Genomic DNA, 57,671 nt, shown 5'->3' on the forward strand with positions numbered 1-57,671 from the left:
CGTCGGGCGGATCGTCGGGCAGGCTGCGCTGCAGGATATGAAACGCATGACGCTGGAGCTCGGTGGCAAGTCGCCGGTGCTGGTGTTCGAAGATGCCGATATCGAAGCCACGGCGCATGCGGTGGCCCAGGGCATCTTCTTCAATTCCGGACAGGTGTGCGATGCCGGCTCAAGGCTTTATGTGCATGCATCGATCTACGAGCCCTTCCTTGAAGCCCTGACCGAGTACGTTAGTGGCCTGAAGATCGCGCCCGGGCTGGACCCGGACTGCTTTATCAGCCCGCTGGTGTCTGCCAAACAGCAGGATAGCGTGCTCAGCTATATCGAAGCCGGCCGGCAGGAAGGCGCACGGCTGGTGTTCGGCGGCAAAACCCAGGAGGGGGCTGGCTATTTCGTTCAGCCGACGCTCTTTGCGGATTGTCGCAATGACATGAAGGTGGTGAAGGAGGAGATCTTCGGGCCGGTGCTGGTGAGCCAGTCCTTCAGCCGCGAAGAAGACGCCGTGGCGCTGGCCAATGACTCCATTTACGGCCTGGCGGCGGCCATCTACTCCAATGACCTCAACCGCGTGCATCGGCTGATTCCGCAGCTCAAAGCCGGCTCCGTCTATGTCAATGGTCACAGCACCATCGACCCGGCCATGCCGTTCGGCGGCTACAGGCAGTCGGGCTTCGGCCGGGATCTGGGACCTGAGCAGCTCGAAAGCCTGCTGGAAACCAAATCCGTGTGGATCACGCTGAGCTGACAAGGGCATGAGGTCGTTGCTTCGTAGGATGGGTTAGCGACGCACCTGAAACATTTCCAAAGCCAGTTTATTGTTTGGGCGTCGTGTAACCCATCAGCCCCTCGGACTGCCGGATCAATGATGGGTTATGGCGCGCCCGGGACCCTGAAGTGTTCTGGGATCTATGCAATGCGCGCCTAACCCATCCTACGGTTCTGAACATATTGCATCTTTGAGGATAATAAAATGAGTGAAAATGCCTACGAAAAAGGCCGACTGAACCTGCCGTTTGTCGGCTTCTGTACCTTCGGCAAGAACCGCACCTGCGAAGACTGGGACAACATCAAGGCCGACGTGGCCTTTATGGGCGCGCCCTTTGACTGCGGTACCCAGTGGCGCTCCGGTGCGCGCATGGGGCCGCGCGCCATTCGCGAGGCGTCGACGCTGTTCTCGTTTGGCCACGGTGGCGCCTATTCCTACGAAGACGATGTGATGTACCTGGAAGGTGTCGACATTGTCGATATCGGTGATGCCGACATGGTGCATACCAACACCGAGAAGAGCCACGCCAATATCGAATACGGCGTGCGCAAGATGCTCGATGCCGGTGTGCTGCCGGTCGTTGTCGGCGGCGACCATTCGGTGAATGCGCCCTGTATCCGCGCCTTTGAGGGCCGCGGCCCCATCCATATCATTCAGATCGATGCGCACCTGGATTTCGTCGACGAGCGTCACGGGGTGCGCTTCGGCCACGGCAATCCGATTCGCCGTGCATCCGAGCAGGATTTTGTCACCGGCATGACGCAGCTGGGCATCCGCAACGTGTCTTCGTCCAACCGGGCCGATCATAAGGCGGCTGAGGCGGTGGGCTCCACCATCCTGTCGGTGCGCGACGTGCGTCGCCTGGGTGCCCGGGGGGTGCTGGACCTGATTCCAAAGGGCGTGAACTACTACATCACCATCGATATCGATGGTTTCGATCCGTCCATTGCACCGGGCACCGGTACCCCGAGCCATGGTGGCTTCAACTATTACGAGGTGATGGAGATACTGCAGGGCGTGGCGCTGAGCGGCGACGTGGTGGGAATCGACCTGTGCGAAGTGGCGCCGGACTATGACCCGACCGGCTCGACCAGCATTCTCGCCGCCCAGGTACTGATGAACCTGATCGGCTATGTCTTTCATGGCCGCACGCTTCGCAGTCAGTCGGCCTGACACACAAAAAAAGCTGGCGGTTGTACGCCGCCAGCTTGCCGTCTTTCTCTCTATTTTCCTTCCGGAAACTTGCTAACGCGGGTGTTGCTGTGCCCTGTCAGCGGCGATTGAACGCCAGGAATTCGCGTTCCACGATGGTTTCCAGTGCCTGACTGCGGGTCGTTTTCACCAGGTAAACCAGGGTGTCGGCGCGGGTGGGCTCCAGACGGTAGAATCCACCCTGGGACGAGAGTTCCGGGCATGCCCCCAGCACCCTGTAACTGCCCATGGGGGTCAGCACCAGAGTGCGATTGCCGCCATAGGCAAAACCGACCAGCGGGTGCTGGGAGGTGTGTCCGATTTCGTTCGTTTCGTTGTCCCAGGTGTATTCGATCACCCAGAGTTCAAGACTTGGATTGCTGACAACGGCATAGCTGGAATCAATTCCGCTCATGTATGGAATCACCTCAAACGTTTTCTGGATTCGGGCCCACATCGACACACTGAACGACTGCGCGAGGGTGACAGCTCCGCAACCATGCAGTGATCAGGCCGGCAATGGCCCGGGCACCCTTGTTGCGGAACAGCATAACGCAGAATCGCTTTCGATGCCGCTATGAACGCTCATCATCGATGCAATACACCAGAATCATGCTGATTCTGGTTCCGCCGTGGTTGGCTTTCATCGGTAAAACGCAGGGGAATATCGCGGATTGTCAGCTAGCGGGTGTCCGTTAACCGCAGAGGTCGGCGGGCTCGGGTCGAATGCTGGACTGCATCTGCGCAATGGCAATCTGTGCCAGCGGATTCAGCTTGCTGCCATCACTGTGCAGGTAGTCGATGATCTGCTGTTTCATGCTGCGCGCCCAGAACTTCGTCAGGTGAGAAGCAACACGAGCGGCGGCTTCTTCCTGGGTACCGTAGTGGCTGTTGTTGTCGGCGATCTGGTTCGCCATGTGGATCAGGGTATCGAGCTGGTTCATGGGACTCTGTCCTTAACCCGCCGCACGGGCGGTGTTGACCTGATGGGAGTTGTTATCCTGTGGAGTACGGTTGCCGGGATGATAGATCACGTGCCGCCCAGGGCGGGCGAAACCGACCAGCATGAGCCCGGCCAGGCGCGCCTGTTCGATGGCAAGAGCGGTGGGGGCCGACACGGCGACCAGGGCGCCAAAGCCTGCGCTGCAGCTCTTTTGCACCATCTCGTAACTGGCCCGGCTGGATACCAGTGCAAAGCCGCCTTCGCGGGGCAGGTCGGTCTTCATCAGCGCACCAATCAGTTTGTCGAGCGCGTTGTGACGGCCCACGTCTTCCCGTGCCAGCAGGATCTCACCGGCGCTGTTGCACCAGGCCGCCCCGTGGGTGGCGCCTGTCCCTGCCTGCAGCGGCTGGTGCTGCTGCAGGCAGGCAAGGGCATGCTGAATGGCCTGATCCGACAGTACCGGTGCCTGCACCCGGGGTACCGGACGAATCGCCTGTTCGAGGGATTCGGTACCGCAGAGGCCGCAACCGGTACGACCGGTGAGATTGCGACGGTGCTGTTTCAGTAACGTCAGCCGTTCGGCACTGATCTGCATCTGCACGCTGATGCCGTGTTCCTCCTGCAGCACCTCGATGTCGTATAGCTCATCGGGGTGCTGCAGAATGCCTTCAGTCAGGCTGAAACCCAGCGCAAAATCCTCAAGGTCGGTGGGGCTGGTCATCATCACGGCATGGGAAATGCCGTTGAAAACCAGCGCCACCGGCACTTCCAGAGCAATGCAATCTGTGGCTTGCAGCGGGGTGCTGTCGGCCGCACCCGCGTTCGTGCGAATATCCACGCGGGCCTCACAGCTGCCCAGGGGAAGGGTGCCCATCAGCCGGCCCCGTTACCATCTGTGAGAGTAGCGGCGTCACCCTTGAGCAGCTGGTGCTGCAGCTTTTCGAAGGCGCGGAAATTCTGCTGCCATTCGGACGGCTGGCTCACCTTCTCGACCTGCACCGCGGTCACCTTGTACTCGGGGCAGTTGGTGGCCCAGTCGGAGCTGTCGGTGGTGATCACGTTGGCGCCACTGCCGGGGTGATGGAAGGTGGTGTACACCACGCCCGGCAACATGCGCTCGCTGATGCGCGCGCGCAGCACGGTCTGGCCTGCGCGGCTGGAAATGCCAAGCCAGTCGCCGTCCTTGATGCCGCGCAGCTCGGCGTCAGACGGATGCACTTCCAGCACGTCCTCGTCATGCCATACCTGGTTGTCGGTACGGCGGGTCTGGGCGCCTACGTTGTACTGCGACAGAATGCGCCCGGTGGTCAGCAGCAGCGGGAAGCGGCGGTTGGTGCGCTCCTCGGAAGCCACGTACTCGGTGATGGCGAACTGGCCACGGCCGATCGGGAAGTCCTCAACGTGCATGGTCGGCATGCCGTCGGGGTACTGGTCGTTGCAGGGCCACTGGATGCTGCCGAGTTCCTCAAGCTTGTCGTAGCTGACGCCGGTAAAGCTCGGGGTCAGACTGGCGATTTCGTCCATAATTTCGGACGGATGGCCATAGTTCATCGGGTAGCCCAGCGCATTGGCCAGGTCCTGGGTGACTTCCCAGTCTTCCTTGCCGGCCAGGGCGGGCATTACCTTGCGTACACGGTTAATGCGCCGCTCGGCGTTGGTGAAGGTGCCGTTTTTCTCCAGGAAGGAGGAGCCCGGCAGCAGCACATGGGCGAACTTGGCCGTTTCGTTGAGGAAAATATCCTGCACAATCAGGCAGTCCAGCGACTTGAGCGCCGACTCCACGTGGTGCGTGTTGGGGTCGGACTGGGCGATGTCCTCGCCCTGTACGTACAACGCCTTGAAGGTACCGGCGATGGCGGAGTCGAACATGTTGGGAATACGCAGACCCGGCTCGTCGTCGAGTTTGACGCCCCAGACCTGCTCGAAGCGGGCGCGGGCAGTATCGTCGGACACATGCTGGTAGCCCGGCAACTCGTGCGGGAAGGAGCCCATGTCACAGGAACCCTGCACGTTGTTCTGGCCGCGCAGCGGGTTTACACCCACGCCTTCACGGCCGATGTTGCCGGTGGCCAGCGCCAGGTTGGCGATGCCCATGACCATGCTGGAACCCTGGCTGTGCTCGGTGACGCCGAGGCCATAGTAGATAGCACCGTTGGGCGCCGTGGCGTAGGTGCGTGCCGCACGGCGAACCTTGTCGGCCGGTACGCCGGTGATCGCCTCGACATTCTCGGGAGCATGGCGTGCATCGAGGATGAACTCGCGCCATGCCTGGTAGGCCTTGTCATCGCAGCGGTCGGCGATAAAGGCCTTGTCTTCCAGTCCTTCGGTCACGATGACGTGGGCCAGCGCATTGATCATGGCAACGTTGGTGCCCGGGCGCAACGGCAGGTGCTGGGCATCCTTGAGGTGCGGCGTTTTCAGCAGGTCGATTTTGCGCGGATCGACGACAATCAGTTCGGCGCCTTCACGCAGACGCTTGCGCATCAGCGAGCCGAATACCGGGTGGGCGTCGGTGGGGTTGGCACCGATGACGATAATGACGTCGGACTGCATGACCGAATCGAAGGTCTGGGTGCCGGCGGATTCGCCCAGTGTTGCCTTCAGACCAAAGCCCGTTGGCGAGTGGCAGACGCGGGCGCAGGTGTCGGTGTTGTTGTTCTTGAAGCCGGCTCGCACCAGTTTCTGCACCAGGTAGGTTTCCTCGTTGGTGCAGCGCGAGGAGGTGATGCCACCGATGCTTTCGCGGCCGTACTGTGCCTGGACTTCCTTCAGGCGACGGGCTGCAAAGGCGATGGCCTCTTCCCAGCTGACTTCGCGCCAGGGCTGGTCGATGGAATCGCGGATCATCGGGTGCTTGATGCGGTCGCTATGGGTGGCATAGCCAAAGGCGAAGCGACCCTTGACGCAGGAGTGACCGTGGTTCGCATCGCCGCCCTTGTAGGGCACCATGCGGATGACCTGGTCGCCTTTCATTTCTGCCTCGAACGAGCAGCCTACGCCGCAGTAAGCGCAGGTCGTGACGATACTGTGCTCCGGCTGACCGGCGTCGATCACGCTTTTTTCCATCAGCGTTGAGGTCGGGCAGGCCTGTACACAGGCGCCACAGGAGACGCAGTCGGAGTCCATGAAGTCTCCGCCCTGGCCGGCGGCGACCTTGGAGTCGAAGCCGCGTCCCTCGATCGTCAGCGCAAAGGTGCCCTGGACTTCTTCACAGGCGCGTACGCAGCGCGAGCAGACGATGCACTTGCTCGCATCGAAGCTGAAGTAGGGGTTGGAATGGTCTTTCTCGGCGTCCAGGTGGTTTTCGCCGTCGAAGCCGTAACGCACTTCGCGCAGGCCCACGGCGCCTGCCATGTCCTGCAGCTCGCAGTCGCCGTTGGCCGGGCAGGTCAGGCAGTCCAGCGGGTGATCGGAGATGTACAGTTCCATGATATTGCGGCGCAGCTTGGCCAGTTTGCCGTTCTGCGTCGTTACCTTCATGCCGGCTTCGGCCGGGGTGGTGCAGGAGGCGGGCAGACCGCGCCGGCCGTCGATCTGTACGGCGCACAGGCGGCAGGAGCCAAAGGCTTCCAGGTTGTCTGAAGCGCACAGCTTGGGAATGTTGATATCGTGCAGCGCAGCGGCACGCATCACCGAGGTGCCTTCGGGCACAGTCACTTCAACGCCGTCAATCTCGAGGGTGACGAGTGTCTCGGACAGGCTGGCCGGGGTACCATAATCTTTAGTTGGATCAAAATGTTGCAACATAATTCTGGTCTCCGTCCGCTCAGCGCTGCAGATCTTCAGGGAAGTGTTTCATGACGCTCTGTACCGGGAACGGCGTCATGCCGCCCATCGCGCAGAGAGAGCCATCCACCATGGTTTCACACAGATCGGCCAGCAGTTCGAGGTTGGCGTCCGTATTTTCGCCCTCGCGGATGCGGTCGATGACCTCAACGCCGCGGGTCGAGCCAATGCGGCACGGCGTGCATTTGCCGCAGGATTCGACAGTGCAGAACTCCATTGAGAAGCGGGCCTGTTCGCCCATGTCTACAGTATCGTCGAACATCACCACGCCGCCATGGCCTAGCACCGCGCCGACGGCAGCAAAGGACTCATAATCCAGCGGCGTATCCCACTGACTCTCTGGCAGATAAGCGCCCAGCGGACCGCCGACCTGCACCGCGCGCAACGGACGGCCGGAGTATGTGCCGCCGCCAAAGTCTTCCATCAGCTCGCGCAACGTCGCGCCAAAGGCCAGCTCTATCAGGCCGCCCTGTTTGACGTTGCCGGCCAGCTGCATCGGCAGCGTGCCCAGCGAGCGGCCCATGCCGTAACTGGCGTAGGTGTCGCCTCCCTTGTCCATGATGAAGGGTACAGCCGCCAGCGAGAGCACGTTGTTGACCACCGTGGGCTGGCCAAACAGACCGACAATGGCTGGCAGCGGCGGTTTTGCACGCACCAGCCCGCGCTTGCCTTCGAGGCTTTCCAGCAGCGATGTCTCTTCGCCGCAGATGTAGGCACCGGCGCCCAGGCGGACTTCCAGCTCGAACTGCTTGCCACTGCCCAGCAGGTTCTCGCCGAGGTAGCCGGCAGCATAGGCGCGCTTGATGGCCTCGTTCATCAGCCGGTGCGCGACCGGGTATTCGGATCTCAGGTAGATGTAACCCTGGGTTGCACCTACGGCGAGTCCGGCAACGGTCATGCCCTCGATCAGCATGTAGGGGTCGCACTCCATCACCATGCGGTCGGCAAAGGTGCCGGAGTCGCCTTCATCGGCGTTGCAGACAATGTACTTTTGCTCAGCGGGTGCGTTCAGTACCGTCTGCCACTTGATGCCGGTGGGGAAGGCGGCGCCGCCGCGTCCGCGCAGGCCCGAAGCCTTGACTTCATCAATGATCTGCTGGCTGTCCAGCTGCAGCGCTTTTTGCAGCCCGTTGAAACCGTCCAGCGCGAGGTAATCCTCGATGGATACCGGATCAGTAATGCCGGAGCGCGCAAAGGTGAGACGCTGCTGATTTTTCAAAAACGGGATTTCTTCGACCAGGCCCAGCGCGAGCGAATGCTCAGTGCTACCTGCAAACAGGCCGGCTTCTACGAGGCTGGCGACATCTTCGACCTCGACCGGCCCAAAACCGATACGGCCGGCGTCGGTCTGTACTTCCACCAGGGGCTCGAGCCAGAACAGGCCGCGGGAGCCGTTGCGAATAATTTCAACGTCAGCACCACGGGCGTGGGCCAGCTGTGCGAGTTCTGCCGCAACCGCATCGGCACCCATGGCAAGGGCGGTGGTGTCGCAGGGGACAAAAATACGTGTGGTCATTATTTCAGCTCCAGTGCGCGGGTGGTCAGGCGGCTCACCAGGCGATCCAGTTTCTGGGGTGTAACCCGGCCATGTATCTCATCACCGATCCGGACCGAGGGAGCGCAGGCGCAGTTACCCAGGCAATACACCGGTTCAAGCGTGATCTCCCGGTCCGCCGTTGTGCCGTGGTAGTCGATATCCAGGCTGGCCTTGGCGTGGGCCTCCAGAGCGCGTGATCCCATGGACTGGCAGGCTTCGGCGCGGCATATCTGCAACGTGTGGGTGCCGGGCGCGGCGGTACGGAAATGGTGGTAGAAACTGATTACGCCGTGGATTTCAGCCCGGGTTTGATGCAGGGCATCGCCGATCTGGGGAACGGCCTCGGGGGGCACGTAACCAAATTTGTCCTGAATTGCGTGCAGGATAGGTAGCAGTGCGCCGGGCTTGTGTTTCAAGGCGTCAATTTCTGCTTGGATCAACTCGGGGGTCCACTGGGGGAGGCCGCTCATTGCATTCACCTAGGCTCTTATCGTTATATATGCATCTAGGTGCATATTTAGCGATTATGTTTCTATAAATTATGCGGCCAAGTTAGCATTGCTGGGTCCAACACAAAATATGAAATAAAGTTCATATGAAAAAAATACAGATTACACCGGCCTGGTCATTTACCGATGAAGCAGGCAATCGGCTCGATCCCCAGTTGTTTGGATTACTCAGTGCCGTGCACCACAGCGGCAAACTGACCCTGGCGGCGAGCGAATTGGGTATTTCGTATCGCCATGCCTGGAACCTCCTCAACAAGTGGGCGGATTTTTTCGGCGTCGCACTGGTAAATATGCAAAAAGGACGCGGTGCCTGGCTCTCCCCGCTGGGGGAAAAACTGCTCTGGGCCGAGCAGCGCGTTGCCGCGCGTCTGGGGCCGCAGCTGGAGAGTCTGGGATCGGAACTGAATCTGGAGATTCAGCAGCTGCTTGAAGGGGTAAAGCCGGTGCTGAGGCTTCATGCCAGCCATGGTTACGCGGTAGCGCTGTTACCGCGTTTTGCAACGGACGTTCAATTGGATTTGCAGTATTGCAGTCCGCAGGAAGCCCTGGCAGCCCTCAATCGTGGCGCCTGTGACCTGGCCGGTTTTCACGTTCCCACGGCGGCCATCAGCGGACCATTGATGAAGAATTATCGTCGTTTGCTCAAACCTCGCAGTCACCGCATTATCCGTTTCATTACCCGATGCCAGGGGTTGATGATCAAGCCGGATAATCCACACAGCATCAAGGGCCTGGATGACCTGTTGCGCGCCGATGTGCGCTTTATCAACCGGCAGAAGGATTCTGGAACCCGGGCGCTGCTGGATGGCCTTTTGCGTGATGCGGGCTTGTCGGCGCGCAAGATCAAGGGGTATGAACTGGAGGAGTATACTCACTCGGCGGTAGCCGCTTACATCGCCTCAGGTATGGCGGATGCCGGTTTCGGCGTGGAGGCGGCGGCACGGCAGTTCGGGCTGGCATTTGTGCCGCTGGCTACCGAACATTATCTGATGGTCTGTCACAAGCAATCGCTGAACGATCCCAAGGTGCAGCGGCTGATTGACACGATCAAAAGCGATGCATTCAAGGAGGCCGTGAGTACACTGTCGGGCTATTCGCCCAGCCACTGCGGCGAGGTCTGCGGTCTTGATGAGCTGTTCGGCGCCTGATTGCTCGCGCGCCGCTCCGCCGACACATTTGTCGCCCAGAATCAGTTATGCCAGAGCACATCGGCGTTTTCGCTGGCGGCGGCGTGCAGCAGCTGTAGCAGCGGGAAGGCGCGGGTCGACAATGGCACTTGATCCTCTTTTGTCTCATCGTCATCTTCATCGTTTTTGTCGGCGTTCTTTGCCACGTCTGCCGTATCCGTAATGGCCCGCTGCAACGTTGCAAGGGCGGCGGGTACATCGGCGGCCAGAATTGCGCCAGGTACAACGCGACTGTGCCCCATCATCTCGATCAGTTGCATGGCTTGATCGCCAAAAAGGGTAATGTCGGCATAGGCGTCTGAGCTAAAAGTGACCAGCATTTGAATCTCGCATCGTGGCTGTGAATAGGTGTACTGCACGATTCAGCATAGCGCCTGAGACGCGTGCTGTCATGGTGTTAGTCGTGGCTGTTAACGCCAGTTCGCACTGTCATGTGATGGCCGTAAATGTCAATTATTCGACTGTAATTGTTATTGTCGCCGAGCGGCTGACTGACCACACTGTTTGCTAAGTTTTCCAGGCGTATTACAGGGTATTAGCACTGCCACGGTGGTGGTAATACCCGGTAAGCAATAGCGCCCGCTATTATTTTCGGACTGTCGCAAGAGGTTACCAGAATGCCAGAGTACAAAGCCCCGCTGCGTGATATTCGCTTTGCCATGCAGGAACTGCTGGATTTTGAAGGTCATTACAGCAAACTTCCCGGTGCTGAGGATGCCAGCGCGGATATGGTGGACGCCATTCTGGAGGAGGCGGGCAAGTTCGCATCCCAGGTGCTGTCGCCGCTGAATCAATCCGGCGACAAGGGCTGCACTCTGACCGATACCGGTGTTATTGCGCCAGAAGGTTTCAAACAAGCCTACGCGCAATATATCGAAGGCGGCTGGCCATCCCTGGCTCAGGCACCCGAATTCGGCGGTCAGGGGTTGCCCGAGTCGCTGGCCTCGGTCGTGGCGGAAATCAACGGTAGCGCCAACTGGTCCTGGACCATGTATCCGGGTCTGTCCCACGGTGCGATGACGACCCTCATGACCCACGCTACCGATGCGTTGCGGGCGCGCTTTCTGCCGCCATTGGTGGAAGGCCGGTGGACCGGCACCATGTGCCTGACCGAACCCCAGGCCGGCTCGGATCTGGCCCTGTTGCGTACCCGCGCCGAGCCCAGTGAAGATGGCAGTTACCGCATCACCGGTACCAAGATCTTCATTTCCGCGGGTGAGCACGATATGTCGGAGAATATTCTGCATATCGTGCTGGCTCGCCTGCCCGATGCCCCTTCGGGCAACAAGGGCATATCGCTGTTCCTGGTACCACGTCATGAAGTTAATGAGGATGGTAGCCTCGGCGATCCAAACAGCCTGGGCTGCGGATCGCTGGAACACAAGATGGGCATTCACGGCAACGCGACCTGTGTGATGAATTTTGACGGTGCGCGGGGGTTTCTGCTTGGCGAGCCTAATCGGGGGCTGGCGTGCATGTTCACCTTCATGAACAATGCCCGGCTGTTTATTGCCCAGCAGGGTATCTGCCATGCCGAACTGTCGTACCAGGGGGCTTTGAGTTATGCCCGCGAGCGCTTGCAGATGCGGTCCCTGCGCGGTGCAGTTGCGCCGGACAAGAGCGCCGATCCGATTATCGTGCATCCGGATGTGCGTCGCATGCTGCTGACCCAGAAAGCCTTTGCCGAGGGCGGACGGGCCTTCAGTTACCTTTGTGCCCAGCTGGTGGATCTTGCGCATGGTGCAGAAGATCCGGCACAGCGCCAACGCGCCGAGGAGCGTTTAGCCCTGCTGATTCCGATCGCCAAGGGCTTCCTGACCGAAATGGGCGTCGAGGCGGCCAGCCTGGGGATTCAGGTATTGGGCGGGCATGGCTACATTGCCGAGTGGGGCATGGAACAGATCCTGCGCGATGCCCGCATCGCGCCCATCTACGAAGGCACCAATGGCATTCAGGCGCTGGATCTGCTGGGACGCAAGGTCAATGGCAGTCAGGGGGCCTTGCAGCAGGGCTTCGCCGCCGAGGTGCAGGCGTTTATCGACGCCGAGCGCGGCAACGCAGAGCTAGGTGATTTAATCGGTGAGCTGGAGCGACAGTTGCAGCGCTGGAATGCAATCACCGATCGACTGGTGGCGGAAATCGGCCAGGATCCCGCTCAGCTTGGTGGCGCCGCGTTCGACTACCTGATGTATAGCGGTTATACGGTGCTGGGCTATCTCTGGGCCCTGAGTGCGGTGAAGGCACAGCAGGCGCTGGCTGCTGGCAGCAGTGAAGAGGCCTTTTACAAGGCCAAACTGAGTACGGCGCGGTTTTACTTCCGCCGTATTCTGCCGCGCAATGAAGGTCTGGCGGCGACGCTGACGGACAGTATCGATACTCTGCTTGATCTGCCCGAGGATGCCTTCGCTTTCTGATACGCTTTTGCAGGCTTTCCCGCTGCCGCTGTCGCAAGAGAAGCCGCCGTATTCTAATCCGAATGCGGCGGCTTCTTTATGTAAGGCGTTGTCTGACTGCGGTGCGTTATGGCGCATGCCCCGTCTTTGCAACGCCCCTCAAACACTCTGGAAACCCCTGTCTGTTCAAGCGGTTACATAGCTGATTCTGCTTTCATTGCGAGCAGGGCCTCGCCAGCTGAGTTATTATTGTAACAATGGCGTCATGATTACCGTCGAGCACCGGTTTGATCGGTACTATTGTGCCGTTGTCGGCTATGTCTGACTTGAGCCATTAATATAATGCAGACTCAGCCGCTATTCAGGTTAAGAGTGCTAGCTTATGCCGCGGTTTTGGTGTAATTAATCGCCCTGAATTTGTCGGTATATCCCTACTAAACCCGCTCGCGGGATAATCTTTGATTGGAGTAAGAGAGTGCAGAGGATCTTGTCTGCCCTGGCGCTGCTGGGTGCCTTTTTTCCAGTGACTGTACTGGCGGCCTTCAGTTTCGATGACGTGGCTGAGAAGGCCCGTGCGCTTGCTGCCAAGCCCTACGAGGCGCCCGCGGCCATACCCAAGTTCATGCAAACGCTGAGCTATGACGACTACCAGAATATTCGCTTCAATCCGGACAAGAGCCTGTGGAGCGAAAGCAAATCCCGCTTTCAGGTCATGATGGTGCCGCCGGGCCTGTTTTACCGCCACGCGGTGAAAATGAATGTGATTGATGCGCAAGGGAGCCACAGCGTTCCGTTTCGCAAAACCGATTTCAATTTCGCCGACCCTGAAGTGGCCAAGCGCGTGCCGGCCAACCTGGGTTACGCCGGTTTCAAGCTGACGTATCCGCTCAAGGGCGAAAAGGAACGTAACCAGTTCATGGTGTTCGCCGGCGCGAGCTACTTTCGCGGCGTAGGGCGCGACAACACTTTCGGTATCTCTGCACGTGGCCTGGCGATAGATACCGGCTTGTCCCGCGGCGAGGAATTTCCCTCTTTTATCGAGTTCTGGCTCGAGCGACCGTCTCCGGATGCCCATGCGATGACCTTCTATGGTCTGCTGGATGGCGAGAGTGCGACCGGCGCCTATGAATTTACCGTGTACCCGGGCAAGACCACCAAACTCAAGGTCAAATCGCGCCTGTTCCCGCGGGCTGATATTGAACTGCTCGGTGTCGCACCGCTGACCAGCATGTTCTATTACGGTGAAAACACCGGCCGACCGCGGGGCGAATGGCGTGCTCAGGTGCATGATTCCGATGGCCTGCAGGTGCTCAATGGCGAAAGCGGTGAGTGGATGTGGCGTCCGTTGCTGAATCCGCGTGAGCTGGAAATGGATTACCTGATGACCGACAACGTGCGTGGTTTTGGTCTGCTGCAGCGTGACAGCCATTTTGATGATTACCAGGACCTGCAGGCGCGTTACGAGCAACGCCCCAGTAGCTGGGTGCAGACCGAGGGTGACTGGGGACCGGGAGAGGTGGTGCTGGTGCAGCTGCCCACGACCAACGAGACCAATGATAATATCGTCGCGTTCTGGCGCCCGAAGGACAAGGTGCAGGCCGGCCAGACGCTCGATTACAGCTATGAAGTGCAGTTTGGCGCAGCGGAGCTTGGCGGAAATCCCATGGGGCGGGTCAAGAACAGCTTTATCGGTGACGGAAGTGTTGTCGGTGGCGGCAATGCCCCCGGCGCTTACCGCGTGCTGGTGGATTTTGCCGACGGTGTACTCGACAAGCAACGTCCGCGTGCCCCGATTCTGAGTAATGTGACGGCACTGGATGGCGGCGAAGTGCTGGAGCATTTTGTCGAGTACAACGAACCGCTCAACACCTGGAGACTGTCGATTCTGGCGCGTCCAGCCGCGAAGAAGTCACTGTCTCTGCGAGCCTTCCTGAGCATCGGTGACGAAACCCTGACCGAGACCTGGACGTACCGCCTGCCGGCCAACAACGATATTCGTGCGACGGAGTAATTCATGGCGCATACCCTTGGGGAACACGCACTGGCCCGGGTGCTGGAGTATATAGCCGGCACCGGGGCGAAGCTCACCGATGCCCATACACTGATCGCCTTGCAGCTTGTCGAGGAAGGGTTGCAAACCGGTCAGCAGGATTTGCTGGCCTGGGTCATGGGTGAAGTGCCCCGGCGGTTTGATCTGTCACCGCAGCCGCTGCCGCCCGTGGCGCCGCCGATCGTGCGCGGCAGCATCGGCTATGGAGACCCGGCATGACGGCTCAACCTGCACCTGTTGGTGCACTTGCTGCATCCCCCTCCACGCGGTGGCGGGGGCGCGTGATGCTACGCCGTGCAATACTGACCCTGTTAGTGATCGTCCAGGCGCTTGTCGGCGCCTATTACATGGCCTCGGTGCTGCCTTACCATGGTGGAAACCTGCTGGAGCAGGCCCTGATCGGCTTGTTTACGCTGCTGTTTACCTGGATCACGGTGGGCTTCTGGATCGGCCTGTACGGTTTCTGGCTACGCCGGATTGGTGGTGACCCCAAGTCACTGCTGCGTCGCTATACTGATGCGCAGCTTGTGGATACGCCACTGGCACGTACTGCCATTGTCATGCCGATCTATAACGAACCGGTTAACCGGACCCTGGGCGGGCTGCGTACTATCTATCGCTCGCTCGAGCGCAGCGGTCAAATTGAAAACTTTGATTTCTTTATCCTGTCGGATAGTCGCGAGCCGGATGTCTGGTTATCCGAGCAGGCGGCCTGGCAGCAGCTGTGTGACGAGCTGGGTGCCCACGGGCGGCTGTTTTATCGCCGGCGTACTCTGAACATGAACTACAAAAGCGGCAATGTGGCCGATTTCCTGCGCCGCTGGGGCCGTGCCTACGAATACATGATCGTGATGGATGCCGACAGCCTGATGGGCGGCGATACGCTGCTGAAGATGGTGCGGCTGATGCAGCGCGAACCGAATATCGGCATTTTGCAGAGCTGCCCCACGATCATTAATGCCCAGTCGCTGTTTGCGCGTGTGCAGCAGTTTGCCAATCAGGTGTACGGGCCGCTGTTCAGTACGGGTCTTGCCGCCATGCAACTCGGAGAGGCGGCCTTTTGGGGGCACAATGCGATTATTCGGGTGGCACCCTTTATGCGTCATTGTGGCCTGCCGCATCTGCGCGGTCCGGGCCTGTTTAGCGGACCGATCGCGAGTCATGACTTTGTCGAGGCCGCCTTTATGGGGCGGGCCGGATATGAAGTCTGGCTGGAGCCGGAATTGAGCCACAGCTATGAAGAGTCGCCCCCCAGCCTGGTGGACGAGCTCACCCGCGACAAGCGCTGGGCCAAGGGTAATCTGCAGCATTTGTGGCTGATGCTGTTTGAGCGGCGCCTGCGCATGGCGCATCGCATGGCGTTTCTTAACGGCATCCTGTCCTATGTGGCGTCGCCGTTGTGGTTTGCGTTCCTGGTGCTGACCACCATTGAAACCACACGCCTGGTGCTTTGGCCGCCGAACTACTTTCCCGAACAGCACAGCCCGTTTCCACTCTGGCCCGAGTGGCACCCCGAGTGGGCCATCGGCCTGGCGGGCAGTGTGGTTTTTCTGTTGTTTTTCCCTAAGCTGCTCGCCATTCTCGACGTGCTGCTCAGCGGCAGGCGCAAGGATCACGGCGGTTTTTTCAGCCTGGCGTTGAGCATTGTTACGGAAATTCTGGTGTCGGCGCTGTTGGCACCGATTCGCATGCTGGCCCATACCCGTTATGTGCTGGAAGCGGTGTTTAACGTGACCCTCAAGTGGGCGGGGCAGAACCGCAGCGATGAAACCCGCTGGATCGATGCGCTGCTCAATCAGGCTCCAGGTTCCATCCTGGCAGCGATCTGGGCAGGTTTCGCCTGGTGGCTGGATCCGATGTTCTTCTTCTGGTCCTTGCCGGTAGCACTGCCGCTGATTCTGGCCGCACCCACCTCGGTATTGCTCAGCAAGGTGGGGATCGGGCAGGCGTTGCGGCGCAAGCGCATTCTGATGGTGGCTGAAGAGCAAAAGGGCTCGGCGTTGCTGGATGATCTGAACGGGCACCGAATATTGCCCGAATTTGGCGAATCGGCTGTGGTGCGGGCGGTGCTGGACCCTGTCATGAACCGGGTGCATCAGGCGACGGCACGCTCCCATGGCGGCGGGGCCAAGCTTGAGCAGCTCAAGCAACTGCGCTCACGCTGCCTGGAAGGCGGGCCTGAGGGTCTCAGCCGGGCAGAAAAAAACCTGTTGCTGACCGACCGCGAAAGCCTGTCCTGGCTGCACCGCGAGTCCTGGCGTGCGCCGGCTGAGAGCTACTGGGGCCGCGCCATCGACAGCCGCATTCGTCAGGTCTGGCCGACCGTTTAAGCGCAGCCAGGCTCAGCGCGCATGGTGCTCAGCACCACTGCCGCTGTTGCATGGCTGCTGCTCTTTATCCCCATGTCCCCCATGTCCCCATGAACGGCTCACGAAGCTCAGTCCGGTACCCAATCCGGACCGAGCTCGACCGGCTGCCCGCGTTGCAGTGAGACCTGAGCCGCTTCGGCCAGGCGTTGCGCTTCGAGGCCGTCGCGTATTCCGGCCAGCGGGGCGAATCCGTCGCGCAGTAGCGCGATGAAGGCATCCATCTCCAGTCGGTAAGCCTGGGCAAAGCGCTCGATGAAGTAATTCTCCGGCGGGCGGTATGAAACCCCGCGCTGTCAGCAATGGTCAGCGTGTTCTGCAGGCTGTTACCCACCGACAGTACTTCCGTCGAGCATACCGCCTCCAGGCGCTGATCGTAGCCGAAGGCCGCACGGCGGCAATTGTTCATCTGCATGAAGCGGCCCGAGCGCGACTTAAGGGTGATCATCGCGGTATCGATATCGCCGGCAGAACCGATCGCCGGGTCGATCAGGCAACCGCCGACCGCATAGATGCTGAAAATCTCTTCGCCCAACAGGTAGCGCGCCATATCGACAACCGCATCGCCCTCATCAAACTTGGCGAGGCGCTACTGCATTATTATCTGTCGTTGAATGCATTGCCTGCGGACCAGCGACCCGCTCGAATGCCAAGGGCGGTGCGGGAGGCCTGCAAGCACATGGCCACTGCCTATTCGCAGCCGCTGACGCTGGAACAGGTCGAGCAGCAGGCACACTGTTCGGTTAACCACTTGATCAACCTGTTCCGCCAGTACTTCGATACCACCCCGATCCGGTATCTGTGGCAGGTTCGCCTGGACCGTGCCGAGGCGCTGTTGCGGCATACCGATATCCCGATTGCGGCAATCGCCGAACAATGCGGTTTCGCTTCGCCGTTCCATTTCTCCAGACTGTTCAAGTCCTCCCGGGAGGTGTCTCCGCGCGCATTCCGTTCGCGTTACAGAGCGTTGGAGCAGTTTTCCCCGCGACTGAAACCTCTGCCGGTAACGATCCGGCGTAACATCTGTCAGGCGCCTGAACAGTCTGCGGCCCGATGTCGGGTCCTCGTAACCGGTCTGCCGGGAGAGCAGATCGATTGCTGGCGGATTTGCGTGGGTTCGTAGTAGGGCCCATAACACCAGAGGCCTTTGGCTTGTAGAATGACCCGGCATCTTGTTCGCTGTCCGTATCCAGCCGTGGTATGGGCGTTGTCACAGAAACAGGGGAAACCAAACCATGCCCGTCGATAGTTTAATTACAAATCACTACACGCACGGAAGCCTTCTACACAGCATTCGCGATGGCGTTAAGGCGCTTGGAAAGACCGTCGACACCATCCATATCGACGATCTCGGGCCTGTGGATGAGTTTCACATTGGCGGACGCATCGCAACACAGAGCTTCCTTGATCAACTCGACATCGATGCCATCCACCATGTCCTAGATGTGGGGTGCGGGCTCGGAGGCAGCAGTCGGTTCGCGGCAAATAGATATGGCTGTCGAGTCACCGGTGTTGACCTGACGCAGGAATATGTTGAAACAGGCAAAACACTCTGCGCCTGGGTCGGACTGGCCAGCCAGGTCACTCTCGACGTCGCGGATGCCACCACGATGTCTTATCAGAGCGATTCTTTTGACCGTGCCTTTATGATGCATGTAGGTATGAACATCGACGATAAGGAACGGCTTGCATCAGAACTCTATCGGGTAATACGGCCCGGCGGCCGAATTGGAATCTACGACATAATGCGCATTGAGGACGGTGACCTCGCGTTTCCGGTGCCCTGGGCATCGGAGCCTGCCGGCAGTGCGGTTGCTTCACCGGCAGCCTACAAAGACGCCTTGGAGGGCGCCGGGTTTAGCATTATCGCACAGCGGAACAGGCGTGATTTTTCGCTCGATTTCTTCGCGCAGCTGCTGGCCAGGACAGCAGGTGCCGGTGGCCCCCCGGCCCTGGGCCTACACATTTTAATGGGAAGCACTGCACCGGTGAAACTAAAGAACATGATGGAGAATATCTCACGCAATCTTGTCGCTCCCGTAGAGATAATTGCCCAAAAGGCAGCCTGAACGGGATTGGGCCGCAAGCGCTGAATTGCACGCTTACATACACGGGCCCTGTCGTGTTAAACGCAGACGCAAACCGACCGCTGGTGCGGTTATTCATATAACAACGGCAGACAACAGTCTCGCAAGGACGCGAGCCAATGATGACGGCCGTCTTTGTATCCCGGGGCTGTGAAGCGGTAATCGGGGAGTCCGGCGGAGGCCGAGCAATGTCCGGGGTGCGGCATCAGCCACCGCATTCGTCATGTCTGGCCAGCGGGCACCGGTCGCTGACAGGGTCTCTCTTTCTTCTGCCGATACCAAGGCGCGCGTCGGTGTGGTAATACCGGCGGGCTTTTATATTCAGATGCATGAGCCCACGCCGAGCCCGGAATTGCCTAACTTGACATTAATCGTAATAGTAATGATTATCACCTGCTGTTTTGAGCAGGCTCCAATGCGAGGCTTGAGCCAGTCATCTGAATCGGCAGAGGTATTTCAGTGAAGCTTTTCACCCTAGTTGCGTTCTGTTCGCTGCTTGCGCCGGCGTTTGCCGCCAGTGTCAGCGCTGGCGAAGTGGCTATCCCGAATGAGCGGCGCCAGGCGCTGGAATCGCTCGGGCAGGCGCTGTTTTTTGATACCCGCCTGTCGCGCAATCGCACCCAGTCCTGTGCCAGCTGCCACGACCCGGCCCACGGCTTTGCCGATCCGGGCGCCAATGCACAGGCCGGAGCCGTATCCCTGGGCGATGACGGACACTCCCTGGGCGATCGCAATGCACCCAGTGCGGCCTACGCCGCCTTCACGCCGGCGTTCCATCGCGACAGCGAAGGGCGCTATGTTGGCGGGCAATTCTGGGACGGACGGGCGTCGAGCCTGGAAGATCAGGCAAAGGGGCCGCCGCTGAATCCGCTCGAAATGGGCTTGCCCGATGTGGCGACGCTACGAAACCGGCTGCTGGACAACCCATTCTATGCGTCCCGTATCGGTGCGCTGTTTGGGGTCGAGAGCCTGACGAGCGATGATGCCGTGTTCGAGGCCATGGCCAGCAGCATTGCCGCCTACGAGCGCAGTGCCGCGCTGTCGCCGTTTGACTCGCGCTATGACCGCTATCTGCGTGGTGAATACGCTCTTACCGAGCAGGAAGAGCTGGGACGGACGCTGTTCTTTTCGCAGCAATTTACCAACTGCAACCAGTGCCACCAGCTGCGCGAGTCGCCCATTGCTGCTGACGAAACCTTCTCCAACTACCAGTATCACAATCTTGGCGTGCCGGTGAACGTAGCGGTGCGACAGGCCAGCGGTCTTGCGACCGATGCCCGTGACGAAGGCCTGCTGAACAATCCGCAGGTCAGCGATACGGCAGGGCGGGGTAAGTACAAGGTTCCAACGCTGCGCAACGTGGCCGTGACCGGTCCCTATATGCACAACGGTGTGTTCAGTGACCTCGAAACCGTGGTGCGGTTTTACAACAGCTACAACAGCAAAAGCGCAGCCAGCAAGCTGAACCCGGAAACCGGCAAGCCCTGGGATGAGCCTGAAGTGGCTGAAAACCTGTCGCTGACCGAGCTGGAGCATGGCCCCGCACTGGACGACACGCGCATAAAGGCGCTGGTGGCCTTCATGAAAACGCTGACGGACAAGCGCTACGAGCCATTATTGCTGGAGCAGCAGAGCGCTTCGCGTTAACCGACATCTATAGGCCTGCAATGTTTTAGAGCGTTGCAGGTCATTGCCAAACGTCAGTCATCGACCGGCCCGACGTGGTAGGGCCGCATCATCTCGTGATCTTCGTGCGAGAGAATATGGCAGTGCCAGACGAACCGGCCGGGCTTGTCGAAACGCATCTTGATGCGGGTGACTTCGCCCGGCAAGGCAATAACCATATCCCGTCGCGTCTGCTCCTGGGGGTCGGGACCGCGGGTCTGGCCGAGCTTTTTGATGTTTTCGAGGCGGAAGCCCTCCCCATGCTCATCTTCCTCGTCCTCGCCACCGTCGTTCGGCATCAGCGGTTGCTCGATAAGGTCTGCCTTGAAACGCTGGCGGTCGAGGATTTCGAAATACACCAGGTGCAGGTGGATGGGATGGGCATCGCCGGTGGCATTGAAAATCTCCCAGATTTCGGTCGTGTCGAGTCCCGGGTTTTCGGTGATCGGGCTGTCCCAGATCAGCGCGCCATTGACCTCGTTGCCGGCGACATCCAGGGTCGGCTCGGCGGTACCCAGCAGGGGTTGCAGCCGCCCGAATCGATCCTCGCCTTCGAACAGTGCCAGCCTGCGTGTCGCCATGACCGGATCGGGTACCGAAACACCGCCGCCCAGCAAAGTGCCGTCGCTGATAGAACTGTCCGCGAGCGCGGATAATTCCAGCACGACGTCGAAAGCCATAATGCGGTCGGTGCGGCGATCCGGAAACAGGTCGCCTTTTTTCGGCAGGTCGCCACCGAAGGGCGCATCGCCGAGCAGGTTCTGAATAATGACCCGGCTGTTGGCCGGTACGGACTTGAAGTCGATGATCAGGTCCAGGCGCTCGCCCGGCGCAAATTCGACTGTGTCCACCTGCGCTGCGGTTTCACGCAGGCTCTGGTCCGAACCGATGACGAGAAAGGACAACCGGGCGCCCCGGCCGGGAGGCAGCCCGGTCTCATCGAGCGTCACGACGCTCAGGCTGAGCCGCATAAAGCGACTGTCACAGCCGTTCAGCAGGCGTACGCGGTACTGGCGAGGTTCCACGTTATATTTCGGCCAGATGACACCATTGACCACCATATGGTCCCCGAAGAATTCTGCCAGTGCCGTCGGACCGCCTCCGGGAAAGAGTTCTTCCGGCAGCTCTGCACCTTCGTCATCGATAAAGTCGCTATAGAAGGGGTCCCCGGGATAGGCGGGATAAAACAGCTCACCGGTATTGCGGAACATCCGGTCCTGCACCGCAAAGCCCAGTTCGTAGGGCTCGGCCGGCAGTCCCAGAGGATTGTCCGGCAGCCCGGTATCGGCGTCATCCCGCAGGATGAAAAAGCCCGCCAGACCGGCATAGACATTGAGACGGGTGATCCCCAGCGCATGGTCGTGATACCAGAGAGTGCCGGCAACATCGTTCCACTGCGCGTCGCCATAGACATATTGTTCCGCTTCCCAGCGTGGTCCCGTAAGCGCGAAAAAGGGCGAAAAGAAATACTCCGGGTTACCGTCAAAGGGGCTGTCGTTATGGCCGCCATGCACATGGGTGACTGCCGGGACACCGTTCGTGGCGATGTCGTACTGCTCGTATCCGGCCAGGGAATAGGCCCAGTGCACGCTGGAATCGACCGGCAGCAGGTGGGTCAGAGGCGTCTGGCCATCACTCAGTTCATTCTCCCAGGTGACGCCCAGGGGAGCGTCGCTGACATGGCGCTCGATTGTGCGCCCAGGCCAGGATACCGGGCCATCTGTCGGGCCGTAGCCCCAGACAGGTGTGGGCAGGTCGAAACCGTCCTGATCCACCAGGCCGGTCATTTGTACCGTCGGGGCCATGCGAATGCGCAGTGCGCCGCCTTGCGGCAGATATTTAAAACCGGAGTCCAGGGCATTGGGCGCCGCGTGCATGAAAAGCGGCTGCACCGCAGGATCGGACAGGCCAGCCGCCAGAATCGCGGCATGGCTGCTGTGGGCGCGCAGCAGTGCCACCGGAATGCTGGCGGTCATGCCAGCCGCCATTGCCGAGCGTATACTCAGCGTCAGGAAATCTCGCCTTTTCATTCCAGGCCTCCTGTTGTCATTCTTTTTAGGCCTTTTCCGGGGTTAACGGATTGATGCTTGCGTTAGCCGGGAGCCGGCGGGGAGTATCTGTATGGAATAAAGCAATTTCTAAGCCAGCAAAAATAGATATGTTTATCAGTATGTTGTGGAGATTCGGTTTGAGTCTGTGGGGGGGCTGTAAGTTAGGCGTAACGATTGACGCCCGAAGGCCCAAAAAACTGTTGCACGATTGGTACAGTAAACGGCTGAGGTTCGATTGCCCGCGGCAGCCTAAGGAAACGTCATGTTGGTATTAAGCTGGCGGACAATTACAGTCTGAGCCCGGTGGGTGGGCGTTGTCCTGGGAGCCAGGTTGCCGGCTGCATTCACTGCCCAGGCAAGCCTATTGGCCTGCAGGGCGCGGTCCCCGCAGGCGGTAAGGAGGGGCGGCAACTCACACGGGAGACCGCGATCAGTTGCGCACCGGGCGGCGAGCTCAGGAATCGGGCTGCAGATCGCCCTGTTGCCAGCGTGCTTCGCTGTCGGCCAGGGCCTGGGCGATGTCGCTGAGCTGGGTGGAGGGCAGTTCGGCGGGCAGGGGATCAAGCCCGGCGCTGGCAAACAGCTGGCCATAGCTGTTACGCAGCTGGGCATAGGCGAGGTCGCGGCGCAGCTGCGCCTGCAGGGCGTTCAGCTCGCCCTGGATCAGGTCGAGCTCGCCAATCCCCTGGGCCTTGTGACGGTTGCGCAGCTGTTCGACGATCTGGCCGTCGAGCTGGGCCAGCTCCTGGCTGGTGTGGAACTGCCGCCGGGCTTCATGGAAGTTGGCATTGGCCACATGGACCTGCGCCAGCACCGCCATGGACATCGCCTGGCGCCGTGCCTGGGCCACGGCTTCACTGGCCTTGGCCACATCGATGGCGGCGGGACCGGAGAGAACATTGAACAGGTTCCAGGTGACCTTGACGCCATAATCGGCCCAGCTCTGGTTTTCCAGGAAGGAGTTGCTGTCGTAGTGGCCACCGGCCGAGAACTCCAGCCCCGGCAGCAGGCGCAGCATGGCCTTGCGGGTTTCGGCGGCGCTGATGCGTGTCTGGTAGTCCTGCTCGCGCAGCTCCGGCCGGTTGGTCAGGGCTTCCTCTTCCAGGCGGCTCAGCTCGACCTTGAGCTGCGGTACCTCGTAGTCACCGGTGCCGGCCAGGCTGAAGTCAGTACCCATCGGCAGGTTGATCAGCGCCGCCAGCTCGGTTTTGGCCAGCGACAGCGCCCGGCGCTGCTCTTCGAGCTGGCGAGTGGCTTCGATCAGGGCGCGCTGGTAGCCCAGCGCCTGAATCGGATCGCCAATGCGCTGCTCGCTCAGGCGCTGGCTGTTGCTGCGCGCCGCCTCGACGCGCGCCATCAGGCTGTCGATTTTTGTCAGCAGGCCTTCGGCGGCCATGGCACGCCAATAGGCCGAGCGCACGTCCTGGGTGATGGTATGAACCACCTTGCGCCGGCGTTCCTGCACGATCAGGCGCTGATCGGCCTGCTGCTTGGCGCTGACGTAACTGACTCCGAAGTCCAGTACGTTCCACACCATGGTCAGGTCCGCCACATCACGGTTGCGATCCTGCGAGGTGGAGGGCTCCAGCGACTGGGTACCGGTCTGGATGCTTTCACTGCTGGAGGCGCTGACATTGCTGCGTCCGACATAGCCGGCCTGCAGTGCCATGCGCGGCAGCATGTCGAAACTGGAGAGGTCGAGCTGGCGGTTGGCCAGTGCCTCCTCCATGATCTTGAGGCGGCCTTCCAGGTTGTATTTCAGGGCCCGGGCCATGGCATCGTGCAGTGTCAGTGCCCCGGCCAGCGGTTCCTGATCCCTGAACATGTTGAGCAGGTCAGTCTTGGCCCGCTGTTCGCTGATACTGCGATCGATCGGCTGGCTCGTTACGGCGCAACCGCTGATCGCCAGTACCAGCAGGCTGGTGCTGAAGAGCTTATGGCTTGTTTTCATCCTTGGGCCGTCCCCTATTGTCGCGGCTGAATTTCTGTTGTTTTGTCTGCTCAGGCGTTTGGTTCGACTAACTGCACCTGGCCCAATGCCCAGGCCAGGGTATCTATCTGGTCCTGCTCGGTATCCTGCAGCTTCTGTAATTGCTGGCCCAGCGTGGGCGCGCCAAAGATGGTCGGCAGCTCCAGCTCCAGCTGCGGTGCCGGTTCCGGCACCGTGTCGGAACCGAACACATTCGACAGGGTGCTTTGACCAAAGACACCGGCATCGCCACCACCAAAGCCGAGGAAGCCGACCGCGCTGCTGTCACCTGCGCCCGTATTGCTGCTGGCGAAAACCTGGGCAATGTAGCTGGGCGCCGGCACGCCGTTGTTGATAAAGATTGTGCCAAGGGTCGGGATACCGCTGCCCAGCGTGGGTTGTTCAAACAGTGTGGGTGGCTGCAGCGGCGAATCGAAGAACGGCAGCGGTGTTGCCGGCACCGCGGGCGCAGGGGCCGCAGGGCTCGTGCGCGCCGGGTCTGAACCGAGCGTGCTGGTGAGGAACTCCGGATCGCCGCCCAGGGTGGCGATGGCGTAGTCCGGGCCGGTCAGCCCGGTGGCCAGGTTGTTACCGGCGGTGTCGACGATGCCGCTGCCTGCGGCATTGAGTGCCAGAGTCAGCGAGCCATTGCCCTCGATGCCGCTGACCAGTACGCGATAGGTCTGGCCATCGATCTGCTGCACGCTGTCCAGTGTCCCGACCGCGGTACCGGAGCCCAGCAGGGTGAAGTCGCTGAGGTCAACGCCGGACACGTCTTCATCGAAGACCAGTTCGAAAGACAGCTGCTTGGATGCCAGGACATCGTCCTGGAACACGCTGATCGAGACGGCAGAGGGCGCTATGCCGTCGACCAGTACCCCTGTGGTGGAGCCGACGCTGTTGAGGGTGGTGCCGGCATCGTTGCCGGCGGCATCACGCAGGGTACTGCCATTGAGTTCAATACTTGAGTCCAGCGTCACGCCGTTGGTATCGAGCTGGCCGCCGGCGACCGTGAGGCGGAACAGCAGTGCGCTGGTGCCGGAGCCGGAGACATAATCGGCATAGACGGTGCCACCGGTATCCAGGATCACTGCCAGGCGCGGCGTGCCCCCGGCGGTATCGATTACCACTGAGTCATCGAAAATGACGCTGAAATCGAGGTTCTGTCCGGCGACATAGGTGCCATTGGCCGGGACGCCGACCGAAGTGACCGCAGGTGCTATGCCATCGATCACCAGGTCGTGCTGACCGGCGAGAGAGTTAACACCTCCGGTGGCGGGCAGGGCAAGAAGGGCATCCTCATTTGCGGCACTTTTGATCGTTGCGCCATTGAGGGTTAGGGCCCCCGTGGACTGGTAATCCAGGTCGGGGCTGATATCGCCGGCCTGCACCGTGTAACTGAAGGTCAGTGTATTGGTACCGGAACCGGTGCTGTACGTGGCTTGCCGGTCGGTAGTACCCGTTTCCAGCAGCAGTGTCGGACTCCCAACCGTCGTGTCCACATTGACGACCCGGTCGAAAGTGACGGTCACGCTGACAATGTCGCCGATTTTATAGCTACCGTCCGCCGTTGTCGTATGCACCGTGGTAACTTCCGGGTTAATGCTGTTGACCGTGATTGCGATGCTATCGCTGTCGATCTGGGCGCCGCCACTGCCGGAGAGGCCGAGGTCGTTGCTGTCGATCTGCAGCGAGGCGGCGCCGTTGTAACCCGGTGTGGGGGTGAACGTCAGGCCATCCAGCGCGGTATTGATATCGGCAAGGCTACCCTCAATGCTGAGCGATGCATCGTTGGATCCGGTACCGCTGATAAAGCTCAATCCGGCCGTGCTTGAGAGAGTCAGCAGTCCATTGCTGGCTGTCAGGCTCACACGAACCGTACCGCTGCCGGCATCGGAATCGCTGATCGTTATGGCGTTGCCGTTGGCTCCGCTGAATACCAGGTCCTGGTTCTGGTCGGTGCTTTGTGCCGCCGGCACGCTGTTGACTGGCGCATCGTTTACGGCGGTCACTGTCACGGTTGATGTGATGGCAAGGTTGGCGGTATCGGCGCCACCGTTTGCGGTACCACCGTTGTCGGTAATGAGGGTGATGGTCATCACCCGGTCGCCGGCCGTCGGGTCCTCACTGGTGTTGCGGTACGTGATGTTGTCGAGCAGCGTTTGGACCTGGGCGACGCTGATGCCCCCGAGTGATGTGAAGTCGTAGATGAAGGTGACCGCGTTACCCGATGAGATACCGGCCAACTCGACTACAGCATCGTTAAAATCAAGGACTTCATTGCTGCCGTCAAAGACGTTTGAAAGTGTTAGCTCCAGGGCGGTGATGGTCTGACCCGCTTCAATCGTGTCGATGGCGACGCCATCGAACAGATCCACTGCAGCGGCGCCCTCAATGTAGGTTGGGTTGGTGCCGGTCGCCGTGAGCGTCGGCGCGTCATTTACCGGCGTTACCGCCACGGTCGAGGTGATGGCGAGGCTGGCGGTATCGTCGCCGCCGTTGGCGGTGCCGCCGTCATCGGTGATACCGGTCAAGGTGACAACCCGGTTGGCCGTATTCGGGTTTTCGCTGGCATTGCGGTAACTGAGACCATCGACCAATGTAAGCGCCGCAGCGTTGCTGATGCCGCCCAGTTTTCTGAGTTCGACCAGCGCGGTATTGCCAGCCACGCTGACGCTATAGAACATGCCATTATCAGCCGTGACGCTGGTGTTGCCATCTATGAGTGCGATATCGGTGCCGTCGGCCCGCAGAATTTCGTCGCTACCGTCCGCCAGGTTGGCCACCGTCAGCGTCAGTTCGAAAATGTTTTGCCCGGCTTCGATCGTGTCGATTGAAACGCCGCTGAACAGATCGACAGCGCTTCCGTTTTCGGTGTAAGTGGGATCGGTGCCGGTGGCTGTGAGCGTCGGTTCGTCGTTGACGCCAACAACCGTCACGGTGGAGGCGATGGCGAGGCTGGCAGTGTTGTCGCCGCCGTTGGCGGTGCCGCCGCTGTCCTGAATGCTGGTCAGGGTGACGACGCGGTTACTGGTGCTGGGGGTGTCACTGTTGTTCTGGTAACTCATGTTGTCCACCAGGGTCTCGGCGACGTCGACCGAAAGGTTGCCACCGGTCATGGTCACGGTGGCGGTGGTGCCGATCACCATCACCGAGTAGTTGAGGCTGTTGCCGGCGGTGCTGCCGTTGGTGCCGTGGGTGAGCACGATGGTGGTGCCATCGACGTTGATGCGCTCGTTGCTGCCGTTGGTGACGTTGGTGATGGTGAAGCTCAGGCCAGTGATCGTCTGGCCGGCCTCCACGGTATTGATGCTGGTGCCGCTGAACAGGCTGGCCGCGGCGCCGCCCTCGGTGAAGGGCGGGTTGCTGGCGTTGGCGGTCAGGGTCGGCTCGTCGTTGACGTCGACAACGGTAACGGTGGAGGCAATGGCGAGGCTCGCAGTATCGACGCCGCCGTTGGCGGTGCCACCGCTATCCTGCAGACTGGTCAGGGTGACCACCCGGCTGCTGCTGGGGGTATTGCTATTGTTCTGGTAGCTCATGTTATCGACGAGCGTCTGGGTTGCCGCCGCTGACAGGCTGCCACCGCTTAGCGACACTGTGGCAGTGGTGCCGGTGACCGCAACACTGTAGCTGAGGCTGCTGCCCGCCGTAGTGCCGTTGGTGCCGTGGGTCAGCACGACCTGGGTGCCGTCGATATTGAGGATCTCATCGCTGCCGTTGGCGAGATTGGTCACCGTCAGCGTCAGCCCGGAGAGGTTCTGCCCGGATTCGACGGTGCTGATCGACACGGTGCTGAACAGATCGGCTGCGGCGCCGCCTTCGATAAAGGCCGGGTTGTTACCGGTGGCGGTCAGGGTCGGCGCGTCGTTGACACCGGTGACGTTGACCGTTACGTCGGCATTGGCACTGGTGCCGCCATCACCGTCGCTGACGGTGACCCTGACGATGCGGGCCCCGGTCGTTGGATCCGTCGTATCACTGTTCTGGTAGCTGAGCGCCCGCACCAAAACTTGAATGTGGCTCGGCGTGGCATTGGCGTTAAAATTCACCACCAGGTCGTTTCCCGCGGCGATGTTGTTGCCCAGGGTGCCGATGACAGTGCCTGCGACGGAAACGTTGCTACCCGCCGTGGTGCCGGCGAGCGATACCGTACCGGATGTAGTCAGGCTGAGAAGGTCTTCTGCCGCATTTTCGCCGGAAGTAATGGTCACGGTCAGGTTGCCGCCGTTGAAATCGGTTGAATCGGCATCACTGAGGGTCGCGTTGCTGCCGCTATCCAGCAGTACCGAGCCGGCGCCTTCGACATAGCTGACGCTGTCGCCGTTGAGGTTGCTGATGACGGGGGCGGCGTTGAAGTTGCTGACGGTAATGCCGTTGCCTGATGCATCGACAATGTTCACCGCGGCATCGGCTCCGGTGTTCCAGTCTTCGGCGGCGGCTAGATTATAGGTTGTGGTGTCGGTCGAGCTGGTGCCATTTTTGTTGATGATTGCTTGCAGCGCAGCCTTGTCGGTGGCGCTCAGGGTCAGGGTGAAGCTGGTGCCCGAGGTGATTTCGACATCGCTGGTGTCGGTCAGCGTGTAGGTCGAGCCGCCTTCGCCGGTCAGCGTGAACAGGCTGGCGTCGATATCGTTGCTAGAGCCGCTGCGTTTCAGCAGACCGGTACCCGTCACCACGAGGGCGCCTGTCGAGGCATCGTAGGTGGCGCTGGTGATGGTCGGTACTGCGACGTTGCTGACGGTGATGCCGTTGCCGGTCGCGTCGACCACGTTCACGGCAGCGTCGGCACCGGCCGCCCAATCTTCGGCGGCCGCCAGGTTGTAGGTGGTGGCGCCGGTGGAGCTGGTACCGTTCTTGTTGATGATCTGGTTGAGCGCGGCCTTGTCGGTGGCGCTCAGCGTCAGGGTGAAGCTGGTGCCGGAGTTGACCTCGACATTGGCCGTGTCGGTCAGGGTGTGGGTGCTACCGCCTTCGCCGGTGAGGGTGAACTTGTTGGCGACAATATCGTTGGTGGCACCCTGCCTGGACAGGAACCCGGTGCCGGTGACGGCCAGCACTCCGGTGCTGGCGTCGTAGGTGGCGCTGGTGATCGCGGGAATGGCCACGTTGCTTGCAGTGAATGGACTAAGGCTGTCTGTCACGTTCAGTGCGGCATCCGCGCCCGCGGCCCAGTCATCTGCCGCCGTGAAGCGGTAGCTCGAGATGTCGGTCGAAAGGCCTCCGTTCTTGTTGACGATCAGGTTGACGCCGGCCTTGTCGGTGGCGCTGAGCGTCAGGGTGAACGCCGTGCCGGACGTGACCTCGACATTGGCCGTGTCGGTCAGCGTATAGAACGTGCCGCCCTCACCTCTGATAGAGAACTTGTTGGCGACGATGTCGTTGGTGGCGCCGCTGGCCGACAGGAAGCCGCTGCCAGTGACGACTAGGCTACCGGTGCTGGCGTCGTAGGTGGCGCTGGTGATGGTGGGTACTGCGACGTTGCTGACAATAATGCCGTTGCCGGTGGTATCCGAGGTATCGCCACTGGTGACGCTCGCATTCCAGTCATCGGCGGCGGCCAAGTTGAAGGCCGTGCCGCTGGTGGACGTGGCGCCGTTCTTGTTGGCGATAAGGTTGAATGCGGCCTTGTCGGTGGCGCTTAGGGTCAACGTGAACTGGGTACTCGCATCGATTTCGACATCGCTGGTGTCGGTCAGGGTATAGGTGCTGCCGCCTTCACCGGTCAGCGTGAGCAGGCTGGCGTCGATATCGTTGCTCGCACCGCTGAGCTGCTGAAGATCGGAACCGGTGACGACCAGCGTACCGGTCGAGGCATTGTAGGTGGCGCTGGTTATTGTTGGAGCCGGCGGCGGGGCTGGTGGGGCCGTATCGCCGCTGAAGCTGTCGATATTGGTAAGAAAGAAATCTGTGCTGGATATACGGACCTCATCGACACCGATAGAATCGAAACTAAGGGTGCCAGAAAATCCATTAATGGCGGTTTTGGCGCTGCTGACCAGAACCCCGCCGAGATAGCCGCCAACGGTTACCGTCGTTCCTCCCGAATTGTTTATATACAGGCTACTAAAGGTAAAGTCGGTGGCGTCTGCGCGCGCAATGGTCACAAGCTCGGTGCTTGATTCAGTAAGATCACCAGATCGTAAAGTCACAGAGGCTGAGCCGCTTTCACCATTTCCGTTATTGTCCCAAACGAAATCTCCACTTCCCCCGTCACTGGTAAAGGTATACGTGAAATCGACCCCGCCGAGGTTGCTGATGAAACTGGTGACCTCGAGGCCAACATCGGTATCCAGGCTATCGCTAAAGGCGATGAGCAGGCCGGAATAATTACTCAAATCAAACGACGGGGTTTCGATGCTGCCCTGGGTTACCTCCAGTTCCCAGTCCCCACCTCTGTCCGCCGTACCGGTCAAATTGCTGGATGCGGCTATATCGGCCCCGGTTGCGCCGGCCAGTGACTGGATGAACTCGAAGCCGACGCCGTCGCTGCCCACGTTGCAGCCATATAAAAGAATATCGCCATCTTCGCTCAGCGACTGGCCGATGGCGGAAAGCAGATAGCTGTGCGTCGATATATCGGCGCTGTCGAGCCAGTCGTTGCCCAGCTTCACCTGGCCGCTGTCGCCGTGGCTGAGAATATGTATCGCATCGATACCCTCACGGCCGGCGAGAGTATCGGCGATGACCTGCAGGCCATCCGCGGAGGCGCCGAACATCACCACGTCCGCATCCGCCGGCAGTCCGGCCAGCAGTTGCTGGTAATCCTGTACCTGGGTGTCGATGAAGACAATTTCCTGGCGGTTGTCGCTACTGGCGGCTGCCGGTGCGATATCGCTATCCAGGGTAGTGGAGGTATCATCCACAGGAGTTGGTTGGGTACTGGCGTCCGCGGTCTCGGCGACAGTTGCCGCAATGGCGCCATCGAACAGCATGCGTGGTTCCAGCGCCATTGCCAGCGGCGAGCTGACGCCCGAGAGACGCTCGCTGCCGCTGGTCACCGTTGTGTTACCTGACCTGCCGAACCACTTCATAACCAGTCTCCATGGTATTGATGTTGCCGTTACATACTGGGTGGCATCGTCGGAAGATTTTTCTGTTGTAGTGCTGCCGCCTACCCGGGTTGATCACGGGGCGGGCGGCAGCTGTCATCAGCTGCGAGAAGGGAATAATCCCTCCAGCGCGATGACATAGTTCATGCCCAGAAACGGATTGCGCGTCTGGACTGGCAGGTTGCCACCGGCCGGGTTCACGGTAACCGGGTTATTGAACGGTTCCAGGGTGGTGTCCGCCGCTTGAGTGGTGTAGAGGTTGCCAGCGCGACCGCTGTTGCTGGCGGGGCCGAGCACGGTATTGCTGGCAGGCGCCGGGTTGGTGTCGGTACTGCTGCTGTTAGCCGGTATGGCAATGCTTGCTGCCGCCCCATGGCTATGGGAAGGCATTTGAGTCTGGTTCAGCGTTACGCTTTCGGCCCCGCCTGTTTCACCGATGCGGATGGCGCTCAAGCCCGGGCCGTTGCCCATACCGACAGCGCTTCGCCCGCGCAGGTCGGGCAGGGCGAAGGTGGTGCGGCCATCGCCGCCGTACTGTGTGCCCAGCAATGAAAACAGCGCGCTGTATTGGGAAATGGGCAACAGCTGGCCCTCACAGAATGCCCAGCCACGCGGCGCGAAGTTGAAGCCGACCAGGCGGATTTCGCCGATAAAGGGTTCCATAACTTATCTCCTTGTTTCTCTTGTTGTGAGCGGGCATCCATGGGCTGTCCGCGGCTTTCTGCCTTAATGGCAAGCTTCGAATATCAGCCTGCCGGGTTGTACAACCGCCATTAGGCGACCGACGGCCCGGCGATGCCGATGCAGTTTGTTCTTCATTGCCGGTGGATCGGTTGCGCGTGCTCAGGTGCCTGGACCCGGTGGCCAGGCCTGCGCATCTCGAGGTAAATGCCCTTGTCTTCGACGATGTCGAAACCCAGGCGCTGGTATAACCGCAGGGCGGGGTTATGCGACTCGACATGAAGCTCGACGGCACACCCGCGGGCACCGGCGCGGGCGATCACCTCGGCAAGCAGCGCGCTGCCCAGACCCGTGCCTCGGACCTCTGGCAGTAGGCTGATATCGATCAATTGCACGCTGGTTTCACCCCAGTAAAGATACAGGCGGCCGATAGGGTGCCCGTCACGTTCAATCAGCCAGAGTTCGGCGTCAGGGAAGTGTTGCTGATAGTGGTGGGACTGCAGCTCGAACTGTTGTTGCACAAAGGCATTGATCGTCTTTACATCCCAGCCGCTGGCGGACATTTCTGCTGCACGGGTGGAGGCGTAAAGATATTGCAGGAAGAATTGGTCGGACGGTTCTTGCGGACGAAGCCTGCAGTCACTGGTTGGCACAGATAAGCATCCTTGGCAAAATCAGGCGAATCGCTAACATCAGCGACATGGGGTTCGATGAAGATTAGCCTAGTTGAAGCCCCCATGTTGTCAAGGTGGCCCCTGATTGGCGTTTGCAGATGCCCGGCCCCGGGCATCGCCCTGGCTAAAATCCACTTTCGCGCACACCCAGCGCCGCGAGGCGGCGCCAGATAGTGCCAAACACAGACTCATGTCGTCCTTGTAATATCACCAGGCCTCGCAATGGCTGCAGCGGCAGTGTCAGGTCATCGATCAGCGCCAGGCGCACCGCATACTGTGCCTGCAGCGGCTGGGCGCGCCGCTGCCCGTCGCGGCGTACGGCAATGGGGCCGCTGTGATCCGAGGCCAGGGATTCAATATCCAGATAGGGCGCTGCGGTGGTACTTATTTCACTGAGTTGAACCTCCAGTGCCGGGTGCAGCGGATCGTCGGCGATGAAACGCCCCTGGGCTCCGGCTTCGACACGCCACAGGGCCTCTTCCGGCAGGTAACCGTTCAGGCGCACCTGTTGCTCCACGACGCGCGCCAGGAGTTGCTCCGGCATCAGCCAGCGGCCCGGTCTGGGGTCCTGCAGCAGGTCGCGTACCATGCCGGCATGCGGGGCCCGCACCAGCAGTCGTGCGCGCTGGGCACTCAGGCCGCGGTATTCGGCCAGGGACTCGGCCAGCTGCTGCTCAAGTACGCCGGCATCGGCGGCGGTTTCACTGCGCCCGGCCTGGCGTCGCAGCTGCAGCTGCAGGGTACGGATCTGGTTGTGCACGATGGACTGGCGGGCATCCAGGTCCGGGGATTCCAGTTCCAGCAACAGCTCGCCGGCCTGCACCTGCTGGCCATCGCTGATCCGGAATTGTTTCAGGCGCGCCGGCATCGGTGCATACAGGGCACTGGCCCGCGTGGCCTGAAGCAGGGTTGGCACTTCAACGGCGCTACGCCACGGAACGAGCAGCAGCAACAGGCCGCCGAGCAGCACGAGCCCGATGAGCAGCAGCCGGGCAGGGCGGACCTGCTCGCGGCGCTGCCACCACTCGCGCATTTCACGCCAGACGGGCAGGCCGATGAACCAGGCCAGCTCTACCAGCATCAGGAAACTGCCGAGCAGCTTGAAAAATAGGTGGTAGACGATCAGGGCGATGGCAAAAAACAATGCGGCGCGCCAGATCCAGGCACTGTAGCCCCATGCCAGCAGACGGCGGTAGAGGGTCGGCGACCAGGGTTCGGGCATCGGTTCGCCATAGCCGAACAGCGCCTCGCGCAGACGCCAGCGACAGAGTGCAAAGGCGCGCTGCTGCAGGTTTTCCACCCGCCACAGGTCGCTGAGCAGGTAATAGCCGTCGAAGCGCAGGAAAGGGTTGAGATTGATCACCAGGGTGGTGAGCCAGGTGGCGCTGGCGAGCATGAAGGCTGCCGTGCGCCATGGGCCATCCGGCAGCAGCGACCAGGCCAGCAGGGCGATGGCCGCCAGCAGCAGCTCGGCGAGCATGCCGCCGGCGCCGATCAGCAGACGGGAGCGTCGGTCGTTGACCCGCCAGGCATCGCTGACATCGGTATAGAACAGCGGAAACAGCACCATAAAGGCCAGCCCCATGCTCTGCACCCGGCAGCCCGCACGCTTGGCCATGTAGGCGTGGCCGAACTCATGGCACAGCTTGGCGAACACCAGGGCGATGCCGAAGGCTAGCGCACCGCCGAGGCTGAACAGGTGCGGGAAGGTCGCAAGGAATCGTTCCCAGTCGCGGGCGACAAGAAACAGCCCCAGGCCAAGGACCAGCGGCAGGCCGATGCGCAACAGGCGAGCGCCATGACGTTCAAGCCAGGGCCAGGTGTGGTTGAGGAACGCGTCCGGTCGCCACAACGGAATGCGAAAGAACAGGTACTGGTGCAGCACCCGTCGCCACAGACTTTGTCGCCGGGCGGCGGCCTTGGCTGCATAGCTGGCACGCTGCTCGGCATCCAGGGCCGCAATCAGGTCGTGATCGCGCAGAAAGCGCAGTAGCTGTTGCAGGTCGGTTTCGCCCAGTGGCGCGCCGGGTTGCTCATTGGCGGCCTTCAGGACGCGCTGCGCATCGCCCAGTGCCCAGTGCCGCAGCATCCGCAGCGCGGCGCTGCCAAGCTTGAAATAACGACCGCGCAGTGGGTCGGCGAGGGTCCACTGCGGCGAGCCGTCCAGCGCCGCGGCGGCAGGGGAAAGTTGCAGGTCGGGACGCAGCGCCGGCAGCTGCATTTAAAGCCCCACTCCCTGGCGAAGCGCGGCCAGCGGGCGGCGCAGCAGATACAGGGCCAGGGGTACGCGCTGACCGAAGACTTTTGCGGTGCCGCGCAGGCCGATACGCGGTGGCGCTGCGACAAAACTGGCATCCAGACGGTACGCCAGCTGGCCGGCGGCGCTGGTTTGCGCCTCGTAGGCAAGCCGTTCCAGGCGGGCGGCGTGACGGTTGAGTGGATCGCTGTCGAGGAACAGTGCCACCTCGGCGCCCGGCCCCAGCTCGATGGCATCCGCCACCGCCAGCTCGATGCGCAACTCGGCCTGCTGCGGATCGGCGATATCCAGCAGGCGCTCACCGGTCTTTACGGGTTTGCCGGTCCAGCGTTCGGCGTCGGCGAACACGGCGATGCCATCGCGTTCGGCACGGACTTCAGTGCGCGCGAGCAGCTCGCGGGCATAGTCACGCTCGGCGCGCTTTTGTTCGACTCGGGCGGCCAGCAGATCCAGTCGCGCCTTGGCGTCGGTATCGGAGAAGGCGCGCTGGGCGTTGCTTTTCAGCTCGGCATCGGCCACATCCAGGCCGCGTTCGGCGACATCCGCCTGGGCGCGCAGCGAGGTGGCATCAAAGCGCAGCAACGGCTCACCGCTGCGCACCGGCTGATTGGGCCTGACCAGGAATTCGGCAATGACGCCATCCAGCGGCGCCGTGACGACGCGGCCATTCAGCGGGACCACCTCGGCCGGTGCCAGTACCGACTGGCGCACCGGCAGCAACAGCAGCAGCGAGGCGACCACCAATACGGCCAGAATTTTGCGTCTGGGCCAGCGCAGTCGCCAGGGTTTGTGCGGTTGCAGCGCCAGCCATGCATGGCTGTAGCAGTCGCCGAGCTGTGCCAGCAGGGCCTGTTCTGCATCGCTCCAGGGTTGTTCGCGGGCGATCCAGAGGCCGCCAAATGGCGCCTGCTGGCGATCGAGCAGCGGCAGCCAGAACACGGAACCCGCCGACATACTTTGCCAGTCGGCGCGGGTCTGCTCGCTCAGCCGGGTGGTGTCCACCGGCTGCGCCTGAGCCGATACACCCTGTGCCAGCAATTCGCTGGCGGCGCGCTCGACGAACGCGACGAAGGGGGCATGGGGCTCAACCTGGCTGATGCCGGTGACCGCCCGGGTGCGGCCGGCAATTAAGAGCGCAGCATGACGATAGCCGAACAGCGGCTGCGCATCATTTACCAGGCTATAGGCCAGGCTGTCGATGTCGGCCGCTGCTCGCGTCTGGCTTTGCAGGGCCAGGAGCTGGGCGAAGAGACGTTGGGCAGGGTCCGGTAGTCTGGCGCTCATGGCGTGTCCAGAAAGCGCGCGCTGCCGCTCATGCCGGCCAGCAGGCCGGTGGCATTCAGTGGCAGGGTGCCGATCAGCAACAGGGTCTGGCTGGCTTCATCGATGCGGGCGCCCAGGCGCTTTACCTCGACCGGCAGGGGCTGGCCGGTTTCATCGGGTACGAACTCGAAGCGCCGCCCTGGCTTGAGCCAGCTTAGCCAGCTCGAGGGCACGAGCAGCTGTACCTCCAGGGTGCGGTTATCCACGATTTCCAGCAGTGGTGTGCCGCTGGCGACGCTTTCGTGGGGTTGTACCCGGCGTTGCACCACCTGGCCATCGAAGGGCGCGCTGACCGAGCAGCGCTGTACCTGCACCTTGTAGACCTGGGCTTCAGCCTGGGCCTGGGCCTGACGGGCTTCGGCCAGGGCCACCTCGAAACGACCGACCGAGTTGAAAGAAGCCAGCTGCTTCTTGTGGTTCAGTTCTTCGCGGGCCGCCCGCGCGCCTGCCTGGGCAGCATTCAGCTGGGCCTGATAGGCGCTGCAGTCAAAGCGAACCAGCACATCGCCTTGCTTGAAGTCCTGGCCATCGGTGTAGGGCATCTCGATGATGCGCCCTGCCAGCTCGCTGGATAAAACCGCCTGATCACGGGCCCGCAATACGCCGCGCGCCTTGCGCTGGTCGTTTAACTGCAATTGAGAAGGGGTGTCGAGCAAGGGGTCATTGGACTGTGCTGTTGCGGTGCCAATGCTGATACCGGCGAGCCAAAATACTGCAAAGATCTGGCCGAGTTTTCGTTGCATACCGCGTTCCCTGCAAGATGAACAATGGCAGCAGTGTAGAGGAGATACTCGAGGTGGTAAATCGTTGATGCCGGGCAGGCGGGTGCCCGGCGGTTGTCGGTAGCTCGGTCTAGGAGCCTGTCGGGCTTAGCCGGTCGTAGCGAGGGGAAGACCGTTCTGAGTCAGTTTTTGAGCTCTTTTAAGGCGATAAATCGGCAGGATAGCCGATTTACACCGCGTAAGCTGCCCGCAGGGCAAACTACAGGGATGTAGCTTGTGAATAGTGGTTCTATTTAACACGAAAGAGCTCAAAAAATGGCCCCTCTTTTCCCGAGAGAGGCGGCTTTTCCGCACGACTGCATGGATGCAGGAGGTAGGGCGAAGCAGGATACCCGAGCCGAGTAGATCGGTGTTAAGTCCGACAGGCTCCTAGCTCACCTGCAGCGCGGGGATCTGCCTTGCATTGAGCAGGGCGCGCAGGCGTTTTTGCTCGGTGCGCGCCTGGGTCATGGCCTTTTCCTTGACGTGACCGAAGCCGCGGATCTGTTCCGGCAGGCGGGCGAGTGCCACGGCGATGTCGTGGTTGTCGCTGCTGTTGCGGGCGATCAGCTCGTCCATCAGCTGTTCATAGTCGCTGATCAGTGCCCGTTCTGCGCGGCGCTCGTTGGTGTAACCAAAGATATCAAACGCCGTGCCGCGCAGGCCCTTGAGCTTGGCCAGCAGGCCGAAGGCCCTGAGCATCCAGGGGCCGAACTGGCGCTTGCGGGGCAGGCCGGTGTGCGGGTCCCGCTTGCTGAGGATCGGCGGTGCCAGGTGGAATTCCAGCTGGTAGTCACCCTCGAACTGGCTTTCGAGCCGGGCCAGGAAGGCGCCGTCGGTATACAGGCGGGCCACTTCGTACTCGTCCTTGCAGGCCAGCAGCTTGAAGTAGTTTTCGGCCACGGCGCGGGTCAGCGCAAGGCCTGCATCGGCCACATCCAGGCGTTCTTCATGGCGACGCACCCGCTGCACGGCCTGGCGGTAGCGGTTGGCGTAGGCACGGTCCTGGTAGCTCTCCAGGAACTCGGCCCGCCAGTCGATCAGCTCGTCCAGGGTGCGGCTTTTGGAAGCCGGGGCTTGGCGCTGGTTGACCAGGGCCTCGACGCTGTCCTGTTTCCAGGCGGCACGCCGGCCCCAGAGAAAGGCGCCCTTGTTCATGTCGATGGCGACGCCGTTGGTCTCGATAGCCTGTTCGATGGCGCTCGCGGACAGCGGCACCAGGCCCTGCTGGTAGGCAAAGCCGAGCATGAAGAGGTTGGTGGCCAGGCTGTCACCCAGCAGGCGGCTGGCCAGGTGGGTGCCATCGACGAAGCGGCACTTGTCGGCGCCTGTGGCGATCCTGATGGCTTCGCTCATGGATTCGCCCGGAAAGCTGAAATCCCGGTTGCGGGTGAACTCGGCGGTGGGTGATTCGTGGCTGTTGATCACCGCATGGCTGAGGTCGGTGCTGAGCTTGCCCAGCACCTCGTCGCTGGCCGATACCACCAGGTCGAACCCCAGCAGCAGGTTGGCCTCGCCGGCGGCGATGCGCACGGCATGGATGTTGTCCTGACGTGCCGCGATCCGCACATGGGTGGTGACCGGGCCGAATTTCTGGGCCAGGCCCGCCTGATCCAGCACCGTGGCGCCCTTGCCATCAAGGAAGGCCGCCGTGCCCAGCAGGGCGCCCACGGTGGTGACGCCGGTGCCGCCAATGCCGGGCAGCAGGATATTGAAGGGTCGCTCCAGGGAAGGCTGCACGGGTTCCGGCAGATCGGCAAAGTCGCTGTCATCCAGGGCCCGGGGGCCGGCCTTGCGCAGGGAGCCACCCTTGACGGTGACAAAGCTGGGGCAGAAGCCCTCGACGCAGCTGAAATCCTTGTTGCAGGCGTTCTGGTCGATCTCGCGCTTGCGCCCCAGTTCCGTTTCCAGCGGCAGAATGGACAGGCAGTTGGACTGCACGCCGCAGTCGCCGCAGCCTTCGCAGACCGCCTCGTTGATCATCACCCGTTTGGCCGGATCGACCAGCTTGCCGCGTTTGCGCCGACGGCGTTTTTCGGTGGCGCAGGTCTGATCGTAGATGATCGCCGATACGCCCTTGTATTCGCGCAGCTCGCGCTGCAGGCCGTCGAGCTCGCGGCGGTGGTGGAAGCGCGTGCCGGGGGCAAAGTCGGCCCGGCTCGAGTACTTGTCGGGTTCATCGGACACCAGCAGGATGCAGCGGATGCCTTCGCCATAGAGCTGCTGGCTCAGCTGCTGCACTGTCAGCGTGCCGTCGATGGGCTGGCCGCCGGTCATGGCCACGGCATCGTTGTACAGCAGCTTGTAGGTGATGTTGACGCCGGCGGCGACGGCCGCACGAATCGCCAGTATGCCGGAATGAAAATAGGTGCCATCGCCGAGGTTTTGGAACACATGGGGCGTATCGGTGAACGGCGCCTGGCCGATCCAGGTGGCGCCTTCGCCTCCCATCTGGGTGAAGGTTTCGGTGCTGCGGTCCATCCACATGGCCATGTAGTGACAGCCGATGCCTGCCATCGCACGGCTGCCGTCCGGCACCTTGGTGGAGGTGTTGTGCGGGCAGCCGGAGCAGAAATGCGGCGGGCGCTGAATCACCTCGCCGCGGTGGCTGAGGTAGTCTTCCTTGTCGGCGAGGAACTTGAGGCGCTGCTCCACCTTGGGGCCCGAATACAGCGGTGCGATGCGTTTGGCGATGACGCGGGCGATCATGGCGGGCGTCAGTTCGCTGAGGTTGGGCAGCAGGGAAGCGCCTGCCTCGTCGAATTCGCCGACCACCCGCGGGCGTTCGTCCACCGGCCAGTTGTACAGCTGGCCGGTGACCTGGTCTTCGATAATGCTGCGCTTTTCCTCCACCACCAGGATTTCGTCCAGGCCCTTGGCGAACTCGTGCACTGCGACCGGCTCCAGCGGCCAGCTCATGCCGATTTTCAGTACCCGCAGGCCGATGCGGGCGCAGGTGCCCTCGTCCAGGCCCAGGTATTCCAGTGCCTGGAGCACATCGAGGTACGACTTGCCGGTGGTGATGATACCGATGCGCGGGTTGGGGCTGTCGAGCACCACCCGGTTCAGGTTGTTGGCACGGGCGAAGGCCAGGGCGGCGTAAATCTTGTAGGTGTTGAGGCGCTTTTCCTGCACCAGGGGCGGGTCGGGCCAGCGAATATGGACGCCGTCCGCGGGCATCTCGAAATCGGTCGGGTAACGGACCTGCACCCGCAGCGGGCTGACCTCCACGACGGCGGAGGAATCCACGGTTTCGGCGATGGTCTTCATGGCGACCCAGCAGCCGCTGTAGCGGGACAGCGCCCAGCCGAGCACGCCGTAATCGAGAATCTCCTGCACGCCGCAGGGATTCAGCACCGGCACCATGGCGCCGATAAAGGCATGCTCGCTCTGGTGGGCGATGCTGGAGGATTTGCAGGCATGGTCGTCACCGGCCAGCAGCAGCACGCCGCCATGCGGCGACACGCCGGCGGAGTTGCCATGCTTGATGACATCGCCGCTGCGGTCCACGCCCGGGCCCTTGCCGTACCAGAGCCCGAAAACACCGTCGTAGCGGGCGCCTTCGAACAGGTTGACCTGCTGGCTGCCCCAGACGGCGGTGGCGGCGAGCTCCTCGTTGACGCCGGGCTGAAAATGAATATGGTTGTCTTTCAACTGTGCGCGCTGCTGCCACAGCGTCTTGTCCAGGTTGCCCAGCGGCGAGCCGCGGTAGCCGGAAATGAAGCCCGCGGTATTGAGGCCGGCGGCCTGGTCGCGCTGGTGCTGCAGCAGCGGCAGCTGTGCCAGCGCCTGGGTACCGGTCAGGTAGTGCTGCCGGGTTTCGGCCTTGTCTGCCTGGTTTGCGTAGTCGATAGACACCGTATCACCTCGTTCTTATTGGTAGCCGCTGCGTAGTTGTTAACTATGCTACAGCCTTGATATCGCATTTTTTTGTCTATTCATGCAGAATATTGAGTAAAGCCTGCATGATTGTTTTATTATTTTCAGCATAGTTGAATAAAAATACCGATGCAGGTTTTTTCACTGCACCGGCCCGCCGGAGTCCGATGTGATGAGTACCACCCTGAGTCCCCTGGATCGCCAGATACTGGCGCTGCTGCAAAGCAATGCGGATCTTTCGGCTGCCGAGATCGCCGAGCGGGTGGGGCTGTCGCAGTCGCCCTGCTGGCGGCGCATCAATCGCATGCAGGAGGAAGGCCTGATCAAGGGCAAGTTTGCCGTGCTGGATCGCACTCGGCTGAACCTGGGGGTGGTGGTGTTCGCCGATGTACGCCTGTCGAGCCACGGCTGGGAAAACCTGGCGGAATTCGAGCAGGCCATGGAAACCTATCCCCAGGTGGTCGAGTGCTACACCATGGCCGGCGCCAACGATTACCTGCTGAAAATCGTGATGCCGGACATCCAGCAGTACGAAGTCTTCGTGCGGGAGAAAATCCTGCGCCTGCCCCATATCAAGGAGCTGCATTCCAATATCAGCATGTCGGAGATCAAGTGCACCACCGAACTGCCGCTGGAGTACTGTGGCTGAGGTGCGCAGGTGTCTGTGGACTACACTGTGCGGGTTCTGAAGGAGGTCTCACATGCACCAGATTCTGGTTTATGCCGACTCGCTGAGCTGGGGCATCATTCCCGATAGCCGGCAGCGGTTTGCCTTTGAGCAGCGCTGGCCCGGCGTGATGGAGCTGGCGCTGGGGCGGGCAGGGGTGTCGGCGCGGGTCATCGAGAACTGCCTGAACGGGCGGCGCACGGTCTGGGACGATCCGTTCAAGCCGGGTCGCAACGGCCTTGAGGGGCTCGGCGCCTGTATCGAGATGAACTCGCCGCTGGCGCTGGTGATCCTGCTGCTGGGTACCAACGATTTTCAGTCCATGCATGCACACAATGCCTGGCACTCGGCTCAGGGCCTGAGTGCGGTCATCGGCGCCATTCGCGGCGCTCCCATCGAGCCCGGCATGCCGGTGCCGCCGATACTGGTGGTGGCACCTCCGCCTGTACAGAAGGCCAAAGGGTTGATTGCACCTAAGTTTGCCGGGGCTGAGACCAGGGCGCTTGGCTTGAGGGATGCTATTGAATCGGTCGCCCGGGAGCGCGGCTGTCACTTTTTCGATGCCGGCGCCGTAACACCGACCAGCCGGGTGGATGGCGTGCACCTGGACGAGGATCAGCATCGGCGCCTCGGCGAGGCGCTGGCACTGGAGGTACAGACGCTGTTACCCCACGATCAACACCCAATCCCATGATGATTCGCGACTACCGGGCGGCTGACTGCCGGGCCATCGCCGACCTGTTTCACGCTGCGGTTCATGCAATCGATGATGCGCACTACAGTGCGGCACAACGTGAGGCCTGGGCGCCGACACCGCCGGACTATGGAGTCTGGGCGGCACGGCTAGAGCGTCGGCAACCGCTGGTGGCGGAACAGGACGGTCTGATTCAGGGGTTCATAGAACTGGAGCCGGACGGCCATATCGACTGTTTTTATGTCCACCCGAACTTCCAGCGTTGCGGCGTCGCAACGCGGCTGTTGCAACGGGTGCTGGATATCGCTCAGGCGCGCGCCCAATGCAGGCTTTATGTCGAGGCCAGCACTGCGGCGAGGCCTTTGTTCGAGTCCCATGGATTTGAACTGCTGGGCCAGAATCGCGTAGAGCGGCGAGGGCAGGTGCTGATCAACTACCGGATGGTGCTGCAGATCGGGTAACGCTGCATGTCCTGGCGTTTGAGCGGCTGGCGTCGCTATCAGGGGGTAGCACTCTATACTGCAGGCAGGACAGTAGAGTTGTCACAACAACAGGAGGCGCACAGACATGTTCAGGATCGAAGTCACGGGGCCGAACCGTATCGAGATCGAATTATCCGGCCAGCTGAACAGCGAGCAGATGAAGGTTGGGCTCGATGAGCTGATCGACAAGACGCGGGAATTCAGTCGCGGGCAGATGCTTTACCGTATTTACGACTTTGATTTTCCGACCCTCGGGGCACTCGGCGTGGAGCTGTCGCGCCTGCCGGCTTTGTTCGGCCTGCTGCGCAGATTCGGCCGGGCTGCGGTGCTGTCCGATAAAAAATGGATTCAGCGCATCAGCGAGCTTGAGGGGCATCTGTTTCCCGGGCTGGAGGTCAAGGCCTTTGACTACAATGACGTGGCGGCAGCAGAAACCTGGCTGGCACACTAGCAGCCGGTTGGACATAACATGGATCTCGATCGTCTAAGCCTCGACAGGCTGCCAGGACGCTCTATCGAGAGTCGGTATTTTGAATTGTGGAGCGAGACAACGATATGAAACCCCGTATTAGCCTGATTACACTGGGTGTTGACGATCTGGAGGCGTCGGTATCTTTTTACCGGGACGGACTCGGGCTGGCAACGGAGGGCATTATTGGCGCGGACGTTGAGGATGGCGCTGTCGCCTTCTTTGACCTGCAGGGCGGCCTGAAGCTGGGACTTTTTCCGCGCAAGAGTCTGGCCAAGGATGCCGGGTTGCCTATCGTTGGGGCGGGTGATCAACGCGGCGACGCCGGTTTCAGCCTGGCCCACAACGTGGCCTCAAAGGCGGAGGTCGATCAGGTCATGGCGCAGGCTGCAACAGCCGGTGCTACCGTGCTTAAGCCCGCCCAGGATACTTTTTGGGGCGGTTATGCCGGTTACTTTCAGGACCCGGAGGGGCATCTGTGGGAGGTGGCCTGGAATCCCCACTGGCCACTGCCAGCAGATTGATGGGGCGAGACCGGGCGCTAGCGCAACTTGCGCCGTATTAAAATATAGGGCCCTTGCCGTACGGCAAGGGCCCTATATTTTAGACGGCGAATATAGCGGCTATTTACGGCTATCTATACAGCAGCTGTGGCAGTACCAGCGAGATCCAGCTGACCAGGGTGATCAGCGTCAGGCGCACGATGTCGGCGCACCAGAAGGGCGTAATGCCGCGAAAGATGGTGCCGGTGCGCACATCCGGCAGCACGGCGCTGAGCACGAAGACGTTCATGCCCACCGGCGGCGTGATCAGGCTGATCTCGGTCACGATCACCACCACGATGCCGAACCATACCGGATCAAAGCCCAGGCTTTGCACCAGCGGGAAGAAGATCGGCACCGTGAGCAGCAGCATCGACAGGCTCTCGAACACCATGCCCAGCACCATGTAGATCATCAGGATGACGAAGATCACGGTCATGGGCGATACGTCCAGCGAGGTGACGAAGGTCAGCAGCTCATCCGGCAGGCCGGCCCGGTTGATGAAGTTCGAAAAGATCAGCGCGCCAATCAGTACCGTGAACAGCATGGCGCTGGTACGGGCGGTGTCGGTCAGCAGCTCGAACAGTGAAGCCAGGGTCAGGGATTTGCGCAGCAGGGCGATGACAAAGGCCCCGCCGGCGCCGATACCGGCGGCTTCCGTGGGCGTGAACACACCCAGGTAGATACCACCCATCACCAGCACGAACAGCAGCAGAATATCGCGCACATCCTTCAGCGCACTCAGGCGCTGCGGCCAGCTCTGGCGTTCGCCGCCGGGGCCCTTTTCGGGGTTGCGCCACACCACCCAGCGCACCGCGCCAAGATAGAGCAGGATGCCGATCATGCCGGGAATGAAGCCCGCAGCAAAGAGTTCGCGGATGCTGGTTTCGGTCAGCAGGCCATAGATCACCAGGATCACGCTGGGCGGAATCAGGATCCCCAGAGTGCCGCCGGCGGCAATGGAGGCGGTGGCCAGCGAGTCATCGTAGCCGTACTTGCGCATTGGCGGCATGGCGACCTTGGCCATGGTGGCGGAGGTTGCGAGGCTGGAGCCGCAAATGGCGGAAAAGCCGCCGCAGGCGACCACCGTGGCCATCGACAGGCCACCCTTCATGTGGCCCATGAAGGCATTGGAGGCGCGATAGAGCTCGTGGGACAGCCCCGAACGGGTGACCAGGTTACCCATCAGGATGAACAGCGGAATCACCGACAGGCTGTATTCCTGGGCGGTGGAAATCACCCGCGAGGTGGCCATGGCCAGCGGTGCCGTCCAGCGGAAATCCATCAGGTTGTCGATGCGCAGGCCCGACAGGTAGGCAAAGCCGAAGAAGCCCACCAGGGCCATGGCGAAGGCCAGGGGGATGCGCACCATTACGATCATAAACAGAAGCAGGCCGAAACCTATTAGGGCAACAGTCATGGCGTTGGTTTCCGAGTGTTGTTTTTATTGCAGGGCGTTGCGTGCCGTCGTACGGCCCGCGAACAGGCGGTACAGACCCCAGCCCAGGGTGCCGGCGGCAGCCACCCAGCACATCAGGCCGATGTATTGCATCACATAGCCCAGCGGCATCTGCAGATGCTCGGTGACTTCGTGCCGGCGTATGGAACGCGCCGCCTGCGCAAATACCTGCTGACCCAGGAAATACAGCGCCACCGAGATCAGCAGTACCGACAGTGCTTCCATCGTCCGTACCCAGGCGGGGCCGAAAAAGCCATCCATGATGTCGACCACCACATGGGTGGCACGCCAGGTAATGACCGGGATTTCGGCGAAGACGATGATGGCGATGGCGATTTCGGTCATCTCGACCGCGCCATCCACCGCATTGCTGAAGAAGTAGCGGCCCACCACATCGGCGCAGGTCAGCAGCATCAGTAGCGCCAGGGTCAGGGCGGCCAACGCCTCTAGGGCGAAGGCCAGCCACCGTACCGGGCCTTTCTCTTTGTAGTGCTCATGCAGCCAGGCAGAGAAACGCATGGGGTGACTCCTTAGTTCTTGTATTAACCCGAAGGGTTGATCCATGAAGCAGGGATGCTCCATCATTGGCCGCAGGCCAATACGAACGCCAGAAGAACCAGCATGTCCGCGCACCTGCGCCTGTTTTTATGGCGTGACCGCACACACGCATCCATGCGTGTGCGTCATACCGTACATCCTGTACATAACCGACAAATAGGGAGGGAACCTATTTGTCGGCTAGGTTAATAGTGGCGGGCAACGTCACGCAGTTCCTGCAGTGCTGCCTTGGCGTCCACATCCAGATCGCTGACCTCCTTGAACCAGACATCGTCCAGTCCAGCGGCCAGGGTGCGGAACTCTTCCATCATGGGCGCGTCTGCGGCCACTTCCACCACGTTGACGCCGTTGCTGCGGCTGTCTGCCAGTGCATCGGTACCGCACTGATCCCAGACCTCGCCGGCCAGGCGCGACAGCTTCTCGCCGGAGACGCTGCGAATCGCTGCCTGGTCCGCTTCAGACAAGTCCGCCATGAAATCCTGGTTGATGAAAATGCCAAAACTGCCCAGATACAGGCCGCCCGGCAGCAGGGTAAGGTTGGTGGCGACTTCGCTCAGGCGCAGGGTTTTCTGTTCGCACACCGGCAGCAGGGCACCGTCGATCACGCCCTGCTGCATCATTTCGTATACCTTGGGTGCCGGCGCGTTGACGGCCGTTACATGCAGCCGCTCGCCCAGAATGCTCTGGATGCCGCCGCCCAGGCGGATTTTCTTGCCTTCCAGGTCCGCCAGGCTGTTAACCGGTGCGGCAGTCTGTATCTGGCCCGGGGCATGGGTGAAGAGACCGACGACTTCAAGGCCGGCATGCTCGTTAGCCTTGGCGAGGTATTTTTCGTAGATGCGCCAGTAGGCCACGGAGGCCGCTTCGGCACCGGCGCCCAGCAGCGGCTGTTCAACGATCTGGGTCAGGCGAAAACGCCCTGGTACATAGCCGTGGAAGGACCAGCCGGCATCGGCAACACCGTCTTCCACCAGGGTGAAGATGTCCTTGGGATGGCCCAGGTCATAGTCGATCTTCAGGCTGACACGGCCGTCGGTGGCTTCCTCGATCCATTTGCCCCAGGTGGGCAGGACCACGGCGTTTTGTGGGTGGGTCGGCGGCAGCCAGCTGGCAACGTGCATCTCGGTCTGGGCCATCAGCGGTGTGGCGGAAAAAGCGATGACGGTGGTAGCCAGTGCAATGAGTTTTCTAGCGTTCATCGAAGTATCCTTATTATGGTTATCAACTTTCGTTCAAGCATCGGTGCGACAGCAGCCGTCCAGGCACGAGGCTGTGGTAGGGATGCTGTCTACGTTACCGCCCGTACCGTGGCGGATCATCGGGGTCTTGCTTACAACATTGTTTCTGTTTTGGAAATAATCCCGTCCCGGCGGTTGTGTGGCCGCAGGGACGGGGTTTAGGTTCAGTGGTCGAAGTCCAGCACCACCTTGTCGGTCAGCGGGTAGCACTGGCACGACAGCACATAGCCTTCGCGTAGTTCGTAGTCCTCGAGTGCAAAGTTGGCGTCCATCTCCACTTCGCCTTCAACTACCCGCGCACGGCAGGTCGAGCAGACACCGGCCTTGCAGGAATAGGGCAGATCGGCACCGTGGGCATTGCCGGCATCCAGGATGCTGTCGCTGTTCTTGGCCAGTTCGAACGCCAGCTGGCGGCCATCGGAGATCACGGTGACCTGGCAAAGCTCGGTCGGTGCGTCTGCCGGTACTTCACGCTTACGCTGCTGCTGGGCGCCGGTGGCGGCAAAGAGTTCGAAATGGATTTTCGACCGGTCGAGCTCATGCGCCTGCAGCTGTTCGCTGACCGTTTCGATCAGTGTCTGAGGGCCGCAAAGGAAGGCGGCATCCAGTGTCGGCACGTCGAGCCAGCGATCGAACAGCTCGCGGCACTTGTCTGCGTCGATACGGCCGTTGTAAAGCTCGATGTCCTGCTGCTCGCGGGTCATGATAAACACCAGATTGAAACGGCCCATAAAGCGGTTCTTCAGGTCTTCGAGCTGTTCGCGCAGTAGGGTGCTGGCGGTGGCCCGGTTACCGTAGAACAGGGTGAAGTTGCTTTTGGGTTCGGTTTCCAGGGTGCTCTTGATGATGGACACAATGGGCGTGATGCCGCTGCCGGCCGCCACGGCCAGGTAGTTGCCGGTGCGAGCGACATCCAGCTGGGTGTGGAAGTGGCCGGACGGGGGCATGGCTTCAAGCTGCATGCCGGCCCTGGCGCTATCGTTGAGGTAGTTGGAGAACAGGCCGCCGGAGACGCGCTTGACGGCAATGCGCAGTTCATCGTCATGGATGCCGGTACAGATGGAGTAGGAACGGCGTACTTCTTCGTTGTCCAGGGTGGTACGCAGCACCAGGTGCTGGCCCTGGGTAAAGCGGAATTCCTGTTTCAGGTCCGCGGGCACGTTAAAGGCAATGGATACCGCATCGCGGGTTTCCTGGCGTACGTCCGCGACTTCCAGCAGATGAAAACGGCTCATAATTTTCTCACTCTTGTTAGCTCTGGTCGGTTAGCGGTTGGGCTCACGCCTGGCAAGGCGGCTATCGGGTTATCCCTGTGTCGGGTTATGGCCCTGCGGGCCACCACTCAACCTGTGCCTGTTCGACGATCGTAGGTTTGGTGAAACGCAGTGAAACCCAACATTCGTTACCCAGCGATTGTTCTCAGGTGTTATGGGAAACAGGTCCCTATATACATTTGAAATAGTCGAAGGGCTCCAGGCAGTCGGTGCAGCGGTACAGCGCCTTGCAGGCGGTGGACCCAAATTCGCTGACCCGTTCTGTGTGCTCTGACCCGCACTGCGGGCAGGCGATGACCGGCTCCTCGCCCAGCAGGCTGCGCTTGCTGGCACTGCCCACGGGGGGCGCTATGCCATAGTCGCGCAGCTTGTTACGCCCGCTCTCGCTGATCCAGTCGGTGGTCCAGGCCGGGGCCAGCTGCTGATGCAGCTGCACATACGCAATGCCCGCCTGGTGCAGCGCCTGCAGGATCTCCTGCTCGATAAAGGCCGTGGCCGGGCAGCCGGAGTAGGTGGGCGTCAGCGTCACCTGCAGCTGCTGCTCGTGCCATTGCAGGTCGCGCACAATGCCCAGTTCCACCACGCTGACCACCGGGACTTCCGGGTCCAGCACCTCATCCAGCAGTTGCCAGACGTGCGCCAGGGGCGGCTGCGCGGCGGTGCTGGCCGGCCGGCGGTCGCTGGCAATCAGGCTGTTGGCCGTGTGGTTCATAAGCTGTGGCTGACGCATGGGCAACCCCTCCTGTTATCGACGCTAGGATGTTCTATGCAGAAGTCTTACCAGACGGCGTCCGGGTAGGCGCGCGGCAGGAATTGCATTTCGGCCAGCAGGTAACCCAGCTGCTCGGTATGCAGTCCCTGCTTGCCGCCTTGCTGCATGTAGCTGTCCATGGGCGGGCAGTCGAGCGTTGCTTCTTTCAGGGTGGCGCTGACATGGGCCTGCCACTGGGCCTTGATGGCAGCGCTATCCGGGGCGATGCCGGCTTCGACGAGAAGGTTGTCGATGTCGTCGGCCATCAGCATTTCACCGCTGTAGGTCCAGATGTCGTCGATGGCCTGCTGCATGTTCTGGTGGCTTTCGTCGGTGCCATCACCCAGGCGCTTGATCCAGGCGCTGGAGCGGCGCAGGTGATAGGTCACTTCCTTCAGGGCCTTGGCGGCAATCGCGGCGATACGCGCATCCTTGCTGTCGCACAGCGCCTGCAGCAGATAGTAGTGCCAGGCGTCGAACAGGTACTGGCGCGCCAGGGTATCGGCGTAGTTGCCATTGGCCTGTTCGGTGATCAGCAGGTTGCGGTATTCGCGCTCGTTGCGGCGAAAGCTGAGGTCATCGGCACTGCGGCCTTCGCCCTGTAGCTCGGCGGCGTATTCCAGCCAGCTGCGGGCCTGGCCGATCAGGTCCAGCGCCACGTTGCCCAGGGCCATCTCTTCTTCCAGCGCCGGGGCGTTGCCAACCCACTCGCACAGACGCTGGGCGAGGATGATGTCGCTGTCGCCCAGGCGCAGCAGGTATTCGGTCAAGGCGTGTTGCGTAGTCATGCTGAGCCTCCGTTACATGTGGCCAACTTCTTGGGGCAGGTCGTAGAAGGTCGCATGGCGATAGACCTTGTCGTCGCTGGGATCGAACAGCGGCTCCTTCTCGTCCGGGGATGAGGCGGTGATCTGCGCCGAGGGCACGACCCAGAGGCTCACACCTTCGCTGCGACGGGTATAGAGTTCGCGGGCGTTTTCCAGGGCCATGGCGGCATCGGCGGCGTGCACGCTGCCGACATGCTTGTGGTTCAGGCCGTGCTTGCTGCGCACGAATACTTCAAAAAGAGTCCAGTCAGACATGATGTTGTCCTCGTTTTAGGCGGCTGCTTGTTTGTGTTTGTCGGCATAGGCCTTGGCGGCTTCGCGTACCCAGGCGCCGTTTGCGTAGGCGTTGCGGCGTGTCTTCAGGCGGTCTTTGTTGCAGGGGCCGTTGCCCTTGAGGACGCTGTAGAACTCGCTCCAGTCGATGCTGCCGAAGTCGTAGTGACCGCGCTCTTCGTTCCACTTCAGGTCCGGATCCGGCACCGTGCAGCCCAGCAGTTCGAGCTGCGGGATGGTCTGATCGATAAAGCGCTGGCGCAGGTCGTCGTTGCTCATGCGCTTGACCTTCCACTGCATCGACTGCGCCGAGTTGGGGGAGTCGGTATCGTGTGGGCCAAACATCATCAGGGCCGGCCACCAGAAGCGGTTGATCGAGTCCTGCACCATGGCTTTCTGTTCGTCGGTGCCGTTGCGCATCATTTCCAGCAGGATCTGGTAGCCCTGGCGCTGGTGGAAGCTCTCTTCCTTACAGATGCGTATCATGGCACGGGAATATGGCCCATAGGATGTTCTCTGTAGTACAACCTGGTTGACGATGGCGGCACCATCCACCAACCAGCCGATGGTTCCCATGTCGGCCCAGCTGCGGGACGGGTAGTTGAAGATGCTGGAGTATTTCACTTCGCCGCTGTGCAGCTTTTCCAGCTCCTCGTCCCGGTTGGCGCCCAGGGTTTCCATGGCGCTGTAGAGATACAGGCCATGCCCGGCTTCATCCTGGATCTTGGCCAGCAACTGTAGCTTGCGCTTGAGGTTGGGGGCGCGTGTCAGCCAGTTCTTCTCGGGCAGCATGCCCACGATCTCGGAATGGGCGTGCTGGGACATCTGCCGGATCAGGGTGCGACGATAGGCTTCGGGCATCCAGTTCTTGGCTTCGATCTTGATGTCGGCATCAATCTTTTCCTGAAAATGGCGCTCTTCGGGCGACATCTCATTCAGTGTCTTGACGCGTTTAACGCCGGTATCCACGAGTTGGGCGTACATGTTGGGCTCCTCACTTGCGTGCGAATGCGCGCGGTCGCTGTCGGTTTAGGATGATTATATGACACGAAATAAATAAGTAAAGATAAATTAATGTGTCAGGTTATGAAAAGTGTTCAGGCGAGGTGGCGATTGTTAGCGCGTGAGTGGTGAAAAGGAGAGGTGAAAGGAGAGGTGCAAGGCGCAAGGCGAGGGCGTGATAGAAATCCGGGTGCTGTCGTTGATTGCAGGAGCGGCTTCAGCCGTGAATGGCCGGTCAAAGTGTTGTGTTCATTGTTCGCGGCTGAAGCTGCCCCTGCGGATGATTGGCACCGCGTTGTACAGCGCCCTCCGGTTAGGCGAGGTCCTTCTTTACCCGGATTCCCAGGCGCTTGGCCAACCGTTGCAGATTGGCCCTGTCCATTTCCAGGTGGCGGGCCGTGGCAGACCAGTTATGTTCCTCCCTGGCCAGAACGTCGCTGATCAGCTTGCGCTGGAAGGCGTCCACCGCCGCCTTGAGGCTGAGGGGGTGGTCATCGGCAGGCAGCTCGGGCCGGTTGGGCTGGGGCGCTGGAGTGCTGTCGAGGTCGCAGTGGCCAGGATTGATGGTGACAAAGCCCTGCTGGCCCTGATCGCGCACCGCCTTGAGGGCGCTGCGGCTGATGCAGTGCTCTAGCTCCCGCACGTTACCGGGCCAGTCGTAGGCCAGTAATAGCGACTGGGTGGCCTGGCCCAGCTTGAGCTGTTTCAGGCCGAGCCGGCGGCGGGTGTTTTCCAGGAAGAAGCCGGCCAGCAACAGGATATCGGCGCCGCGACTGCGCAGTGGCGGCACCTTGATGGGGTAGACGCTCAGGCGATGGTAGAGGTCGGCCCTGAAACGGCCGGCCGCCACTTCTGCCTTGAGGTTGCGGTTGGTGGCGGCGATCACCCGAACATCGACCAGTTGCACCCGGTCCTGACCTACCGGCTGGATTTCGCCGTTTTGCAGGGTGCGAAGCAGCTTGCTTTGGGTGGCAAGAGACAGCTCCCCCACCTCGTCCAGAAACAGGGTGCCGCCGTCGGCCAGCAGGAACTTGCCGGTACGGGCGTTGGCGGCGCCGGTGAAGGCCCCCTTGGTGTGGCCGAACAGCTCGCTCTCGATCAGTTGCTCGGGCAGGGCGGCGCAGTTGATGTGCACCAGCGGCGCCTGGCGCCGGTTGGACTGGGCGTGCAGGGTGCGGGCGACCAGTTCCTTGCCCACCCCTGTCTCCCCCAGTACCAGTACAGTGAAGTCCGACGGGGCCACCAGTGCCAGTTCCTGCTTGAGTCGGGTCATCACTGCGCTTCCCCCCAGCAGACTGCTACCGTCGCGGCTCAGGGCTTCGGAGGTCAGCTCCTGCATCACCTGCACGCTGCGCTGGGCCTGCTGTTCCAGACCGTCGAGCACCATGGCGGCTTTAAGGGTGGCGGCCGCCAGGGCCGAAACCACCTCCAGCGTGCGCTCGCCGATGCTGTCGAAGCTGTCGGGCTGCAGGCTGTCCAGGGTCAGGAAACCCAGCAGCCGGTTGTCGCTGTAGAGCGGCAGGCCCATGCAGGCGTGCACCGGCAGGTCACCGGCTTCCGCCAGCAGCAGGCCGTCGTAGGGATCGGGGAGGTCGCTGTCGGTGGCGAAGCGCACCGGTCGGCCGGCGTCGGCGATGGCCTTGAAGCGGGGATGGTCGTCCAGGTGGAAACGGCGTCCCCTAGTGTCGGTGCTAAGTCCCTGGATGGCCAGCGGTACAGCCTGGGATTCCCGGTATGCCAGCAGGGCGATGGCGTCGCAGGGGATAGCCTTGCGCAGGGCCGTCAACAGCCGGTCGAATCTGTCTTCGTTGGCCAGGCTCGTGGCCAGGTCGAGGGCGATGCTAACCAGCAGGCTATGGTTGATATCTGTCATGAGTCGTTTTGACTCAGTAGTGTCTGAATGATTCAGAAACAGTGTGAGTCAAATTGACACTAATGGCCAGTAGTAAGTTTTATGTTGTTGATAGTAAATAAAATAATTTCATGGCATGGCTTTTGTATCAGTTAGGTTATACACCACTGTATCGAGGGCTCCACAATGACCATTCAAGGATCCACCCTGACAATTCTGGGCAACGGCCTGATGCTGCTGTCTGCGCTGGTACTGCTGGGTGCCATTGCCATCAGCTATCCGCTGGCCAGTCATTTCTCCCTGGTCGAACAGATCCTGGCGCACCTGACCCTGATTGTTGACGCGGTGCTGCTCAAGGTGGCTTACGTGATCCGCTGCACCGGTCGTTACCGGCTGGGACTGGAAGTCTGAGCGCGCCCTGGGGTACGCGGTCTCGGAAATCGGGGGGCGTTCAGCATCGCTGGCAGCAGCTGTTCGCGGCTGAAGCCACTCCTGCAGATAGCGGCCACCATGTCCCCGCAGGAGCGACTTCAGTCGCGAATGATCAGCCCGGCGCCTTATTTGCGCAGGTCGGTGACGTGCCTGGCCTTGCCTTCGGAGCGGGTCAGGGTGCCTGGCGCTGTAACGCTGATGGCGGTGCTGATGCCGATGTAGGACTTGATATGGTGCGACAGCTCCTTCACGACCCGCGCCTGGCCCTCTGCGCCGATACCGGCGGCGTCGGGCTTGAGCTCGACCTTCACTTCCACCTGGTCAAGGTTGCCGTTGCGGCTGATCACCATCTCGTAATGGGGTGAGAGTTCCGCCAGGCGCAGAATCTGCTCCTCGACCTGGGTCGGAAAGACGTTGACGCCACGGATGATCAGCATGTCGTCGCTGCGACCGGTGATCTTGTCGATACGGCGCATCGGCCGCGCGGTGCCGGGCAGCAGGCGGGTCAGGTCGCGGGTACGGTAGCGGATGATGGGCAGCGCCTCCTTGGTGAGGGTGGTGAACACCAGCTCGCCGTATTCGCCGTCCGGCAGTACCTCACCGCTGACCGGGTCGATAATTTCCGGGTAGAACAGGTCTTCCCAGAGGGTGGGGCCGTCCTTGGTTTCCAGGCATTCCATGCCCACGCCCGGGCCCATCACTTCGGACAGACCGTAGATGTCCATGGCGTCGATCCCCAGGCGCCTTTCGAGCTCCGTGCGCATGGTGCCGGTCCAGGGTTCGGCGCCAAACACGCCCAGACGCAGGTTCAGCTTGTGCGGATCAACGCCCTGACGGTCCATTTCGTCCGCCAGGTTGAGCATGTAGGACGGTGTCACCATGATGACGTCGGGGTTGAAGTCGCGGATCAGCTGCACCTGTTTCTCGGTCTGTCCGCCGGACATCGGAATCACCGTGCAGCCGAGGCGCTCGGCGCCATAATGGGCGCCCAGGCCGCCGGTAAAGAGTCCATAGCCATAGGCCACATGCACGATGTCGCCGGCATGGGCACCGGCGGCCCGCAGCGAGCGCGCCACGACATTGGCCCAGGTGTCGATATCCTTCTGCGTATAGCCCACCACGGTCGGCTTGCCGGTGGTACCGCTGGAGGCATGCAGGCGCACGATATCGCGCATCGGCACGGCAAACATGCCGTAGGGGTAGTTGTCCCGCAGGTCGTTTTTGACTGTGAACGGGAACTTCGCCAGATCCGCCAGGCTGTTGAGCTCACTCGGGTGCACGCCGGCGGCATCAAAGCCCTGGCGGTAGAAGGGCACATTCTCATAGGCATGCATCAGGCTCCAGCGCATGCGCTCAAGCTGGGTATGGCGCAGCTCGTCGATGCTGGCGGTTTCTATGGGGTCCAGAAGGTGGGTCATGGATTTCACCGTGCTGTTCATGGCAATCACTCTTGTTCTTAATTGTTGTCGCTTTGTCCGGCGCTGTCGCGTTTGTCGCGTCAGGCGCCAGGCATTCTTTACTCATCGGCAGCGCTGGATCAGTCGCCCAGGCGCTCGATCACCAGGGCAATGCCCTGGCCGACGCCGATACACATGGTGCAAAGCGCATAACGGCCCTGGCGTCGCTCCAGTTCGTGCAGCGCGGTGGTGACCAGGCGCGCACCGCTCATGCCCAGCGGATGACCGAGCGCAATGGCGCCGCCGTTGGGGTTCACATGATCCGCGTCGTCCGGCAGGCCGAGGTCGCGCAGCACCGCCAGGGCCTGGGCGGCGAAGGCTTCATTGAGCTCGATTACGTCCATCTGCTCCAGGCTCAGGCCGGTCTGCGCCAGCACCTTGCGAACCGCCGGTGCCGGACCGAAGCCCATGATGCGCGGCTCCACACCGGCGGTGGCCATGCCGACGACGCGGCCACGGGCGCGCAGACCATAGCGTGCGGCGCCGGCTGGGCTTGCCATCAGCAAGGCGCAGGCGCCGTCGTTGACGCCCGACGCATTGCCGGCCGTCACGCTGCCGCCCTCGCGAAACGGTGTGGCCAGCTTGGCCAGGGTTTCGAGGCGGGTGTCGCTGCGCGGATGCTCGTCGGTATCAAACACCAGTGCATCGCCTTTGCGTTGCGCAATGCTGACCGGCACGATTTCCTCGGCCAGGCGCCCGGCCTCGATGGCGGCGGCCGTGCGCTGCTGGCTGCGCAGGGCAAAGGCATCCTGGTCCTGGCGCGAGATATTGAAGTCCGCCGCGACGTTCTCCGCCGTTTCGGGCATGGAGTCTACCCCAAACTGCGCCTTCATCAGCCGGTTGACGAAGCGCCAGCCGATGGTGGTGTCAAACAGGTTGGCGCTGCGGCTGTAGGCGGATTCCGCCTTGCCCATGACAAAGGGCGCGCGGGACATCGATTCCACGCCGCCGGCAATCATCAGGTCTGCTTCGCCGGCCTTGATGGTGCGCGCGGCGAGGCCCACGGCATCCATGCCAGAGCCGCACAGGCGGTTGATCGTGGTGCCCGGTACCGTAACCGGCAGACCGGCCAGCAGTGCGGACATGCGCGCCACATTGCGATTGTCTTCGCCGGCCTGGTTGGCGCAGCCGTACAGGATGTCATCCACCTGGCTCCAGTCCACACTGCTGTTGCGCTCCATCAGTGCCTTGATCGGCACGGCGCCCAGGTCATCGGCCCGCACGCTGGCGAGACTGCCTGCGTAGCGACCGATGGGGGTGCGGATGGCATCAATGATCAGGGCGTCTTTCATGCGGAGGTCTCCGGCGCTGATTGTTGTGTGGATGGCTGCGGTTCTGCCAGCAGGGTGCCGCGTACCTGATGTGACTTGCCGCGGAACAGGGCGATACAGTCGCCGTGCTGGTTCTCGATGGTCACGTCATAGATGCCGGTGCGGCCGCTGCGCGAGCGTTCCTGGGCCCGTGCGCACAGCAGGTCGCCGAGCTTGGCCGGTGCCAGGTAGTCGATGGTGCAGCCCGCGCCCACGGTGACGGCGTTGTAGGTGTTGCAGGCAAAGGCGAAGGCGGAATCGGCCAGGGTAAAGATGTAGCCGCCGTGACAGCTGTCGTGACCCTGGATCATGCGCGCACTCACCGGCATGCGAATCACCGCGCTGCCCGGGGCAACCTCGAGAATTTCCATTTCCAGGGCCTGGGTGGCGGTATCCCTGGCAAACATGGCCTGGGCGCAGGCGTCGGCCAGCTGTTGCGGGGTCATGCAGGCCGGATCCGGCCGGGTGCTTGAATCAGTCATGGATGGACTCTCCAGAAAAGGCTTTGCGGCGCAGCAGGGCGGACGGACGGTAGCGTGTCTCGCCATAGCTCTGTTGCAGGTGGGTCAGGGTGCGATGAATGTATGCCAGGCCCACCTGTTCGGCCCAGGCCAAGGGCCCTGCCGGGTAGTTGACGCCAAACTGCATGGCCGTATCGGCGTCACGGGCGCTGCAAACCCCCTGCAGCACGGCATCGCAGGCTTCGTTGGCCAGCATTGCGACGGTGCGAAGCACGGCGAGGCCGGGCGTATCATCGAGTCTGGAGGTCTGAATGCCGGCGGCCGCGAGCAGGGCCGCAACCGGCGCCAGCGCATCGGCGTTGGCCTGATCGGCCAGGCTCAGTGCCAGGCGGCGGCACTGGCGGTAGTCCAGCGCCAGGTCAAACAGCACCAGGTTGTTGATACCCTCGGTGGCTGCACGCTCGGTGGCCATGCGGCCATCGCTGAGCATCAGTACGCTGTCTGCGATGCGGATCAGGCCCGGGCCATCGCGGCGGATCACGTTGATGCCGCTGTCCTGAAGACGCGTAACCAGGCCGTCGGCCGGCCCGAGACTGCCCTCGACGACGATGCTGTCCACCGCCGTCTGGTCGCCGGCGCTGAGCGTGGCCGGTTCCGCGCGCGGCGCATCCGCAGCGTAGTCATAGAAACCGCGGCCGCTCTTGCGTCCGAGCCGGCCGCCTTCCACGAGCGCCTGCTGGGTCAGCGACGGCGTAAAGCGGTTATCGCCGTAATAGGCATCGAATACCGAGCGGGT

At 61.4% G+C, this 57,671-nt stretch carries 46 protein-coding genes and 1 pseudogene (2 of these 47 running past the window's edge); 16 read left to right on the forward strand and 31 right to left on the reverse strand.

What is annotated here, in order from left to right:
- Positions 1-745 carry the end of an aldehyde dehydrogenase family protein gene (locus tag F451_RS0108320; protein ID WP_020680901.1) on the forward strand. Its footprint begins 767 nt before the window's first position, so the window shows 745 of its 1,512 coding nt (coding positions 768-1,512); its start codon lies beyond the left edge, outside the window; its stop codon occupies positions 743-745.
- Positions 746-970: 225 nt separating this feature from the next.
- On the forward strand, positions 971-1,939 hold the full coding sequence (locus F451_RS0108325) for an agmatinase (protein ID WP_020680902.1): 969 nt from the start codon (positions 971-973) through the stop codon (positions 1,937-1,939).
- Between the two features lie 97 nt (positions 1,940-2,036).
- On the opposite strand, the gene F451_RS0108330 is transcribed toward F451_RS0108325, so the two are convergent.
- The 6 genes from F451_RS0108330 to F451_RS0108355 all read right to left on the reverse strand — a co-directional run bounded on the left by F451_RS0108330 (position 2,037) and on the right by F451_RS0108355 (position 8,693).
- Complete coding sequence (locus F451_RS0108330) at positions 2,037-2,372, reverse strand: hypothetical protein (protein WP_156826411.1); 336 nt, start codon at positions 2,370-2,372, stop codon at positions 2,037-2,039.
- A 280-nt stretch (positions 2,373-2,652) separates the two neighbouring features.
- On the reverse strand, positions 2,653-2,901 hold the full coding sequence (locus F451_RS0108335) for a formate dehydrogenase subunit delta (RefSeq protein WP_020680904.1): 249 nt from the start codon (positions 2,899-2,901) through the stop codon (positions 2,653-2,655).
- 12 nt (positions 2,902-2,913) lie between these two features.
- On the reverse strand, positions 2,914-3,774 hold the full coding sequence (gene fdhD / locus F451_RS0108340) for a formate dehydrogenase accessory sulfurtransferase FdhD (protein WP_020680905.1): 861 nt from the start codon (positions 3,772-3,774) through the stop codon (positions 2,914-2,916).
- A complete protein-coding gene (gene fdhF, locus F451_RS0108345) occupies positions 3,774-6,647 on the reverse strand; it encodes a formate dehydrogenase subunit alpha (protein ID WP_020680906.1) in 2,874 nt (957 codons plus the stop codon). The genes fdhD and fdhF overlap by 1 nt, the downstream gene beginning before the upstream one ends.
- 19 nt (positions 6,648-6,666) lie before the next feature.
- Positions 6,667-8,202 carry a formate dehydrogenase beta subunit gene (locus F451_RS0108350; protein WP_020680907.1) on the reverse strand — a complete coding sequence of 512 codons (1,536 nt, stop codon included), beginning with the start codon at positions 8,200-8,202 and terminating at the stop codon, positions 6,667-6,669.
- Positions 8,202-8,693, reverse strand: a complete 492-nt coding sequence (locus tag F451_RS0108355; protein ID WP_020680908.1) for a formate dehydrogenase subunit gamma — start codon at positions 8,691-8,693, stop codon at positions 8,202-8,204. The genes F451_RS0108350 and F451_RS0108355 overlap by 1 nt, the downstream gene beginning before the upstream one ends.
- A gap of 125 nt (positions 8,694-8,818) precedes the next feature.
- Between F451_RS0108355 and F451_RS0108360 the strand changes: the two genes are divergently transcribed.
- On the forward strand, positions 8,819-9,880 hold the full coding sequence (locus F451_RS0108360; RefSeq protein WP_020680909.1) for a substrate-binding domain-containing protein: 1,062 nt from the start codon (positions 8,819-8,821) through the stop codon (positions 9,878-9,880).
- A gap of 41 nt (positions 9,881-9,921) precedes the next feature.
- Here F451_RS0108360 and F451_RS0108365 read toward each other — a convergent pair whose 3' ends face one another.
- On the reverse strand, positions 9,922-10,239 hold the full coding sequence (locus F451_RS0108365; RefSeq protein ID WP_020680910.1) for a DUF1840 domain-containing protein: 318 nt from the start codon (positions 10,237-10,239) through the stop codon (positions 9,922-9,924).
- 297 nt (positions 10,240-10,536) lie between these two features.
- On the opposite strand from F451_RS0108365, the gene F451_RS0108370 reads away from it, so the two are divergent.
- The 4 genes from F451_RS0108370 (at position 10,537) to mdoH (ending at position 16,692) form a co-directional block, all read left to right on the forward strand.
- Positions 10,537-12,333, forward strand: a complete 1,797-nt coding sequence (locus F451_RS0108370; protein ID WP_020680911.1) for an acyl-CoA dehydrogenase C-terminal domain-containing protein — start codon at positions 10,537-10,539, stop codon at positions 12,331-12,333.
- A 454-nt stretch (positions 12,334-12,787) separates the two neighbouring features.
- Positions 12,788-14,323 (forward strand): glucan biosynthesis protein G, encoded by a 1,536-nt coding sequence (locus F451_RS0108375; RefSeq protein WP_040879555.1) that lies wholly within the window; start codon positions 12,788-12,790, stop codon positions 14,321-14,323.
- A gap of 3 nt (positions 14,324-14,326) precedes the next feature.
- Positions 14,327-14,581, forward strand: a complete 255-nt coding sequence (locus F451_RS0108380) for a hypothetical protein (RefSeq protein ID WP_020680913.1) — start codon at positions 14,327-14,329, stop codon at positions 14,579-14,581.
- On the forward strand, positions 14,578-16,692 hold the full coding sequence (gene mdoH / locus F451_RS25105; RefSeq protein WP_051103917.1) for a glucans biosynthesis glucosyltransferase MdoH: 2,115 nt from the start codon (positions 14,578-14,580) through the stop codon (positions 16,690-16,692). The genes F451_RS0108380 and mdoH overlap by 4 nt, the downstream gene beginning before the upstream one ends.
- A 107-nt stretch (positions 16,693-16,799) precedes the next feature.
- Here the strand turns inward: mdoH and F451_RS27660 are convergent, their stop codons facing one another.
- Positions 16,800-16,985, reverse strand: coding sequence for a Gfo/Idh/MocA family oxidoreductase (locus F451_RS27660; protein ID WP_276202595.1), 186 nt, complete (start codon positions 16,983-16,985; stop codon positions 16,800-16,802).
- Positions 16,986-17,134: 149 nt separating this feature from the next.
- Positions 17,135-17,278: pseudogene (locus tag F451_RS28795) on the reverse strand (inositol 2-dehydrogenase); the annotation flags it as partial.
- A 129-nt stretch (positions 17,279-17,407) separates the two neighbouring features.
- Here F451_RS28795 and F451_RS28800 point away from each other — a divergent pair.
- From F451_RS28800 to F451_RS0108405, 3 genes are all read left to right on the forward strand, one after another.
- Entirely contained in the window at positions 17,408-17,851 is a 444-nt protein-coding gene (locus F451_RS28800; RefSeq protein ID WP_420835274.1) for a helix-turn-helix transcriptional regulator, read from the forward strand.
- 112 nt (positions 17,852-17,963) lie between these two features.
- Complete coding sequence (locus tag F451_RS0108400) at positions 17,964-18,797, forward strand: class I SAM-dependent methyltransferase (RefSeq protein WP_020680917.1); 834 nt, start codon at positions 17,964-17,966, stop codon at positions 18,795-18,797.
- A gap of 477 nt (positions 18,798-19,274) precedes the next feature.
- Positions 19,275-20,462, forward strand: a complete 1,188-nt coding sequence (locus tag F451_RS0108405) for a cytochrome-c peroxidase (RefSeq protein ID WP_020680918.1) — start codon at positions 19,275-19,277, stop codon at positions 20,460-20,462.
- 53 nt (positions 20,463-20,515) lie between these two features.
- Here F451_RS0108405 and F451_RS0108410 read toward each other — a convergent pair whose 3' ends face one another.
- The 9 genes from F451_RS0108410 to F451_RS0108450 form a co-directional block, all read right to left on the reverse strand.
- Complete coding sequence (locus F451_RS0108410) at positions 20,516-22,510, reverse strand: multicopper oxidase family protein (protein WP_020680919.1); 1,995 nt, start codon at positions 22,508-22,510, stop codon at positions 20,516-20,518.
- Between the two features lie 475 nt (positions 22,511-22,985).
- Positions 22,986-24,482, reverse strand: coding sequence for a TolC family protein (locus F451_RS0108415; RefSeq protein WP_020680920.1), 1,497 nt, complete (start codon positions 24,480-24,482; stop codon positions 22,986-22,988).
- A gap of 50 nt (positions 24,483-24,532) precedes the next feature.
- Complete coding sequence (locus F451_RS26660; RefSeq protein WP_020680921.1) at positions 24,533-31,534, reverse strand: DUF4347 domain-containing protein; 7,002 nt, start codon at positions 31,532-31,534, stop codon at positions 24,533-24,535.
- Positions 31,535-31,651: 117 nt separating this feature from the next.
- Entirely contained in the window at positions 31,652-32,215 is a 564-nt protein-coding gene (locus F451_RS0108425; protein ID WP_020680922.1) for a phage tail protein, read from the reverse strand.
- Positions 32,216-32,367: 152 nt separating this feature from the next.
- The gene (locus F451_RS0108430) at positions 32,368-32,886 is read right to left on the reverse strand and encodes a GNAT family N-acetyltransferase (RefSeq protein ID WP_020680923.1); all 519 of its coding nucleotides are present in this window, start codon (positions 32,884-32,886) and stop codon (positions 32,368-32,370) included.
- 145 nt (positions 32,887-33,031) lie between these two features.
- Complete coding sequence (locus F451_RS0108435; RefSeq protein ID WP_020680924.1) at positions 33,032-35,128, reverse strand: site-2 protease family protein; 2,097 nt, start codon at positions 35,126-35,128, stop codon at positions 33,032-33,034.
- A complete protein-coding gene (locus F451_RS0108440) occupies positions 35,129-36,448 on the reverse strand; it encodes an efflux RND transporter periplasmic adaptor subunit (RefSeq protein ID WP_020680925.1) in 1,320 nt (439 codons plus the stop codon).
- Positions 36,445-37,230 carry an efflux RND transporter periplasmic adaptor subunit gene (locus F451_RS0108445; RefSeq protein WP_020680926.1) on the reverse strand — a complete coding sequence of 262 codons (786 nt, stop codon included), beginning with the start codon at positions 37,228-37,230 and terminating at the stop codon, positions 36,445-36,447. The genes F451_RS0108440 and F451_RS0108445 overlap by 4 nt, the downstream gene beginning before the upstream one ends.
- Positions 37,231-37,638: 408 nt before the next feature.
- Positions 37,639-41,106: an indolepyruvate ferredoxin oxidoreductase family protein gene (locus F451_RS0108450; protein ID WP_020680927.1), complete on the reverse strand. Its 3,468-nt coding sequence runs from the start codon at positions 41,104-41,106 to the stop codon at positions 37,639-37,641.
- A 193-nt stretch (positions 41,107-41,299) separates the two neighbouring features.
- Between F451_RS0108450 and F451_RS0108455 the strand changes: the two genes are divergently transcribed.
- The 5 genes from F451_RS0108455 (at position 41,300) to F451_RS0108475 (ending at position 43,963) form a co-directional block, all read left to right on the forward strand.
- Positions 41,300-41,776, forward strand: a complete 477-nt coding sequence (locus F451_RS0108455; RefSeq protein ID WP_020680928.1) for an Lrp/AsnC family transcriptional regulator — start codon at positions 41,300-41,302, stop codon at positions 41,774-41,776.
- Between the two features lie 52 nt (positions 41,777-41,828).
- On the forward strand, positions 41,829-42,488 hold the full coding sequence (locus tag F451_RS0108460) for an SGNH/GDSL hydrolase family protein (protein ID WP_020680929.1): 660 nt from the start codon (positions 41,829-41,831) through the stop codon (positions 42,486-42,488).
- Positions 42,485-42,949: a GNAT family N-acetyltransferase gene (locus tag F451_RS0108465; protein ID WP_020680930.1), complete on the forward strand. Its 465-nt coding sequence runs from the start codon at positions 42,485-42,487 to the stop codon at positions 42,947-42,949. Before F451_RS0108460 ends, F451_RS0108465 begins: the two co-directional genes overlap by 4 nt.
- Before the next feature lie 106 nt (positions 42,950-43,055).
- Positions 43,056-43,421 (forward strand): SpoIIAA family protein, encoded by a 366-nt coding sequence (locus F451_RS0108470; RefSeq protein WP_020680931.1) that lies wholly within the window; start codon positions 43,056-43,058, stop codon positions 43,419-43,421.
- 104 nt (positions 43,422-43,525) lie between these two features.
- Complete coding sequence (locus tag F451_RS0108475) at positions 43,526-43,963, forward strand: VOC family protein (protein WP_020680932.1); 438 nt, start codon at positions 43,526-43,528, stop codon at positions 43,961-43,963.
- Positions 43,964-44,072: 109 nt separating this feature from the next.
- Here F451_RS0108475 and F451_RS0108480 read toward each other — a convergent pair whose 3' ends face one another.
- From F451_RS0108480 to norR, 9 genes are all read right to left on the reverse strand, one after another.
- Positions 44,073-45,401 (reverse strand): TRAP transporter large permease, encoded by a 1,329-nt coding sequence (locus tag F451_RS0108480; RefSeq protein ID WP_020680933.1) that lies wholly within the window; start codon positions 45,399-45,401, stop codon positions 44,073-44,075.
- 24 nt (positions 45,402-45,425) lie between these two features.
- A complete protein-coding gene (locus tag F451_RS0108485) occupies positions 45,426-45,959 on the reverse strand; it encodes a TRAP transporter small permease (protein ID WP_020680934.1) in 534 nt (177 codons plus the stop codon).
- Positions 45,960-46,183: 224 nt separating this feature from the next.
- On the reverse strand, positions 46,184-47,197 hold the full coding sequence (locus F451_RS0108490) for a TRAP transporter substrate-binding protein (RefSeq protein ID WP_020680935.1): 1,014 nt from the start codon (positions 47,195-47,197) through the stop codon (positions 46,184-46,186).
- A 203-nt stretch (positions 47,198-47,400) separates the two neighbouring features.
- Positions 47,401-48,471, reverse strand: coding sequence for a 1,2-phenylacetyl-CoA epoxidase subunit PaaE (paaE, locus tag F451_RS0108495; protein WP_020680936.1), 1,071 nt, complete (start codon positions 48,469-48,471; stop codon positions 47,401-47,403).
- Positions 48,472-48,679: 208 nt separating this feature from the next.
- Complete coding sequence (paaD, locus tag F451_RS0108500) at positions 48,680-49,240, reverse strand: 1,2-phenylacetyl-CoA epoxidase subunit PaaD (protein ID WP_020680937.1); 561 nt, start codon at positions 49,238-49,240, stop codon at positions 48,680-48,682.
- A gap of 47 nt (positions 49,241-49,287) precedes the next feature.
- Positions 49,288-50,049 carry a 1,2-phenylacetyl-CoA epoxidase subunit PaaC gene (gene paaC / locus F451_RS0108505; RefSeq protein WP_020680938.1) on the reverse strand — a complete coding sequence of 254 codons (762 nt, stop codon included), beginning with the start codon at positions 50,047-50,049 and terminating at the stop codon, positions 49,288-49,290.
- 12 nt (positions 50,050-50,061) lie between these two features.
- Entirely contained in the window at positions 50,062-50,343 is a 282-nt protein-coding gene (gene paaB / locus F451_RS0108510; protein WP_020680939.1) for a 1,2-phenylacetyl-CoA epoxidase subunit PaaB, read from the reverse strand.
- Between the two features lie 15 nt (positions 50,344-50,358).
- Complete coding sequence (gene paaA, locus F451_RS0108515; RefSeq protein WP_020680940.1) at positions 50,359-51,345, reverse strand: 1,2-phenylacetyl-CoA epoxidase subunit PaaA; 987 nt, start codon at positions 51,343-51,345, stop codon at positions 50,359-50,361.
- 331 nt (positions 51,346-51,676) lie between these two features.
- Positions 51,677-53,236 (reverse strand): nitric oxide reductase transcriptional regulator NorR, encoded by a 1,560-nt coding sequence (gene norR, locus F451_RS0108520; protein WP_020680941.1) that lies wholly within the window; start codon positions 53,234-53,236, stop codon positions 51,677-51,679.
- 165 nt (positions 53,237-53,401) lie between these two features.
- Here norR and F451_RS0108525 point away from each other — a divergent pair, with 165 nt between their 5' ends.
- Complete coding sequence (locus F451_RS0108525) at positions 53,402-53,626, forward strand: hypothetical protein (RefSeq protein WP_020680942.1); 225 nt, start codon at positions 53,402-53,404, stop codon at positions 53,624-53,626.
- Between the two features lie 146 nt (positions 53,627-53,772).
- Here the strand turns inward: F451_RS0108525 and paaK are convergent, their stop codons facing one another.
- The 4 genes from paaK to paaH form a co-directional block, all read right to left on the reverse strand.
- The gene (gene paaK, locus F451_RS0108530) at positions 53,773-55,086 is read right to left on the reverse strand and encodes a phenylacetate--CoA ligase PaaK (protein ID WP_020680943.1); all 1,314 of its coding nucleotides are present in this window, start codon (positions 55,084-55,086) and stop codon (positions 53,773-53,775) included.
- Positions 55,087-55,184: 98 nt separating this feature from the next.
- Positions 55,185-56,396, reverse strand: a complete 1,212-nt coding sequence (gene pcaF, locus F451_RS0108535) for a 3-oxoadipyl-CoA thiolase (RefSeq protein WP_020680944.1) — start codon at positions 56,394-56,396, stop codon at positions 55,185-55,187.
- Positions 56,393-56,896, reverse strand: coding sequence for a hydroxyphenylacetyl-CoA thioesterase PaaI (gene paaI, locus F451_RS0108540; protein ID WP_020680945.1), 504 nt, complete (start codon positions 56,894-56,896; stop codon positions 56,393-56,395). Before paaI ends, pcaF begins: the two co-directional genes overlap by 4 nt.
- Positions 56,889-57,671, reverse strand: the 3' portion of a protein-coding gene (gene paaH, locus F451_RS0108545) for a 3-hydroxyacyl-CoA dehydrogenase PaaH (RefSeq protein ID WP_020680946.1). Its footprint extends 741 nt past the window's final position; the window shows 783 of its 1,524 coding nt (coding positions 742-1,524); the start codon falls outside the window, past its right edge; its stop codon occupies positions 56,889-56,891. The genes paaI and paaH overlap by 8 nt, the downstream gene beginning before the upstream one ends.

Source organism: Marinobacterium rhizophilum DSM 18822, assembly GCF_000378045.1.
GTDB classification, from domain to species: Bacteria; Pseudomonadota; Gammaproteobacteria; order Pseudomonadales; family Balneatricaceae; genus Marinobacterium_A; species Marinobacterium_A rhizophilum.

What these genes read in the sequence shown, in the direction of transcription:
- F451_RS0108325 (WP_020680902.1), top strand. Translation starts at nt 971, where the DNA reads ATGAGTGAAAATGCCTACGAAAAAGGCCGACTGAACCTGCCGTTTGTC.
- F451_RS0108330 (WP_156826411.1), bottom strand. Translation starts at nt 2,372, where the DNA reads ATGAGCGGAATTGATTCCAGCTATGCCGTTGTCAGCAATCCAAGTCTT.
- F451_RS0108335 (WP_020680904.1), bottom strand. Translation starts at nt 2,901, where the DNA reads ATGAACCAGCTCGATACCCTGATCCACATGGCGAACCAGATCGCCGAC.
- fdhD (WP_020680905.1), bottom strand. Translation starts at nt 3,774, where the DNA reads ATGGGCACCCTTCCCCTGGGCAGCTGTGAGGCCCGCGTGGATATTCGC.
- fdhF (WP_020680906.1), bottom strand. Translation starts at nt 6,647, where the DNA reads ATGTTGCAACATTTTGATCCAACTAAAGATTATGGTACCCCGGCCAGC.
- F451_RS0108350 (WP_020680907.1), bottom strand. Translation starts at nt 8,202, where the DNA reads ATGACCACACGTATTTTTGTCCCCTGCGACACCACCGCCCTTGCCATG.
- F451_RS0108355 (WP_020680908.1), bottom strand. Translation starts at nt 8,693, where the DNA reads ATGAGCGGCCTCCCCCAGTGGACCCCCGAGTTGATCCAAGCAGAAATT.
- F451_RS0108360 (WP_020680909.1), top strand. Translation starts at nt 8,819, where the DNA reads ATGAAAAAAATACAGATTACACCGGCCTGGTCATTTACCGATGAAGCA.
- F451_RS0108365 (WP_020680910.1), bottom strand. Translation starts at nt 10,239, where the DNA reads ATGCTGGTCACTTTTAGCTCAGACGCCTATGCCGACATTACCCTTTTT.
- F451_RS0108370 (WP_020680911.1), top strand. Translation starts at nt 10,537, where the DNA reads ATGCCAGAGTACAAAGCCCCGCTGCGTGATATTCGCTTTGCCATGCAG.
- F451_RS0108380 (WP_020680913.1), top strand. Translation starts at nt 14,327, where the DNA reads ATGGCGCATACCCTTGGGGAACACGCACTGGCCCGGGTGCTGGAGTAT.
- mdoH (WP_051103917.1), top strand. Translation starts at nt 14,578, where the DNA reads ATGACGGCTCAACCTGCACCTGTTGGTGCACTTGCTGCATCCCCCTCC.
- F451_RS28800 (WP_420835274.1), top strand. Translation starts at nt 17,408, where the DNA reads ATGGCCACTGCCTATTCGCAGCCGCTGACGCTGGAACAGGTCGAGCAG.
- F451_RS0108400 (WP_020680917.1), top strand. Translation starts at nt 17,964, where the DNA reads ATGCCCGTCGATAGTTTAATTACAAATCACTACACGCACGGAAGCCTT.
- F451_RS0108410 (WP_020680919.1), bottom strand. Translation starts at nt 22,510, where the DNA reads ATGAAAAGGCGAGATTTCCTGACGCTGAGTATACGCTCGGCAATGGCG.
- F451_RS0108415 (WP_020680920.1), bottom strand. Translation starts at nt 24,482, where the DNA reads ATGAAAACAAGCCATAAGCTCTTCAGCACCAGCCTGCTGGTACTGGCG.
- F451_RS26660 (WP_020680921.1), bottom strand. Translation starts at nt 31,534, where the DNA reads ATGAAGTGGTTCGGCAGGTCAGGTAACACAACGGTGACCAGCGGCAGC.
- F451_RS0108425 (WP_020680922.1), bottom strand. Translation starts at nt 32,215, where the DNA reads ATGGAACCCTTTATCGGCGAAATCCGCCTGGTCGGCTTCAACTTCGCG.
- F451_RS0108435 (WP_020680924.1), bottom strand. Translation starts at nt 35,128, where the DNA reads ATGCAGCTGCCGGCGCTGCGTCCCGACCTGCAACTTTCCCCTGCCGCC.
- F451_RS0108440 (WP_020680925.1), bottom strand. Translation starts at nt 36,448, where the DNA reads ATGAGCGCCAGACTACCGGACCCTGCCCAACGTCTCTTCGCCCAGCTC.
- F451_RS0108445 (WP_020680926.1), bottom strand. Translation starts at nt 37,230, where the DNA reads ATGCAACGAAAACTCGGCCAGATCTTTGCAGTATTTTGGCTCGCCGGT.
- F451_RS0108455 (WP_020680928.1), top strand. Translation starts at nt 41,300, where the DNA reads ATGAGTACCACCCTGAGTCCCCTGGATCGCCAGATACTGGCGCTGCTG.
- F451_RS0108460 (WP_020680929.1), top strand. Translation starts at nt 41,829, where the DNA reads ATGCACCAGATTCTGGTTTATGCCGACTCGCTGAGCTGGGGCATCATT.
- F451_RS0108465 (WP_020680930.1), top strand. Translation starts at nt 42,485, where the DNA reads ATGATGATTCGCGACTACCGGGCGGCTGACTGCCGGGCCATCGCCGAC.
- F451_RS0108470 (WP_020680931.1), top strand. Translation starts at nt 43,056, where the DNA reads ATGTTCAGGATCGAAGTCACGGGGCCGAACCGTATCGAGATCGAATTA.
- F451_RS0108475 (WP_020680932.1), top strand. Translation starts at nt 43,526, where the DNA reads ATGAAACCCCGTATTAGCCTGATTACACTGGGTGTTGACGATCTGGAG.
- F451_RS0108480 (WP_020680933.1), bottom strand. Translation starts at nt 45,401, where the DNA reads ATGACTGTTGCCCTAATAGGTTTCGGCCTGCTTCTGTTTATGATCGTA.
- F451_RS0108485 (WP_020680934.1), bottom strand. Translation starts at nt 45,959, where the DNA reads ATGCGTTTCTCTGCCTGGCTGCATGAGCACTACAAAGAGAAAGGCCCG.
- F451_RS0108490 (WP_020680935.1), bottom strand. Translation starts at nt 47,197, where the DNA reads ATGAACGCTAGAAAACTCATTGCACTGGCTACCACCGTCATCGCTTTT.
- paaE (WP_020680936.1), bottom strand. Translation starts at nt 48,471, where the DNA reads ATGAGCCGTTTTCATCTGCTGGAAGTCGCGGACGTACGCCAGGAAACC.
- paaD (WP_020680937.1), bottom strand. Translation starts at nt 49,240, where the DNA reads ATGCGTCAGCCACAGCTTATGAACCACACGGCCAACAGCCTGATTGCC.
- paaC (WP_020680938.1), bottom strand. Translation starts at nt 50,049, where the DNA reads ATGACTACGCAACACGCCTTGACCGAATACCTGCTGCGCCTGGGCGAC.
- paaB (WP_020680939.1), bottom strand. Translation starts at nt 50,343, where the DNA reads ATGTCTGACTGGACTCTTTTTGAAGTATTCGTGCGCAGCAAGCACGGC.
- paaA (WP_020680940.1), bottom strand. Translation starts at nt 51,345, where the DNA reads ATGTACGCCCAACTCGTGGATACCGGCGTTAAACGCGTCAAGACACTG.
- norR (WP_020680941.1), bottom strand. Translation starts at nt 53,236, where the DNA reads ATGACAGATATCAACCATAGCCTGCTGGTTAGCATCGCCCTCGACCTG.
- F451_RS0108525 (WP_020680942.1), top strand. Translation starts at nt 53,402, where the DNA reads ATGACCATTCAAGGATCCACCCTGACAATTCTGGGCAACGGCCTGATG.
- paaK (WP_020680943.1), bottom strand. Translation starts at nt 55,086, where the DNA reads ATGAACAGCACGGTGAAATCCATGACCCACCTTCTGGACCCCATAGAA.
- pcaF (WP_020680944.1), bottom strand. Translation starts at nt 56,396, where the DNA reads ATGAAAGACGCCCTGATCATTGATGCCATCCGCACCCCCATCGGTCGC.
- paaI (WP_020680945.1), bottom strand. Translation starts at nt 56,896, where the DNA reads ATGACTGATTCAAGCACCCGGCCGGATCCGGCCTGCATGACCCCGCAA.